Annotated in this window: 48 protein-coding genes, 1 tRNA gene and 1 pseudogene; 33 read left to right on the plus strand and 17 right to left on the minus strand. The window is 66.9% G+C overall.

The genetic code is table 11. From position 1 onward, the window contains the following. Positions 1 to 203: 203 nt before the first annotated feature. From dnaN to gyrB, 3 genes are all read left to right on the plus strand, one after another. Entirely contained in the window at positions 204 to 1,328 is a 1,125-nt protein-coding gene (dnaN, locus tag I55_RS21130; protein WP_044562569.1) for a DNA polymerase III subunit beta, read from the plus strand. Between the two features lie 53 nt (positions 1,329 to 1,381). Continuing rightward, a complete protein-coding gene (gene recF, locus I55_RS21135) occupies positions 1,382 to 2,509 on the plus strand; it encodes a DNA replication/repair protein RecF (RefSeq protein WP_307718723.1) in 1,128 nt (375 codons plus the stop codon). 206 nt (positions 2,510 to 2,715) lie between these two features. Continuing rightward, complete coding sequence (gene gyrB, locus I55_RS21140) at positions 2,716 to 5,235, plus strand: DNA topoisomerase (ATP-hydrolyzing) subunit B (protein WP_044562570.1); 2,520 nt, start codon at positions 2,716 to 2,718, stop codon at positions 5,233 to 5,235. Between the two features lie 121 nt (positions 5,236 to 5,356). On the opposite strand, the gene I55_RS33355 is transcribed toward gyrB, so the two are convergent. Then, positions 5,357 to 8,017, minus strand: coding sequence for a PAS domain-containing hybrid sensor histidine kinase/response regulator (locus I55_RS33355; protein ID WP_049974361.1), 2,661 nt, complete (start codon positions 8,015 to 8,017; stop codon positions 5,357 to 5,359). A gap of 127 nt (positions 8,018 to 8,144) precedes the next feature. On the opposite strand from I55_RS33355, the gene I55_RS21150 reads away from it, so the two are divergent. Beyond that, complete coding sequence (locus tag I55_RS21150; RefSeq protein WP_159107248.1) at positions 8,145 to 8,798, plus strand: response regulator transcription factor; 654 nt, start codon at positions 8,145 to 8,147, stop codon at positions 8,796 to 8,798. 44 nt (positions 8,799 to 8,842) lie between these two features. On the opposite strand, the gene I55_RS21155 is transcribed toward I55_RS21150, so the two are convergent. The 3 genes from I55_RS21155 to I55_RS21165 all read right to left on the minus strand — a co-directional run bounded on the left by I55_RS21155 (position 8,843) and on the right by I55_RS21165 (position 10,871). Further along, positions 8,843 to 9,076: a 4-oxalocrotonate tautomerase family protein gene (locus I55_RS21155; protein ID WP_044562572.1), complete on the minus strand. Its 234-nt coding sequence runs from the start codon at positions 9,074 to 9,076 to the stop codon at positions 8,843 to 8,845. 21 nt (positions 9,077 to 9,097) lie between these two features. After that, complete coding sequence (locus tag I55_RS21160) at positions 9,098 to 9,808, minus strand: SDR family NAD(P)-dependent oxidoreductase (RefSeq protein ID WP_044562573.1); 711 nt, start codon at positions 9,806 to 9,808, stop codon at positions 9,098 to 9,100. A gap of 142 nt (positions 9,809 to 9,950) precedes the next feature. Then, positions 9,951 to 10,871 carry a LysR family transcriptional regulator gene (locus tag I55_RS21165; RefSeq protein WP_044562574.1) on the minus strand — a complete coding sequence of 307 codons (921 nt, stop codon included), beginning with the start codon at positions 10,869 to 10,871 and terminating at the stop codon, positions 9,951 to 9,953. 143 nt (positions 10,872 to 11,014) lie between these two features. Here I55_RS21165 and I55_RS21170 point away from each other — a divergent pair, with 143 nt between their 5' ends. Together I55_RS21170 and I55_RS21175 are read left to right on the plus strand one after the other, a co-directional pair. Further along, complete coding sequence (locus tag I55_RS21170; protein ID WP_044562575.1) at positions 11,015 to 11,527, plus strand: isoprenylcysteine carboxylmethyltransferase family protein; 513 nt, start codon at positions 11,015 to 11,017, stop codon at positions 11,525 to 11,527. Positions 11,528 to 11,656: 129 nt separating this feature from the next. Then, positions 11,657 to 12,322, plus strand: coding sequence for an exopolysaccharide biosynthesis protein (locus I55_RS21175; protein WP_044562576.1), 666 nt, complete (start codon positions 11,657 to 11,659; stop codon positions 12,320 to 12,322). A gap of 5 nt (positions 12,323 to 12,327) precedes the next feature. Here the strand turns inward: I55_RS21175 and I55_RS21180 are convergent, their stop codons facing one another. Next, the gene (locus I55_RS21180; RefSeq protein WP_252181247.1) at positions 12,328 to 13,413 is read right to left on the minus strand and encodes a hypothetical protein; all 1,086 of its coding nucleotides are present in this window, start codon (positions 13,411 to 13,413) and stop codon (positions 12,328 to 12,330) included. A gap of 308 nt (positions 13,414 to 13,721) precedes the next feature. Between I55_RS21180 and I55_RS33360 the strand changes: the two genes are divergently transcribed. Continuing rightward, positions 13,722 to 16,166, plus strand: coding sequence for an ATP-binding protein (locus I55_RS33360; protein ID WP_049974362.1), 2,445 nt, complete (start codon positions 13,722 to 13,724; stop codon positions 16,164 to 16,166). 261 nt (positions 16,167 to 16,427) lie between these two features. On the opposite strand, the gene I55_RS21190 is transcribed toward I55_RS33360, so the two are convergent. Continuing rightward, positions 16,428 to 17,558, minus strand: a complete 1,131-nt coding sequence (locus I55_RS21190) for a type III PLP-dependent enzyme (protein WP_044562577.1) — start codon at positions 17,556 to 17,558, stop codon at positions 16,428 to 16,430. Between the two features lie 974 nt (positions 17,559 to 18,532). Between I55_RS21190 and ccmA the strand changes: the two genes are divergently transcribed. The 11 genes and pseudogenes from ccmA to upp all read left to right on the plus strand — a co-directional run bounded on the left by ccmA (position 18,533) and on the right by upp (position 28,129). Further along, positions 18,533 to 19,201, plus strand: coding sequence for a heme ABC exporter ATP-binding protein CcmA (ccmA, locus tag I55_RS21195; protein ID WP_044562578.1), 669 nt, complete (start codon positions 18,533 to 18,535; stop codon positions 19,199 to 19,201). Beyond that, the gene (gene ccmB / locus I55_RS21200; RefSeq protein WP_044562579.1) at positions 19,201 to 19,857 is read left to right on the plus strand and encodes a heme exporter protein CcmB; all 657 of its coding nucleotides are present in this window, start codon (positions 19,201 to 19,203) and stop codon (positions 19,855 to 19,857) included. Before ccmA ends, ccmB begins: the two co-directional genes overlap by 1 nt. Before the next feature lie 117 nt (positions 19,858 to 19,974). Further along, positions 19,975 to 20,691 carry a heme ABC transporter permease gene (locus tag I55_RS21205; protein WP_044562580.1) on the plus strand — a complete coding sequence of 239 codons (717 nt, stop codon included), beginning with the start codon at positions 19,975 to 19,977 and terminating at the stop codon, positions 20,689 to 20,691. Between the two features lie 113 nt (positions 20,692 to 20,804). Further along, complete coding sequence (ccmD, locus tag I55_RS21210) at positions 20,805 to 21,029, plus strand: heme exporter protein CcmD (protein ID WP_252181244.1); 225 nt, start codon at positions 20,805 to 20,807, stop codon at positions 21,027 to 21,029. After that, complete coding sequence (gene ccmE, locus I55_RS21215) at positions 21,026 to 21,535, plus strand: cytochrome c maturation protein CcmE (protein ID WP_044560361.1); 510 nt, start codon at positions 21,026 to 21,028, stop codon at positions 21,533 to 21,535. Before ccmD ends, ccmE begins: the two co-directional genes overlap by 4 nt. Before the next feature lie 22 nt (positions 21,536 to 21,557). Continuing rightward, positions 21,558 to 23,555 carry a heme lyase CcmF/NrfE family subunit gene (locus tag I55_RS21220; protein ID WP_044562581.1) on the plus strand — a complete coding sequence of 666 codons (1,998 nt, stop codon included), beginning with the start codon at positions 21,558 to 21,560 and terminating at the stop codon, positions 23,553 to 23,555. Positions 23,556 to 23,565: 10 nt separating this feature from the next. Then, positions 23,566 to 24,111, plus strand: a complete 546-nt coding sequence (locus I55_RS21225; RefSeq protein WP_044562582.1) for a DsbE family thiol:disulfide interchange protein — start codon at positions 23,566 to 23,568, stop codon at positions 24,109 to 24,111. 5 nt (positions 24,112 to 24,116) lie between these two features. Next, a complete protein-coding gene (locus I55_RS21230) occupies positions 24,117 to 24,602 on the plus strand; it encodes a cytochrome c-type biogenesis protein (RefSeq protein ID WP_307718724.1) in 486 nt (161 codons plus the stop codon). Further along, a complete protein-coding gene (gene ccmI / locus I55_RS21235; RefSeq protein ID WP_049974363.1) occupies positions 24,599 to 26,260 on the plus strand; it encodes a c-type cytochrome biogenesis protein CcmI in 1,662 nt (553 codons plus the stop codon). Before I55_RS21230 ends, ccmI begins: the two co-directional genes overlap by 4 nt. Before the next feature lie 196 nt (positions 26,261 to 26,456). Continuing rightward, entirely contained in the window at positions 26,457 to 27,320 is an 864-nt protein-coding gene (locus I55_RS21240; RefSeq protein ID WP_044562584.1) for a diguanylate cyclase, read from the plus strand. Positions 27,321 to 27,478: 158 nt separating this feature from the next. Continuing rightward, positions 27,479 to 28,129 (plus strand): annotated as a pseudogene (upp, locus tag I55_RS21245) (uracil phosphoribosyltransferase). 33 nt (positions 28,130 to 28,162) lie between these two features. Here the strand turns inward: upp and I55_RS21250 are convergent. Then, positions 28,163 to 29,554, minus strand: a complete 1,392-nt coding sequence (locus tag I55_RS21250) for a hypothetical protein (RefSeq protein ID WP_049974364.1) — start codon at positions 29,552 to 29,554, stop codon at positions 28,163 to 28,165. Positions 29,555 to 29,784: 230 nt separating this feature from the next. Between I55_RS21250 and I55_RS21255 the strand changes: the two genes are divergently transcribed. Next, complete coding sequence (locus I55_RS21255; RefSeq protein WP_148293883.1) at positions 29,785 to 31,146, plus strand: hypothetical protein; 1,362 nt, start codon at positions 29,785 to 29,787, stop codon at positions 31,144 to 31,146. 81 nt (positions 31,147 to 31,227) lie between these two features. Here I55_RS21255 and I55_RS38585 read toward each other — a convergent pair whose 3' ends face one another. Together I55_RS38585 and I55_RS21260 are read right to left on the minus strand one after the other, a co-directional pair. Then, on the minus strand, positions 31,228 to 31,494 hold the full coding sequence (locus tag I55_RS38585; protein WP_252181245.1) for a transporter associated domain-containing protein: 267 nt from the start codon (positions 31,492 to 31,494) through the stop codon (positions 31,228 to 31,230). A 47-nt stretch (positions 31,495 to 31,541) separates the two neighbouring features. Then, entirely contained in the window at positions 31,542 to 32,516 is a 975-nt protein-coding gene (locus I55_RS21260) for a hemolysin family protein (protein WP_252181246.1), read from the minus strand. Between the two features lie 304 nt (positions 32,517 to 32,820). On the opposite strand from I55_RS21260, the gene groES reads away from it, so the two are divergent. Then, entirely contained in the window at positions 32,821 to 33,108 is a 288-nt protein-coding gene (groES, locus tag I55_RS21265; RefSeq protein WP_044562586.1) for a co-chaperone GroES, read from the plus strand. A gap of 101 nt (positions 33,109 to 33,209) precedes the next feature. Then, positions 33,210 to 34,841, plus strand: a complete 1,632-nt coding sequence (groL, locus tag I55_RS21270) for a chaperonin GroEL (RefSeq protein ID WP_044562587.1) — start codon at positions 33,210 to 33,212, stop codon at positions 34,839 to 34,841. A 76-nt stretch (positions 34,842 to 34,917) separates the two neighbouring features. Here groL and I55_RS21275 read toward each other — a convergent pair whose 3' ends face one another. From I55_RS21275 to I55_RS21285, 3 genes are all read right to left on the minus strand, one after another. Further along, positions 34,918 to 35,370 (minus strand): hypothetical protein, encoded by a 453-nt coding sequence (locus I55_RS21275; RefSeq protein WP_044562588.1) that lies wholly within the window; start codon positions 35,368 to 35,370, stop codon positions 34,918 to 34,920. A 205-nt stretch (positions 35,371 to 35,575) separates the two neighbouring features. Beyond that, entirely contained in the window at positions 35,576 to 35,821 is a 246-nt protein-coding gene (locus I55_RS21280) for a DUF1150 family protein (RefSeq protein ID WP_044562608.1), read from the minus strand. Positions 35,822 to 35,920: 99 nt separating this feature from the next. Continuing rightward, complete coding sequence (locus tag I55_RS21285) at positions 35,921 to 36,394, minus strand: Hsp20 family protein (protein WP_044562609.1); 474 nt, start codon at positions 36,392 to 36,394, stop codon at positions 35,921 to 35,923. Positions 36,395 to 37,098: 704 nt separating this feature from the next. On the opposite strand from I55_RS21285, the gene I55_RS21290 reads away from it, so the two are divergent. Continuing rightward, a complete protein-coding gene (locus I55_RS21290; protein WP_049974365.1) occupies positions 37,099 to 37,689 on the plus strand; it encodes a hypothetical protein in 591 nt (196 codons plus the stop codon). Between the two features lie 194 nt (positions 37,690 to 37,883). Here the strand turns inward: I55_RS21290 and folE are convergent, their stop codons facing one another. Together folE and apaG are read right to left on the minus strand one after the other, a co-directional pair. Next, complete coding sequence (folE, locus tag I55_RS21295) at positions 37,884 to 38,522, minus strand: GTP cyclohydrolase I FolE (RefSeq protein ID WP_199902668.1); 639 nt, start codon at positions 38,520 to 38,522, stop codon at positions 37,884 to 37,886. A 160-nt stretch (positions 38,523 to 38,682) separates the two neighbouring features. Beyond that, positions 38,683 to 39,075: a Co2+/Mg2+ efflux protein ApaG gene (gene apaG / locus I55_RS21300; RefSeq protein WP_044562589.1), complete on the minus strand. Its 393-nt coding sequence runs from the start codon at positions 39,073 to 39,075 to the stop codon at positions 38,683 to 38,685. A gap of 514 nt (positions 39,076 to 39,589) precedes the next feature. Here apaG and I55_RS21305 point away from each other — a divergent pair. The 4 genes from I55_RS21305 to I55_RS21320 all read left to right on the plus strand — a co-directional run bounded on the left by I55_RS21305 (position 39,590) and on the right by I55_RS21320 (position 42,407). Continuing rightward, on the plus strand, positions 39,590 to 40,201 hold the full coding sequence (locus I55_RS21305; RefSeq protein WP_049974366.1) for a GNAT family N-acetyltransferase: 612 nt from the start codon (positions 39,590 to 39,592) through the stop codon (positions 40,199 to 40,201). A gap of 141 nt (positions 40,202 to 40,342) precedes the next feature. Next, positions 40,343 to 40,416: transfer RNA gene (locus tag I55_RS21310), tRNA-Gly, on the plus strand. 438 nt (positions 40,417 to 40,854) lie between these two features. Next, positions 40,855 to 41,091 carry a helix-turn-helix transcriptional regulator gene (locus tag I55_RS21315; protein ID WP_044562590.1) on the plus strand — a complete coding sequence of 79 codons (237 nt, stop codon included), beginning with the start codon at positions 40,855 to 40,857 and terminating at the stop codon, positions 41,089 to 41,091. Beyond that, on the plus strand, positions 41,091 to 42,407 hold the full coding sequence (locus I55_RS21320) for a type II toxin-antitoxin system HipA family toxin (RefSeq protein WP_044562591.1): 1,317 nt from the start codon (positions 41,091 to 41,093) through the stop codon (positions 42,405 to 42,407). Before I55_RS21315 ends, I55_RS21320 begins: the two co-directional genes overlap by 1 nt. Positions 42,408 to 42,619: 212 nt before the next feature. Here the strand turns inward: I55_RS21320 and I55_RS34965 are convergent, their stop codons facing one another. After that, positions 42,620 to 45,973, minus strand: coding sequence for a type ISP restriction/modification enzyme (locus tag I55_RS34965; protein WP_083901311.1), 3,354 nt, complete (start codon positions 45,971 to 45,973; stop codon positions 42,620 to 42,622). 223 nt (positions 45,974 to 46,196) lie between these two features. On the opposite strand from I55_RS34965, the gene I55_RS21325 reads away from it, so the two are divergent. From I55_RS21325 to I55_RS21345, 5 genes are all read left to right on the plus strand, one after another. Next, a complete protein-coding gene (locus tag I55_RS21325; RefSeq protein ID WP_044562592.1) occupies positions 46,197 to 47,135 on the plus strand; it encodes a restriction endonuclease in 939 nt (312 codons plus the stop codon). 78 nt (positions 47,136 to 47,213) lie between these two features. Beyond that, the gene (locus tag I55_RS21330) at positions 47,214 to 47,957 is read left to right on the plus strand and encodes a hypothetical protein (RefSeq protein ID WP_044562593.1); all 744 of its coding nucleotides are present in this window, start codon (positions 47,214 to 47,216) and stop codon (positions 47,955 to 47,957) included. Further along, the gene (locus tag I55_RS21335) at positions 47,957 to 48,478 is read left to right on the plus strand and encodes a hypothetical protein (RefSeq protein ID WP_044562594.1); all 522 of its coding nucleotides are present in this window, start codon (positions 47,957 to 47,959) and stop codon (positions 48,476 to 48,478) included. The genes I55_RS21330 and I55_RS21335 overlap by 1 nt, the downstream gene beginning before the upstream one ends. 393 nt (positions 48,479 to 48,871) lie before the next feature. Next, complete coding sequence (locus I55_RS21340; protein WP_085940074.1) at positions 48,872 to 49,594, plus strand: Bax inhibitor-1/YccA family protein; 723 nt, start codon at positions 48,872 to 48,874, stop codon at positions 49,592 to 49,594. Positions 49,595 to 49,745: 151 nt separating this feature from the next. Further along, positions 49,746 to 50,642 (plus strand): S-adenosyl-l-methionine hydroxide adenosyltransferase family protein, encoded by an 897-nt coding sequence (locus tag I55_RS21345; protein ID WP_044562595.1) that lies wholly within the window; start codon positions 49,746 to 49,748, stop codon positions 50,640 to 50,642. 6 nt (positions 50,643 to 50,648) lie between these two features. Here I55_RS21345 and I55_RS21350 read toward each other — a convergent pair whose 3' ends face one another. Continuing rightward, positions 50,649 to 51,371, minus strand: coding sequence for an HAD-IB family phosphatase (locus tag I55_RS21350; protein WP_083901308.1), 723 nt, complete (start codon positions 51,369 to 51,371; stop codon positions 50,649 to 50,651). 140 nt (positions 51,372 to 51,511) lie between these two features. Between I55_RS21350 and I55_RS21355 the strand changes: the two genes are divergently transcribed. After that, positions 51,512 to 52,501, plus strand: a complete 990-nt coding sequence (locus I55_RS21355; RefSeq protein WP_044562597.1) for a nucleoside hydrolase — start codon at positions 51,512 to 51,514, stop codon at positions 52,499 to 52,501. A gap of 242 nt (positions 52,502 to 52,743) precedes the next feature. After that, positions 52,744 to 53,331: a hypothetical protein gene (locus I55_RS21360; protein WP_148293884.1), complete on the plus strand. Its 588-nt coding sequence runs from the start codon at positions 52,744 to 52,746 to the stop codon at positions 53,329 to 53,331. 4 nt (positions 53,332 to 53,335) lie between these two features. Here the strand turns inward: I55_RS21360 and I55_RS37280 are convergent. Further along, positions 53,336 to 53,577 (minus strand): hypothetical protein (locus I55_RS37280; protein WP_044562600.1); only part of this gene is annotated, 242 nt, incomplete at its 5' end.

The following is a 53,577-nucleotide window of genomic DNA, read 5'->3' on the forward strand; positions in this document are numbered from 1 at the left end:
TGTCCCCCGGCCCCCCCCTTTCGGACAGGGGGCGACTCGGCCATCCGACAGCTCCTGGAATCGGTCGAAAACGCTGTCGCGGTGCCGGGCTTGTGCTATGGTGACCACCCCTTTTTCCAGGCCCTGTGGGGGGGCTTCGGGGGAATTAAGGCAAACAATCAGCCGCGCCCCAGGGGGCTGCGGGTCAGCACAAGCGGAACGGCATGAAGATCACCATCGAACGCGCGGCTTTGCTCCGGTCTCTCGGTCATGTTCAGAGCGTGGTGGAACGTCGGAACACCATTCCGATCCTGTCCAATGTCCTGCTGAAGGCCGAAAATGGTGAGCTGGCGCTGACCGCCACCGACATGGACCTGGAGATTGTGGAATCCGTGCCGGCCGATATCGCGCGCCCCGGTTCCGCCACGGCCCCCGCCCATACCCTGTACGACATCGCCCGCAAGCTGCCCGATGGCAGCCAGGTGGAACTGGACTTCACCGCCGACACGCTGACCCTGCGCTCCGGCCGGTCGCAGTTCCGCCTGGGCGCCCTGCCGGTGGAGGATTTCCCCGTCATGGCCGGCGGCGACACGGGCCACCGTTTCAGCCTGTCGGCCGCCGACCTGAAGATGCTGGTGGACCGCACCAAGTTCGCCATCTCCACCGAGGAGACGCGCTACTACCTGAACGGCATCTACCTGCACGCCTCCAAGGCCAAGACCGGCGCCGCCGAAATCCCGGTGCTGCGCGCCGTGGCCACCGACGGCCACCGCCTGGCCCGGGTGGAGATGGCCCTGCCGGACGGCGCCAGCGGCATCCCCGGCGTCATCATCCCCCGCAAGACGGTGATCGAGGTGCGCAAGCTGCTGGACGAGGCGGCGGACCGCATCGAGGTGCAGCTGTCCGACACCAAGGTGCGCTTCGCCTTCGACAGCATCGTGCTGACCAGCAAGCTGATCGACGGCACCTTCCCGGATTATGAGCGCGTCATCCCCACGGGCAACGACAAGGTGATGGAGGTCAACGCCGGCCAGTTCGCCGCCGCCGTCGACCGCGTCGCCACCATCTCCACGGAGAAGAGCCGGGCGGTGAAACTCAGCCTGGACCGCGGCATCCTGACCCTGTCAGCCTCCAGCCCGGAGGCGGGATCCGCCACGGAGGAGATTGAGGTCAGCTACGACAACACCGCGCTGGAGATCGGCTTCAACAGCCGCTACCTGCTGGACATCACCCAGCAGATCGAGGGGGACGGCGTGCGCTTCACCCTGGCCGATGCCGGTTCGCCCACCGTGGTGCGCGACGTGGCCGACGGCTCGGCCCTTTACGTCCTGATGCCGATGCGCGTCTGAGGCTGGGGTGATCCCGGGACGGCGGAAGCGCTTGGCTGGACCAGATGGGCGCCATGTCCACAGATGAGCCGTCCCTGACGGGGGAGCCGGAGGCCGTGGACGTTGCCCGGCCGGTGGCAACCCCGGCGGCGACGCTCGCCGTCACCCGGTTGACGGTCACCCGCTTCCGCTCCTACGCCCAGGCGCGCCTGGTGCTGGACCGGCGGCCGGTGGCCCTGACCGGCCCCAATGGTGCCGGCAAGACCAACCTGCTGGAGGCTGTCAGCTTCCTCGCCCCCGGCCGCGGCCTGCGCCGCGCCAAACTGTCGGAGGTGGAGCGGCTGCAGGCCCCGGGCGAGGTGTGGGAGACGCCGGGCTGGGCCGTGGCCGCCGATGTGCAGACGCCCATGGGCGCGGTGGAGATCGGCACCGGCCGCGACCCCGCCGGCGTGCCCGGCAGCGACCGCCGCGTGGTGCATATCGACGGCCGCCCGGCCAAGAGCCAGATGGCCTTGGCGCAATACGTCTCCTGCGTCTGGCTGACCCCGCAGATGGACCGGCTGTTCGTGGAAGGGGCGGCGGGCCGCCGCCGCTTCCTGGACCGCCTGGTGTTCGGCTTCGATCCGGAGCACGCGGGCCGGCTCAGCCGCTTCGAACAGGCCATGCGCGAACGGATCCGGCTGTTGCGCGAGGGGGGCGATCCCTCCTGGCTGACGGTACTGGAGGACCAGATGGCCACCAGCGGCGTCGCCGTGGCCGCCGCCCGGCGCGAGGTGACGGCCCGCCTGGCCGCCGCCTGCCGGCGGGGCGTGGGTCCCTTCCCGGCCCCGGGCCTGGCGCTGTCGGGCACGGTGGACGCCTGGCTGGCCGACCGGCCGGCCGTGGAGGCGGAGGACACCCTGCGCCGCACCTTGCTGGAGGCGCGGCGGATCGACGCGCACGCCGGCACCACCACGGTGGGCCCGCACCGCAGCGACCTGGCCGTGACCTATCTGGCCAAGGACATGCCGGCGGAGCTGGGCTCGACGGGCGAGCAGAAGGCACTGCTCATCGCCATCGTGCTGGCCAACGCCCGGCTGATGGCGGCGGACGGCGGCGCGCCGCCCCTGCTGCTGCTGGACGAGGTGCCGGCCCACCTGGACGCGGAGCGGCGAACGGCCCTGTTCAGGAGGTGCTGGCCACCGGGTCTCAGGCGTGGATGACCGGCACCGACGCCGCCATTTTCGCCGAGCTGGGCGGGGCCGCCAACCATGTGCGGGTGGCCCCGAACGAGACGGGAGGCGCCCTGGTGACCGGGGCCGATTAGCCCCACCTGCGCCTGACGGTTTCAGTGGAGCGGGGGGCTGTGATCCCCCTTGGTAATGACGGTTTTGCCCCTGGGCGACGCGATATCTGGTAGAGTGTATCCATGGCACAAGAAGCTCTGACGACCCCCGACTCCGCCGCCGAGGATTACGGCGCCAGCTCCATCAAAGTGCTGAAGGGCCTTGATGCGGTGCGTAAGCGTCCCGGCATGTACATCGGCGATACCGACGATGGTTCCGGCCTGCACCACATGGTGTACGAGGTCGTGGACAATGCCATCGACGAGGCGCTGGCCGGCTATTGCACGCGCGTGGACGTGATCCTGAATCCGGACGGCTCGTGCACCGTGCGCGACGATGGTCGCGGCATCCCCGTGGACCTCCATAAGGAGGAGGGGGTGTCGGCGGCGGAGGTCATCATGACCCAGCTGCACGCCGGCGGTAAGTTCGATCAGAACAGCTACAAGGTGTCGGGCGGCCTGCACGGCGTGGGCGTGTCGGTCGTGAACGCCCTGTCGGAAATCCTGGACCTGCGCATCTGGCGGCAGGGCCGGGTGTGGGAGATGCGCTTCGCCCATGGCGAGGCCCAGGCGCCGCTGGCCAACACCGGCGCCGCGCCGCTGAAGGCCGATGGCCGCCCCCTGTCGGGGACGGAGGTCACCTTCCTGCCCTCCAAGGCCACCTTCACCAAGACCGAATTCGACTATCAGACGCTGGAACACCGCCTGCGGGAACTGGCCTTTCTGAACTCCGGCGTCACCCTGTTCCTGACCGACGCCCGGGGTGTGGAGCCCAAGTCCTGCGAGCTGCATTACGAGGGCGGGCTGGAGGCCTTCGTGCAGTGGCTGGACCGATCCAAGACGCCGCTGCACAAGCCCACCATCGCGCTGAAGGCGGAACGCCCCAGCGACCTGGGCGGCACCATCGGCGTGGAAGTGGCGCTGCAGTGGAACGACAGCTATCACGAGAGCACGCTGTGCTTCACCAACAACATCCCGCAGCGTGACGGCGGCACCCATCTGGCCGGCTTCCGCGCCGCGCTGACCCGCACGCTGAACAACTATGCCAACGAGTCCGGCATCGCGAAGAAGGAGAAGGTGAACCTCTCCGGCGACGACATGCGCGAGGGGCTTACCTGCGTGCTGTCGGTGAAGGTTCCGGATCCGAAATTCTCCAGCCAGACCAAGGATAAGCTGGTCTCGTCCGAGGTTCGCCCGGTGGTGGAGGCGGTGGTGGCCGAGGCGCTGGCGACGTGGCTGGAGGAGCATCCGGGCGATGCCAAGCGCATCATCGGCAAGGTGGTGGAAGCCGCCGCGGCGCGTGAGGCCGCGCGCAAGGCGCGTGAACTGACGCGGCGCAAGGGCGCCTTGGACATGGCCTCGCTGCCTGGGAAGCTGGCGGATTGCCAGGAACGGGACCCGGCCTTGAGCGAACTGTTCCTGGTGGAGGGTGACTCGGCCGGCGGCTCCGCCAAGCAGGGCCGCTCGCGCCAGTTCCAGGCCATCCTGCCCCTGCGTGGCAAGATCCTGAACGTGGAGCGCGCGCGCTTCGACAAGATGCTGTCCTCGGCCGAGATCGGCACGCTGATCGCGGCGTTGGGCACCGGCATCGGGCGGGAGGAGTTCAACGCGGAGAAGGCGCGCTATCACAAGGTCATCATCATGACCGACGCCGACGTGGACGGCGCCCACATCCGCACCCTGCTGCTGACCTTCTTCTACCGCCAGATGCCCGAACTGATCGAGCGCGGCTACCTCTACATCGCCCAGCCGCCGCTCTACCGCGTGAAGCGCGGCACGGCCAAGGAACGGTACCTGAAGGACGACCGGGCGATGGACGATTACCTGATCGGCCAGGGCCTGGAGGACGTGGCGCTGGTGGCCCTGGATGGAACCCAGCGCACCGGGGAGGAGCTGCGCGGCGTGGTGGAGCAGGCGCGCGCCGCGCGCCACCAGCTGCAGGCCCTGACCCGCAAGGTGGGCAACGCCGCCGTGGTGGAACAGGCGGCCGTGGCCGGCGGCCTGTCCATGGGTCTGCTGACCGACGACGCCCGCGCCGATGAGGTGGCCCGCGCCGTGGCCGCGCGCCTGAACCGCATCGAGACCGAGGCGGCCCAGGCCGGTGGCGTTGGCGAAGGCGCCGCCGTGGGCGTGGGCGCCTGGCAGGGTGAACGGGCACGCGAAGGCGGCCTGATGCTGTTCCGCACCAGCCGGGGCGTCACCCACCGCCACATCCTGGACGCCGACGTGCTGAAAAGTGTGGAGGCGCGGCGCCTGGACGCGCAGGCCGACTTCCTGAAGACGGTGTTCAGCGACACGGCCACCCTGACCTATCGCGGCCGCGTCACCCGCACCATCGTCGGTCCCGTGGGCCTGATGGAGGCGGTGCTGGAGCAGGGCCGCCAGGGCCTGTCCATCCAGCGCTACAAGGGCCTGGGCGAGATGAACCCGGACCAGCTGTGGGAAACCACGCTGGACCCCAAGATCCGCTCGCTGCTGCAGGTCAAGGTCAACCACGTGGACGAGGCGGAGGAGGTGTTCTCCACCCTCATGGGCGACATCGTCGAACCCCGCCGCGACTTCATCCAGGAAAACGCCCTGAAGGTGGCCAACCTGGACGTGTGATTGGGAATGGTTGTGGTGTTTTCTACCACTGCCGCATGAGATGGGAAGGACTGCCGCATACGTGAGTGTCGGCAGCCCTGTTCATGTCATGGGGGCTTATAAACGCGCCGGATGGCATCGATCAGGCGAACAGTTTGTCGATGTCGTCCTGCGCCGTTTCCGGCTCCTCCTCGTCCGACATCGCCGCGATCCCGGCATCGCCACGGACGACGGCGTCCAGCTTTTCCTCGATTTCCGCCAGGCGGGCCACGGCCTTGCGCACCCGCTGGGATGTCAGGTCCTGGAAGCTGCACGCTTCGAAGATGGCCATCACCGCCCCTTGCACCGCTTCCGCGTCGCTGGGGCTGGCGATGCGATCGACCTGCTGCAGGATGGTTTCGGCCGCCGCCAGGATGCGGTCCGCCGCCACCTCGGTGATGTCCACCACCGCCTCCAGTTCCAGTCCGGCGCCGACACCGCGCCGGGAGGTGGCCAGTTCGCCGATCTCCTGGCGGATGCGGCGCAATTGTTCCTCCACCCGGATCTTCTCGATGGCGCGCGACAGCTCATCCATGATCGGGCGGAAGGCCGGCGCCCAGCGGCGGGCCTCGCCCAGGCGTTCCTGCTGTCCCGCCTCCTCCACCGCCGCCGCCGCGTCGGCCAGCTTGCGGGCGCCGACATAGCGGGCGGCCCCCTTCAGCGCATGCCCGCCCTGGCGGATGGCCTTGGTGTCGCCCAGGTCGACGGCGGCCACCAGGTCGGCGATCAGGTTGTCGGCGCTGGACATGAACGAATCCAGCATGCCGTCGATGATCTCGAACTCCGACCCCACCATGTCGATGAGGCCGGACAGGTCCAGCACGTGCGCCTCCACATCGAAGACGGTGCCGGGGCCGAGGTCGCCCGTCCGCGCCTCGGTCGGGCTGCGCAGGTCGGCCAGGGCCGGCAGCAGCCGCAGCAGCGTCGTCTCCAGCGCCTCCACCGATAGGGGTTTGGTCAGGTGGCCATCCATGCCGGCGGCCTGGCAACGCTCTTCCACCCCCCGTACGGCGTCGGCGGTGAGCGCGATGATGGGCAGGCGCGGCAATCCCCCATCCTTTTCCCGGTCCCGGATGGCTGTGGACAATTCCCACCCGTCCAGGCCGGGCATGTGGCCATCCGTCAGCAGCAGCCCATGGCGGTTGCGGTCCAGCAGGCGCAGGGCGGCCAGGCCATCCTCCGCGAACTGGTGCGCGACCCCCAGCCGGTCCAGCACATGCGCCAGCACATCGCGGTTGGTGGCGTTGTCCTCCGCGCAGAGGACCACCGCCCGCCGCTCCGCCGCCTGGTCCAGGGTGGGAGCGGACCAGCGGCCGGCGCGGGTGGTTTGGGTCCGCGCCTGCGCATCCGCCGGCGCGCCCCGCTCGGGCAGCGGCAGGGCCATGGAGAATTGGGAGCCGCGCCCCACGACGCTCTGCACCTGGATGTCGCCGCCCATCAGATCGACCAGCCCCTTGCAGATCGACAGGCCCAGCCCGGTGCCGCCGAACCGACGGGCGGTGGACGACTCCGCCTGGCGGAAAGGCTGGAACAGGAGGGGCAGGGTTTCAGGCGGAATGCCGATGCCGGTATCCGCGATCTCGAACAGCAGGGCGCCGGCCGTCTCACCCTGGCGGACCTGGAACCGCACCGTGCCCTGCTCGGTGAATTTGATGGCGTTGCCCAGCAGATTGACCAGGATCTGGCGGATACGCATGTCGTCGCCGAAACGCCAGGGCGCCAGTTCCGCCTGCACGGTGACGCGAAACTTGATCCCCTTCTCCTCCGCCTTGGGACGCAGCAGGGAGACGACACCATCGATCAGCCGGTCGAGATTGAACAGGCGGGGGTCCACCTCCAGGCGCCCGGCCTCGATCTTGGAAACGTCCAGGATGTCGTTGATGACGGCGACCAGCCCATCCGCGCTGTCGCGGATGGTGGCCGCCATCTTGGCCTGCTCCGCCGACAGGCTGGTGTCGGAGAGCAATTCGGCCAGCGTGCGCACGGCGTTCATCGGCGTGCGGATTTCATGGCTGACCGTGGCGAGGAAGGAGGATTTCATGCGGGTGGCGCGTTCCGCCTCCTCCTGCGCCGCGCGCAACTCGGTCACGTCCTGCAGCCAGATGATGGTGCTGGGCCGGCCTTCGAACTTGACGGCCCCCCGCCAGGCGGCCAGCCAGCGGTTGGCCGCCCCCACCGGCACCTGAAAAGTGTGGCCGGGGCCGTAATGGTCGAGCACCGCCTCCGCCTTGTCGATCAGGGTGATCATGGTGCGTTGGTCGACGTCATCCTCGTCGGAGCCCAGCAGGTCGAGCAGGGCGTTGTTCCAATAGCTGACCCGGCCGGGACCATCGCATAGGGCGGCACCCACGGGCGCGTTGTCCAGCACCTCCAGCAAGGCCTGCTGCGAGGCTTCCAGGGCCCGTTTGCGCTGATGGGTCCGGGTGATGTCGTAGTACCAGACCAGGGTCGCCGGGCGGTTCTCGAACCGGATGGCCCGGACGGTGACGGAGGCCCAGGCCTCCCGCCCGTCGGCGCGCAGGACGCGGACCTCGTACCCCGTGACCTGGCCTCGCTCCGCCAGCAGGCGGCGGGCTTGGCGATAGTCGCTTTCGTGGGCGAAGAAGGCGCGTGCCGCGGCGTGGGCGAACGCCTCTTCCTGCAGCCCGCCCAGGATGTCCAGCAGGGGACTGTTCCAGAACAGGATCTGATCCTGGTCATCCAGGATGGCGGCACCGATGGGGGAGGCTTCCAGCACCTCGATCAGGTCACTCTCGTAGGCCACTCTTGCCCCCCCATGCTGGAAATCCGTCCCGCGTGCTGGTTATTGTCACTGATTCATAACCGGGATCGGTTACGAATTTGAGGGACAATCACAAACCGGCGGCGGCAGCGCTATGATATTGAGCGGCGTGCGAATTTTGGTTGCGGACGATGAACCGTTCACACGCTCGGTCGTCGAGACGACGCTCCGCAAGATGGGGGCCGCGGTGACCGCGTGCGGCGACGGCCGCCAGGCGCTGGACATCATCGCCACCACGCCGCATTTCGACATCGTGCTCCTGGATTTCATGATGCCGTGGGCGCACGGGCTCTATGTGCTGAAGCAGATCCGCATGGGCGCCACGCAATTGCCCGCCGGCGTTCCCGTCGGCATCTTCACCAGCAGCAGTGAGGAGACCACGGTGTCGCTCAGCATCGCGCTGGACTGCGACGCGTTCCTGGTCAAACCCGTCGATCGCGTCTCCCTGATGGAACGGCTGAAGCGGCTGTTGTCCCGGCGCGGCCGCACGCCCCAGCCCGCCGACCGCTATGAGAGGGTGGATGTCGGCCCGCCGAACGAGATCACGGTCCCCAACCCCAGCGCCCTGGATGTCATTCCCCGGCTGGTGGAAAGCGGCTACCAGCTGGCCGAACTGCGGCCGGGCATGGTCCTGCGGGAGGCCCTGACCACCGTTCAGGGGCAGGAGGTTGTTCCGTCCGGTGTCACCTTGACGGAAGACCTGCTGACCCTGCTCGGTGACCTGGGCCGGGTCGTGCACCTGCATCCAGCCCAGATTGTCTGACCAGGTGGTCTGAAACACCAACGACGGACGTGAGCCGGCGAGGTCTATCGCCCTGCCGCCTTGGCGACCCGGTACTCCGGCACCGGCAGGCCGCCCCAGCCCCAGTTTTCCAGCGCCACCTCCTCGATGACGACGAAGGTGCTGTCCAGCGGCTTGCCCAGGACGGTCAGCATAAGCTCGCTGGCGCCCTTGATCAGGGCGGCCTTTTCCGCCGCGGTGATGGCGTCGGCGCCGGGCCGCGTGCCTTCCCGGGTTACCTGGATGGTGACGATGGGCATGATGGCTCTCCCGCTCCAGGGTCAGTGGCCGGCGCTTTGGCCGCCGTCGACGTGCAGGATCTCGCCCGTCACGAAGGGGGCGCTATCCAGGTAGAGGATGGCGTTCACGATATCGGCGGCCTCGCCCATATGGCCCACGGGGTGCTGCTTGCCCAGCCACTCGTGGGTGGACGGGTCATGCATCGGCGTCTTGATGATGCCCGGGGAAACGGCGTTCACCCGGACGCCCCGGCTGGCGTATTCGATGGCCAGCGACCGGGTGGCGGCGTTCAGCCCGCCCTTGGTCAACGAGGCCAGCACCGAGGGCACGTTGGAATTGGCATGCTCGACCAGGCTGGTGGTGATCTGCACCACGTGGCCGCCGCCCTGCGCCACCATCCTGGCGATGGCCAGCTGGGTGATGTGGTAGAAGCCCGCCAGGTTGGTGGCCAGCACGCGGGCGTAATCCTCCTCCGTGTAGTCGGTGAAGGGCTTGGCGATGAAGATGCCGGCGTTGTTCACCAGGGTGTCAACGCGGCCGAAGCGCGCCAGCGCCGTGGCCATCACCCGCTCCGCCGTTTCCCGGTCGCCGATATCACCGGCGACGGTGGCGATGTTCGGATCGTCCGACACCGGGATGGTGCGGGAGGTGGCGACGACGCGATAACCCTGGGTGAGCAAGCCGGCGACGGTGGCCGCCCCCAGGCCCTGCGAGGCGCCGGTGACGATGGCGACTTTCTGATGCGCGCTCATGATGGGATGTCCTCTTTCGGTCGGTTCGGGGCGCGCCGTCGCGCCCGGTGGATGACCGGAAAGATGATCCCCGGCGGGGAGAGCGTGAATTCCTGGGGTACGGCAGACATTCTTTCGCCGCGCGCAAGAGTGGCCGCCAGTATCAGCAGGCGGCCGGGCACAGCTGCGCGAAATGGGCGCGCAGCCGGGGTACGGCATAGTCGACGAAGGCCCGCACCTTGGGCACAGCCAGGCGCCCCGGCGGGGCGATCAGGTGCACCGGCACCGGTTCATGCTCATCCCGCTCCAGGATCACCGCCAGGCTGCCGGCCGCCAGCTCCGCCGCGATATGGTAGGAGAACAGGCGGGTGACGCCGCGCTCCGCCACCGCCGCCGTGGCCGCCGCGCGGATGGTGTTGACCACCAGCCGGGGCGTGAAGCTGACCGTGCGCGGCACGGCCGAGCCTGGGGCTGGCGGGAAGCTCCACGTTTCCAGCCCGAAATGGGTCATGGCCACGATGGCGTGCCGGGCCAGGTCCGATGGTTGTTCAATCGCGGGGTGGGTTTCCAGGTAGCGCGGCGCGGCCACCACCACCCGCCGCACCTCCCCCACCCGGGTGGCGACCAGCGCCGAGTCCGCCAGGTGGGAGATGCGCAGCGCCAGATCCATGCCCTCGTCGATCAGGCTGACGGGATGGTCGATCATGGACAGGCGCACGGAAACCTCCGGATAGGCGTCCATGAAGCCGGCGATGATGGGGCCCAGCACGGTCTCCCCCGCCGCCACCGGCGCCGTCAGGGTCAGCAGGCCACGCGGCGCCGACTGTTCGCCGGCGGCCAGCAGGTCGGCCTCGTCCAGTTCCGCCAGCACGCGTCGGCAGGCGTTGGCGTAACGCTGCCCCGCCTCGCTCAGGTGCAGGGAGCGGGTGGTCCGGTGCAGCAGCGGCACGCCCACGTGATCCTCCAGGAAGGCCACGGCCCGGCTGACCGCCGCCGGCGACCGGCGCATCCTGCGGGCGGCCCCCGCCAGGCTGCCTTCGTCCAGGGCGGCGACGAACACCCTCATCGCGTCGATACGGTCCATGGGAAGGGGGCCTGGGGCTGGGGATGGTTCGCGATGACGATAGGGGGTTGGCGCGTGCCTTGGAATGGGGAACGCGCGCGCCGGGCGCTTATGCTATTGGTGCGCCCGCCGCTTTTCCCGCCGGCCTGTCGGAGCCTTCCCCCATGGTCTATCTGTTCATCCTATTCGCTGTGGCCTACCGCTTCGCCATGCTGGCGGTGTCCGTGCGTCATGAGAAGGCGCTGCGCACCGCCGGCGCCACGGAGGTCGGGGCCCGCAACACGCTGGCGCTGACCGTCGCCCACATCGCCTTCTACCTCTCGGCGGTGGTGGAGGGGCTGGTGCGCGCGGCGCCGGTGGACGCGATCAGCGGTTTCGGCTTCGCCATCTACCTGTTCGGCGCCGTCATGCTGCTGGTGGTGGTGCGGCTGCTGGGGCGGCTGTGGACGGTGAAGCTGCTGATCGCCCGCGACCACCAACTGGTGACCCACCCGCTGTTCCGCCTGGTGCGGCACCCCAATTACTTCCTGAACATCCTGCCGGAACTGGTCGGTTTCGCCCTGACGCTGCACGCCTATTGCACCTTGGTCGCCGGCCTGGCGATCTATCTGGTGCCGCTGACCATCCGCATCCGGCAGGAGGAACGGGCGATGCGCGAGGCCGTCGCGGGTTATTGAGGTTTGGCGGCCGTCCCCGCGTCCCGGAAAAAACGCCGACGGGAGAAATCGCTGGACCGCAGCCCTCGGCGACCCCACCTCATGGGCATGGATCAAGGGACGGGGCCTGAGGCAAGGATGAGGAACAGCATGACAGCGGGCGCCGACGCCAAGGCCGACACCCAGGCTGCCGCCGCTTCCGCCGCCGACAGGCCCCACAAGGTCTCCGACATCCTGCAGGCGCTGGCGGCGGACCAGTCTCGCGACCGCATCGCCATCGCCGACCTGCTGGCGGCGTTGCGCGACCGGGCGGTGGGGGCGCTGATCTTTGTCTTCGCCGTGCCCAACGTCCTGCCCACGCCACCCGGCACCTCCGCCGTCCTGGGATTGCCGCTGGTGTTCCTGACGGCGCAGCTGATGCTGGGCCGCCCGCCCTGGCTGCCCCGCTTCATTGCCGGCCGGTCGCTGGCGCGCAAGGACTTCGCCGCCCTGATGACCAAGGTGGCGCCCTGGCTGGCCAAGGCGGAACGCATGCTGAAGCCCCGCGTGGGTGTGCTGACCCGTCCGCCGGTGGAATACGCGGTGGGGGCGGTCTGCTTCCTGCTGGCGCTGATCCTGTTCCTGCCCATACCGCTGGGCAACATGCTGCCCGCCCTGGCCATCTGCCTGGTGGCCCTGGGCGTGCTGGAACGGGATGGCGTGTGGGTGCTGCTGGGCCTGGGCACGGCGGTCGCGGCCGTGACCATCGTCTGGGGCGTGCTGCTGGCCTTGCTGAAAAGCGGCCTGTTCCTGCTGGAACACGCGTTGGGCATCTGACGCCGTCAATGAGTGCCGGCTGCCGACTTCTCGATGCGGTTGATGTGGTCCAGGCCGGGCAGGATTTCGGAACGCACGAATTCCACCCGCTTCATGGGCCCGCCGCCGCCGTGGGGGAAGCGGGCCTTCCATAGGGCCATCTTCACCGCCAGGCCGCACAGCACGCCGCCGATGGTGACATGGTGGGCGGAAATCTGGGCGCGGACGGAGCGGAAGCTGTCGGCGTTGATGTCGTGCCAGAAATCCTTGCTGCGGCGATCGAAAGCCTCGAACCGCCCGGTGATGGAGGTGGTGATGCCCGTCAGCATGCGCATGACCTCGCCGATCATCTTCATCAGCAGGCGGTCGCGGGTGACCATCTCGCTCTTAGTCGCCTCACTCACCCAGGCCATGAAGCGCTGCACCTCCGGCACCAGGCCATCCAGGCAGCTGCGGAAATAGGCCAGCGACAGGAAGACGTCGCCATACTCCTCCAGGAAGTTGGGGATGTCCTGAAGCTGCACGTTCAGCTTCTGCGACAGCAGCGTCAGGTTGCGCAGCGCCTCTTCCCGGTCGGGGTTGGCCAGCAGGGCGAACAGGTCGGCGATGTCGTTGATGGGCCGCTGCTCCGATCCGTAGACCTGCTGGATCAGGGGCAGGGTGAAATCCCGCATATAGGTCGTCAGCTCCAGCCGCTTGCCGGCTGACAGGCGCAGGTAGTTCACGTCCTCGACCGGAATGCCCAGGCGGCGCAGCTCGATGCGCAGACTGTAGACGTCGTAGCTGTTCAGCTGCGTCAGGCGGTGGATCTGCGCCATGTCGCTGCGCATCTCCTTGCCGTGTGACGGGTACAGGGTGGCCAGGTGTTCCGGGTTGACCTGGCCGCTGCCGGCCGCGCGGTCCTGGAACACCTCCACCACCGTTTCCAGCCGGGCGTTCTTGATCAGGCGGGCCCGTTTCAGGCCTGGCGTCTGGACGGGGATCATGCCCAGCGGCAGGATATGCAGCGCGTCGCGGTCGGCGTCGTCGAACAGTACTTCATCGGCCAGCGCCGCGGCGACCCCGGACGGGACGTCGTCGGTGGCGATCTCACTGTCGGCAGGGGCGGGCATGGACGTCAAGGGGCGATCCAGACGGCAAAAGAACTTCGGTGGCGGCGCTTCCCGGCGGCCGCCCCAGCCCTGCGTCAGGTATAGACGATGGAGAGCATGGTCAAGGGCGCCCTCTTGAGGATTTAACTATTACGCGGGCATGGCGGATTTCCCGGGCGTTCTGCCGCCTGAAGGGCGATACCCCACCCCCCAGGATATTTGCGCCGCCCCCTCGGGGTCGCATAAAGTGTCATACAGGCACAAGATGTGCGCCTAGGGGTCATTTCGCCAATGAGCTGCTCGCGGCACAGACGGGTCGGGTGGGGACCATGCGCCAGTCGGTGATCGGCGCCCTTTTCTTCCTGGCTGTTCTGCAGCTGGGCATGGCCGCCCTGGACATGCGGGTGGCCTGGACCCGCGCTCATGACGCGCAGGCGGGGCGCGCCCTGCTGGGCGCCGCCCGGGGACTGGTGACGGCCCTGGACGCCCAATCGGCGCAATGGACGGCATCGGTTCTGGCGCTGGAGGCGCCGGGCGTGCCGGACGCGGCGACGGCGGAGGCGCTGGCGCACCAGCGGCGGCAGGCGGATTTGTCGCTGGATGCCGCGTTGGAAGGCTTGTCCGGCATGCCGGGTGCCGTGGCTTCCGGCTTGGCTGGCGACGCGCAGCGACTGGCTGGGGTGCGGCAGGAGTTGGCGGGTTTGCGCCGGGCCGTGGACCAGGCCCTGCACCAGGCCCAGGATGGGCGCGACCCCATCCTGCTGGCCAATTGGCTGGCGGGGGAACGGGCGCTGGCCACGGCGGAAGGCCGCCTGGCGCGCACCATCACGGCTGTTGCTGCTGCGGCCCTGCCCCATGAGGACGCCACCCTGGCGGCGGACGCGCTGGCCGTGCGCCGCGATGCCGACATCGCCTGGGCCGATCTCGCCCGGCGGGATGCGGCGCCCGGCCGTGCGCCCGGCGGCATGGCGCCGTTCCTGGCGGACTGGCCCACCGGCGCGCCCCGGCAGGATGACGGTCTGGCGGGGGCGGCGGCCGACTTCGGTGCCGTCCTGTCATCCCCGGATGCCTTGTCCGCACCCGGGCGGGCGGCCCAGGGCTTGGCCGCGCTGGCCGCCATCGGCGGCGTGGCTGACCGGGCGCTGGCCCGCTGGGCGCAGACGCCGGTTCCTTCCCCGGGATGGGCGGCGCTGCGGGCCGGTGCGCCGTTGGGGATGGCGGCCCTCGTCACCCTGGCCATCCTGTTCAGCCTGCGCCAAGGGGTGTTTCGCGCGGTATCGCGCACCGCCCGGATGATGCGCGACTTGGCGGAGGGGCAGGTGACCCAGGCGCCGACCCTGACGCCCAGCCTGGGGGGCGACCGGGTGGTGGCGGAGCTCCATGCGGCCCTTGCGCTCTACTGGTCTCATGCCCGGCGGATCGAGCGGGAGACGCAACGGCGGGAACGGGCGGAACGCCTGCTGACGGTCGAGCGCAAGGTGCTGGGCATGACCGCCGGCCGCGCGCCCTTGTCGGCCGTGCTGTCGGCCCTCTGCTCCGGCATGGAGGCGGAGCTGGAGGGCGGCCTTTGCTCCATCGTGCTGTTGGGTGCGGAGGGCGGTCACATCCGCGCCGGTGCCGCCCCCAGCCTGCCCATGGCATACGTCCGGGCCATCGACGGGGTGCCCGTGGGGCCGGCCTCCGGATCCTGCGGCACGGCCATCCTGCGGCGCGAGCCGGTGATCGTGACCGACATCGCCAAGGATCCGCTGTGGCACGACTATCGTGAGGTCGCGGCGGCGGCGGGGCTGGCGGCTTGCTGGTCCCTGCCCATCATGGCCGGCGACGGCAACCCGCTGGGTGCCTTCGCCGTCTATTTCCGCACCCCCCGCTCGCCGGAAGGCTGGATGCTGGATCTGGCGCGCCGCGCCAGCCGTCTCGCCACGGTCGCCATCTCCGCCGAACGCGCGGCGGAGGAGGTGGAACGGGCGAAGGCCGCGGCCGAGCTGGGCAACCGCACCAAGACCGAGTTCCTGGCCAATATGAGCCATGAGCTGCGCACGCCCTTGAACGCCATCATCGGCTTCGCCGAGGTGCTGGAGAATGACCTGCGGCGCGTGCCGGAGCAGGCGACCAATACCGGCTACGCCGCCGACATCGTGGCCAGCGGTCGCCACCTGTTGGCCATCATCAACGACATCCTGGATGTCTCGAAGATGGAGGCGGGCAAGGTTGAGTTGCGTGAACGGGTGTGTGACGTGGCGGCGCTGGTGGCGGGGTGCGAGCGTATCGCCCGGGCGCGCGCCATGGAAAAGCGCATCGACCTGGTCATCGCCATGGCGCCCGGCCTGCCGCCCCTGCTGGCCGACGATGTGAAGATCAAGCAGATCCTGCTGAACCTGCTGTCCAACGCCGTGAAGTTCACCGACAGCGGTGGCACCGTCTCGCTGACCGCCACCATCAACCCCGAGGCGCAGCTGGTCATCGCCGTCACCGACACCGGCATTGGCATCGCGGCGGAGGATCTGCCCAAGGTCTTCGTGCCGTTCCAGCAGATCGACAATGTCTACGCCCGCACCACGCAGGGCACCGGCCTGGGGCTGTCGCTGTCCAAGGGCTTGGCCGAACTGCACGGCGGCCGGTTGGACATCGTCTCGCAACTGGGCCAGGGAACCACCGTTTCCCTGGTCCTGCCCAGCCAGCGCCTGCTGACTGGCGGCTTGAGTGACGACGCCCGCCCAGGCCTGCCCCCTGGCGCCCTGGCCGCGGCGCTGGGCGATCAGGCCGGGGCCTGAGGGAAGACGACAATAAAAAGGCCCGGAAGCGTGGGGCTTCCGGGCCTTTTCCCCGTCGCTTCAAGCGACGGACCAGGTCTCGTGAACCTCATACTAGCGGCACGAGATTTTGCCTCGTGCCGCTGTAGGACGCGACTGCGTCCGCCGGAGCGAGCACCGCAGGGCGCAGCGAGGAAGCCCCAAGACACGCATAGGGGCCACGGATGTGGCCGCCCGGCGATTGAGGGGCATTTGAGCGGTCACGATCAAATGCCGTTGGTATCAGATGTAGTAGGACGCCAGCGGCGAGAAGCCGTTGAAGTTCACCGCTGAGTAGGTGGTGGTGTAGGCGCCGGTGGCCAGGATGTCGATCTTGTCACCGATGCGCAGGTCCACCGGCAGGCGGTACTCCGTCTTCTCGTACAGCACATCGGCGCTGTCGCAGGTGGGGCCGGCCAGGATGACCGGCTCGGCGTCACCACCGTCGTGGGGCGTCTGGATCTTGTACTTGATGGCCTCGTCCATGGTTTCGGCCAGGCCGCCGAATTTGCCGATGTCCAGGTAGACCCAGCGGCGGTCGTCGCGGTGCGACTTGCGCGAGATCAGCACCACTTCCGAGCGGATGACGCCGGCGTTGCCCACCATGCTGCGGCCGGGCTCGATGATGGTTTCGGGCAGGCGGTTGCCGAAGTGCTTGCGCAGTGACGCCTCGATGGCGTTGCCGTATTCGCCTTCGCTGGGGATGTCCTTCAGGTAGCGGGTGGCGAAGCCGCCGCCCAGGTTCACCATGCGCAGCATCACGCCCTTTTCTTCCAGCGCGCGGAAGATCTCGGCGGTCTGGGCCAGGGCCTTGTCCCACTGGGTCAGGTCGCGCTGCTGCGAACCGACATGGAAGGAAACGCCATAGGGCACGACGTTCATGGTGGAGGCGGCCAGCAGCAGCTCCGTCGCCATCTCCGGCTCACAGCCGAACTTGCGCGACAGCGGCCAGTCGGCCCCCTCGCCGGAGGTCAGGATGCGGCAGAAGACGCGGGCGCCGGGGGCATGCTCCGCGATCTTCTCCAGCTCTTCCAGGCTGTCGAAGGCGAACAGGCTGATGCCCAGGGCATAGGCGCGGGCGATGTCCGACGCCTTCTTGATGGTGTTGCCGAAGCTGATGCGGTCGGCGGTGGCGCCGGCGTCCAGGCAGTACTGGATTTCCGGCACGCTGGCGGTGTCGAAGCAGGAGCCGCGCTGGGCCAGCAGCTTCAGGATCTCGGCGGCGGGGTTGGCCTTCACGGCGTAGAAGATGCGGGCCTCGGGCAGGGCGTCGTGCAGGTTGGCGTAATTGTTCGCCACGACGTCCAGGTCGACCACCAGGCAGGGGGTGGCAGGCGTGTTTTCAGCGAAAAAACGAGCGATCTTCTCGGTCATCGACGACTCCGAGGCCAAAAGGCATATCAGGGGATGGATCGGGAATGGGGGCTTAACCGGGCAATGGCCCGGGTCCGTTCAGGCGTGCCAATAAAGCGGCCGGCCCAAACGGGTCAGATACTGGAGATATGCCCAGGCGGCGCCAGCTGCGCGCAAACCACCGGCCCGGTCTGACTTGAGACCGCCTGATCATGGCCCATCCAACTCTGCGTCAGAGCGGGGGCGGGGGATCGGGGAAAGGCGGGCGCGTGCCCACCGACAACAACATCAACCATCGTAGCCTCCAATTCGCCGCCTTGCTTAAGGGACGGACGAGGATACGCGTTACGTCGTTGCATAACCCTCAGGTGGAACCATTCCGCCCGGGGCCATAGGCACGTGCGCTGCGACTGAGCGCTATATAAGATGGAAAGCGGGGGTTGCCCAGCGTTTTTTTCAGGGGGAAAACGCCCCTGCGGCGCCATGGCGCAAACACCCCGCCGCGGGCTCGGCCGTCCCGTTTTTCGCGCGGCGCCCCGCGGTTTCCACCGGGTGCGGGGGGTACAGGCACAAATCTCAATTTCGCCATTTTTGCGGCCCAAATTGGCCATGTCGCGGTGGCCTTATGCGCATAGAGGACGACGCGACGTGACCCCCTGCCGGGGTCGGAAGCCCCTCCCGCCCGGTCTCCCCCGACCGGCCTACCGGAGGTGTCCTCTCCAGCCTGCCCCGGCTGGTCTACCAAACGGCCACCGCACCTGCCCCCCGCGGTGGCCGTTTTCTTTTCAAGGTGCCTCAGGCGCCGGCGGGGCATCCGCCCCTTGGCTGTCCTCGATTTTCAGTCCGCTACGCTCCCCAAAAATCTCCGGCGGCCGCAGTCGCGGCCTAGTCGCTTCGCGTTTCAGCTGGCGGTCGAGCGATTGATCCAGCGCTTTGTGGTGCTGGGGGCGGCGGCCTATAGTCGGGCTCCCTTGCCGACTCCGAATCCCGGGCCCATGACGTCTTCCTCTCCCTTCACCGGCCGCGACCTGCTGTGCCTGCGCGGTGGGCGCCTGGTGTTCCAGGACCTGGACTTCACCCTCGCTGCCGGCGGCTGCCTCACTCTGGTGGGCCCCAACGGCAGTGGCAAGTCCACCTTGCTGCGCCTGATGGCCGGATTGCTGAAGCCGTTGCGCGGCACCATCGCCTGGGACGGTGTCGCCCTGGCCCAGGACCCGGAGGCGCACCGTGCCCGCCTGCACTATGTCGGCCATCTGGATGCGGTGAAGGCCAGCTTCACCTGCCGGGAGATTCTGTCCTTCTGGGCGGGGGTGCGCGGAGTCGCCGACCGGGCGGCGGTCGACCGGGCGCTGGCCGCATTCGCCATTGATACCATCGCCGACGTGCCCGGCCGCTTCCTGTCGGCCGGCCAGCGCCGGCGCCTGTCGCTCGCCCGCCTGGTGGCCGCACCGGCGCCGCTGTGGCTGCTGGATGAACCCACCGTGGGCCTGGACCGCGCCTCGGTCGCCCTGCTGGAAGGCGCCATCGCCCGCCACCGCGCCGATGGTGGGCGGGTGGTGCTGTCCACCCACATCGACCTCGCCACCCCCGGCGGCGCCGTCCTGGACCTGGCGGCGTTCGCGCCGGCCGAGGATGACGAAGACGGGGCGGAGGACGCCGCCTGATGCTGCGCCTTATCCTGCGTGACCTGCGCCTGGTGCTGCGCCAGGGCAGCGACGCCACCGCCGCCCTGATGTTCTTCGTGCTGTGCGTGGTGCTGTTCCCCTTCGGTGTCGGGCCGGAGCCCAACGTCCTGATGCGCATCGCCCCTGGCGTGTTGCTGATCGCCGCGCTGCTCGCGGCGCTGTTGTCCATGGAGCGCCTGTTCCAGGGGGATTTCGAGGATGGCAGCCTGGAACTGCTGCTGCTGTCGCCCTTGCCGGCGGAAGGGGTGGCGGTGGCCAAGGTCGCGGCCCACTGGCTGGTGACGGGCGTGCCGCTGATGATCGTGGCGCCACTGCTGGCCTTGTTGCTGCGCATGCCCGTGGACCAGTTGGGCCTGCTGGTGGGCACGCTGGCGCTGGCCACGCCGCTGCTCAGCCTCATCGGGGCCGTGGGGGCGGCGCTGACCCTGGGGGCCCGGCGCAGCGGCGTGCTGCTGCCCCTGCTGGTGCTGCCCCTCTACATCCCCGTGTTGATCTTCGCCGCCGCCGGGCTGGACGCCGGCCTGTCCGGCCTGTCGCCCCGGCCCCACCTGCTGCTGCTGGGCGGCATGCTGTGCGGAGCGTTGGTTCTGGCCCCGCTGGCCATCGCCGCGGCACTCCGGGCGGCCCATGAGTGACGGGCGGCGGGTGGGCCAATCCATCGATTCGCCCCCTAAACCATTAGGCCTGATCCATATCAATTTACCGTGTATCCCGGTGGCAAAGGCCGGTCGGCGTGATACATAACGGGGGCCATGCATCGCTTCGCCAATCCCGCCCGTTTCCTGAAGATCGCCAACGCCGTGCTGCCGTGGGCGGCCGGCCTGTCGGCGGTCTGTTTCGTGGCCGGGCTGTACCTGGGCCTGGTCGCCTCGCCGCCGGACTACCAGCAGGGCGACACCGTGCGGATCATGTACATCCACGTGCCCGCCGCGTGGATGAGCATGTTCACCTACAGCACCATGGCGGTGGCCGCCGCCGCCGCGTTGGTGTGGAAGCATCCGCTGGCCGAGGTCTACGCCAAGGCGGCCGCCCCCCTGGGTGCCGGTTTCACCGCCCTGTGCCTGCTGACCGGATCGCTGTGGGGCGCGCCGATGTGGGGCACCTGGTGGGTGTGGGACGCCCGGCTGACCAGCGTGCTGGTGCTGTTCTTCCTGTACCTGGGCTACATGGCCCTGGTGGACGCCTTCGACGACCCGGCGCGGGGGAACAAGGCCGGCAACATCCTGTTGCTGGTGGGGGCGGTGAACGTGCCCATCATCAAGTTCTCGGTGGAATGGTGGAACACCCTGCACCAGCCGGCCAGCGTCTTCCGCCTGGGCGGGCCCACCATCGCCGCCAGCATGCTGTGGCCGCTGCTGCTGATGGCCGTGGCGTTCCAGAGCTATTTCTTCGCCGTGGTCATCCTGCGCATCCGCGCCGGCCTGGCCGCCCGCCGGGTGCAGACCCTGCGCCTGGGCCAGGCGGGATGATCCGGCCGGCCGATGGGACAAGAAGACCAACGGCGGTCGTTTCGGCGACGTGATAAGCTAATGGTTGCGCCAACTTCGCGGCCCTTCCGGGTTGCCAGGCTGTGGTTGAGAGTATGATGGACGGGTTCCTGTCGATGGGCGGATATGCCGCCTATGTCTGGTCATCCTACGGGGCGGCGGCGCTGGTGCTGGTCGGCCTGCTGGTGCTGAGCCTGACCGGCCTGCGCCGGGTGGAACGCACCCTGGCGACGCTGGAAGCGGCCAAGCCCCGCCGCAAGCGGGAGCCGAAGGTCGGTCCCGTCCCCACGGCGTCCCCGGCGACGGAGACCGCGCCATGACCCGCAAACGCCGCCGCATGATGATCCTGGCGCTGGCCCTGCTGGGCCTGGGCACCGCCACCGCGCTGACCCTGTCGGCCTTCCGCGACAACATCGTCTTCTTCTACAGCCCGTCCGACCTGGCGGCCAAGCCGCCGGGCGGGCGCACCGTGCGCATCGGCGGCCTGGTGGAAACCGGCAGCCTGAAGCGCGATGCCGGCGGACTGACCGTCACCTTCCAGGTGACCGACACCGCCAAGTCGCTGCCCGTCACCTACACCGGCATCCTGCCCGACCTGTTCCGCGAGGGGCAGGGCGTGGTGGCGGAGGGCAAGCTGGGCCCCGACGGCGTGTTCGCGGCCACGGAACTGCTGGCCAAGCATGATGAGAAGTACATGCCGCCGGACGTGGCCGACGCCCTGAAGCGCGCCGGCCACCCCGGCAAGCCGGGTGACGTGCCCGCCAGCGGCGCACCGGTGGCTGCGGGGGAGGAACACCAGACATCCACCCTGCGCACGAATCCCTGACGCCCTTCGGACTGGAACGCCCATGATCCCCGAGCTTGGACACTACGCGTTGGTGCTGGCGCTGGTCGTGGCCCTGGTGCAGTCGGTGGTGCCGCTGTGGGGGGCGTGGCGCCGTGACGGCGCGATGATGGAGGTGGGGCGCACCGCCGCATACTGCCAGTTCGCCGCCCTGGCGCTGGCCTTCGGCGCCCTGACCTATGCCCATGTCGTGTCGGACTTCAGCGTCCTGAACGTGGTGGAGAACAGCCACACCGACAAGCCCATGCTCTACAAGGTGGCCGGCGTCTGGGGCAACCATGAGGGCTCCCTGGTCCTGTGGGTGTTCATCCTGGCGCTGTTCGGCGCCCTGGTCGCCGGCTTCGGCCGCAACCTGCCGGCCACCCTGCGGGCGCGGGTGCTGGCGGTGCAGGGCATGATCGGCGTGGGCTTCCTGTGGTTCATGGTCGCCACCAGCAACCCCTTCACCCGGGTGGATCCGGCGCCGCTGAACGGCCATGACCTGAACCCCCTGTTGCAGGACCCGGGCCTGGCCTTCCATCCGCCCTTCCTCTACCTGGGCTATGTCGGTTTCTCCCTCTGCTTCTCCTTCGCGGCCGGCGCGCTGATCGAGGGGCGGGTGGATGCCGCCTGGGCCCGCTGGGTCCGGCCCTGGACCCTGATCGCCTGGTCGTCGCTGACCCTGGGCATCGCCATGGGCTCGTGGTGGTCCTACTACACCCTGGGCTGGGGCGGCTGGTGGTTCTGGGATCCGGTGGAAAACGCCAGCCTGATGCCCTGGCTGGCGGGCACGGCGCTGCTGCATTCCGCCATCGTGGTGGAAAAGCGCGACACGCTGAAAAGCTGGACCATCCTGCTGGCCATCGTCACCTTCACCCTGTCGCTGATGGGCACCTTCCTGGTGCGCTCCGGCGTGCTGACCTCCGTCCATGCCTTCGCGTCGGACCCGGCGCGCGGCGTCTTCATCCTGGCACTGCTGGTGGTGGCCACCGGCGGCGGCCTGCTGCTTTACGCCCTGCGCGCGCCCATCCTGAAGGCCGGCGGCCTGTTCGCCCCCATCAGCCGCGAGGGCGGGCTGGTGCTGAACAACCTGCTGCTGTCCACCGCCTGCGCCACCGTCTTCCTGGGTACCCTCTATCCCCTGTTCCTCGACGCCATCGGCGGCGGCAAGATCTCCATCGGTCCACCCTTCTTCAACGCCACCTTCGTGCCCCTGATGGTGCCGGTGGTGGCGGTCATGGCCATGGGGCCCCTGCTGTCGTGGAAACGGGCGGACCTGGCCGGGGTGCTGGGCCGGCTGAAGATCGCGGCCCTGGTGGGTGTCGCCGCCGCGCTGGCTGGGGTCTGGCTGGCGGGCACCAAGCCCGTGCTGGCGCTGCTGGCCCTGGGCTTGGCCGGCTGGGCGGTCATGGGTGCCATCGTGGACGTGGCCGAGCGTGTCCGCCTGTTCCGCATCCCCCTGGGCGACAGCCTGGCCCGCGCCCGCCATCTGCCGCGCGGCGCCTGGGGCACGGCCCTGGCCCATGCCGGGCTGGGCGTGGCCGTGGCCGGCATGGTCGGCACCTCCGCCTGGACGACCGAGGCCATCCAGGTGCTGCACATCGGCCAGTCGGTGGATGTGGCGGGCTACAGCTTCCGCCTGGACAGCGTGGGCGAGGCGCCCGGCCCCAACTACACCGCGCGCCGCGCCGTGTTGACCGTCACCCGCCATGGCGACTTCGTGGCCACCCTGGCGCCGGAGCAGCGCTTCTACCCGGTCACCCGCATGACCACGACGGGCGCCGCCATCCACACCAATTTCTTTAGCGACCTTTACGCCGTGGTGGGGGAGCCGGCGCCGGATGGCACCGGCTACAATACCCGTTTCTATCGCCACCCGCTGGTGCCGTGGATCTGGGTGGGCTCCATCCTGATGATGGCCGGCGGGCTGGTCAGCCTGTCCGACCGCCGCCTGCGCGTGGGCGTGCCGCTGAAGCGCGCCGTGCCCCGCGCGGCCGCCCTGCCGCCGGCCCCCGCCGAATAAGGTTCCCCGCATGCGCCGCCTGATGTTCCTGATCCCCCTGGTGCTGTTCCTGGGCCTGGCCGGCTGGTTCGGCGTGCGCCTGAAGCAGATCGACCGGGGTGACACGCCCGACCGCCTGCCCTCCGTCATGATCGACAAGCCGGTGCCGGCCTTCGACCTGCCGCCCCTGGTGGACGGGCAGCCGGGCGTGGCGTCCACCGGGTTGGCCGACGGAAAAGTCCGTCTGGTGAACTTCTGGGCCAGCTGGTGCGCGCCCTGCCGCTCGGAACACCCCATCCTCATGCGCCTGGCGGGGCAGGGCGTGGACATCCGGGGCATCGACTACAAGGACAAGGCGGCGGACGGCCAGGCCATCCTGGCCCGCGACGGCAACCCCTACGCCGCCGTCGCGCGGGATGAGAGCGGCCGCACCGCCATCGACTTCGGCGTCTACGGCGTGCCGGAAACTTATGTCATCGACCGCCAGGGCCGCATCCGCTACCGCCAGGTGGGGCCCATCACCCCGCAGGATTTGCAGAACCGCATCCTGCCGCTGATCAATGAGCTGTCGAAGTGAGGCGGGTGCTTTTCACTCTAGTCCTGGCGGCCACGCTGCTGTCCGGCCCCTTGGCGCGCGCCGTGCAGCCGGACGAGATGCTGCCCGACCCGGCCATGGAAGCGCGGGCGCGCGCCATCTCCAAGGATCTGCGTTGCCTGGTCTGCCAGAACCAGTCCATCGACGACAGCGACGCGCCGCTGGCCCGCGACCTGCGCCTGCTGCTGCGCGAGCGGCTGGTCAAGGGGGACACGGACGCCCAGGCCGTGGCCTTCCTGACCGACCGCTATGGTGACTATGTCCTGCTGCGCCCGCCGGTGAAGCCGGCGACGTACCTGCTGTGGTTCGGCCCCTTCGCCCTGCTGCTGGCGGGCGGCGGCCTGCTGCTGTGGCGGGGCCGCCAGGGGGGCAAGGGGCGGGCGGAGGCCGTGGCCCCGCCCTTGACGGCGGAGGAGAAGGCGCAGGTGGCCCTGCTGCTGCGTGATGAGGATGAGGGGAAGGGGCGGCCATGATGGCGTTCTGGATCGCCGCCGCCCTGCTGACGGCCGGCGTGCTGCTGCTGTTGCTGCGCCCGTTGATGGTGTCGCGTCCGGCGGAGGCCGAGGGCACGCCCGAGGTCGACATCTACAAGGACCAGTTGGCGGAGATCGACCGCGACGTGGCGCGCGGCCTGCTCAACGACGACCAGGCCGCCGCCGCCCGCACGGAGGTCAGCCGGCGGTTGCTGGCGGCCCATGGGCGTGTCGAGGCCGCCCGCTCCAAGACCGCGGCGCTGGTGCCGGCCAGGCCGTCGCGCAAGCTCGCCACCGCCCTGATGGCCGTGGTGCCGCTGCTGGCCATGGCGATATACCTGCGCCTGGGCAATCCCGACCTGCCCGGCCAACCGGCGGGCGGACGTACGGACCAGGGCACTTCGGCCAAGGCCCAGGCGGTGCTGAAGGTGCTGCAGGGCCGCGTGGCGGCTGATCCGAAAGACCTGGAGGCGTGGAAGGCCCTGGCCACCGCCCAGGGCATGATGGGCCAGAACGACAAGGCCGCCGCCGCCTGGGCCAAGGCCGTGGCGCTGGCGCCGGATGACGGCGTGATCCAGGCTTCCCGCGCCGAGGCCCTGGTGCTGGCGGCTGATGGCGTGGTGGGGCCGGAGGCGAAGGAGGCCCTGGCCAAGGCCCTGGCCCTGAACCCCAAGGAGCCGCGCGCCCGCTATTACGACGGCTTGGCCGTGCGTCAGGCGGGCGACCTGAAGGGCGCCGTCAGCCGCTGGTCCGCCCTGCTGGCCGAAAGCCCGGCCGACGCCTCCTGGGTGCCCTTCCTGCGTGGCCAGCTGGGTGAGGCGGCGACGGAGGCCGGGATGGACCCGGCGGCCGTGACGCCGCAGCCGCTACCTCCCACCGGCCCCCCCGCCGGGCCGCCGACACCGGCGCCCGGCGCCGCGCCGGGGCCGACGGCCGCCGACATGGCCGCCGCCGCCGGCATGTCCGGCGGTGACCGCGCCGCCATGATCCGGGGCATGGTCGACCGCCTGGCCAACCGCCTGAAGGACCAGCCCAACGACGCCGAGGGCTGGAGCCGTCTGGCGCGGGCCTACCGTGTGCTGGGAGAGAACGACAAGGCGGCGGAGGCGGAGGCCAATGCCAAGCGGTATGGCGGCGCCGCGACCAGTGCCGCGGCCAGCCCTGGGGCCAGCGCCGTGCCGGGCGTGCCACCGGGCCTGCCCGACCCCGCCACGATGACGCCGGAACAGAAGTCGGCCACGGTGAAGTCGTTGCTGGCCCAACTGCAGGCGGCGGCGGAGAAGGAGCCGGCGAACCCCGAGGGCTGGCGCCGCCTGGCCGGCGCCTATGAGGTGACGGGTGACGTGACCAAGGCGCGCGACGCCTGGGCCCGTGCCGTCGCGGCAGCGCCTGACGATGCCGATACCAACCTGGGGTATGCCCGGGTGCTGCTGCCGGCCGATGGCGGGCATCCGCCGCCGGCCTTTTTCACCGCCCTGCGCGTGGTGCTGAAGGCCAACCCCGGCAACCCGCAGGCCCTCTGGTACCTGGGCCTGGACGCCGCCGAGGCCGGCCGCAAGGCGGAAGCGCGCGAGCTGTGGGGGCGGCTATTACCGCTGCTGCCGGAAGGCGATGACCGCAAGGAGTTGGAGGATAGGCTGAAGGCGCTGGGGCGGTGATCGCCGCATCCCGCTGATTCCACGGGACTAACCGGGAAGGGCGGCGCCATGCCGCACCCTATCCCTTGGGTGGTGCCGAGAGCGGATGCAAACGATAGGTGAATGACCTAAAGTACGGGGACTGCCTTGCCCGACCGGGCGGCGCCCCGTTCGGGGCGCGCCACCCCGGTCTTGTCATCAGGATCGTTTTCCCGCGATGAATGAGTCCCCTTTGCCCTCCGCCGCCGGTCTGGCCGGCGTGGTGGACGAGCATATCCGGTGGATCGGCCAGTGGCACCGCGTGGCGTTCTTCAGCCAGGGTGACGCCGCCGCCCTTCCGGTGCCGATGGCTTTCCCTGCCTGGGTGCGCGGGGCGTCTGGCAGCGAGCTGGCGGACCAGCCGGCCATCGATCGCCTGATCTCCCTGCATGACCAGATGCACCGCATGGCCCGCCTGGTGCACATGCGCGCGGTGGAGGGCCAGCCGCCGTCCCTGGCCGCCTATGAGGCGGTGATCGAGAAGTTCGACGAGTTCATGCTGCTGCTGCGCCGTATCGAGCGGGCGTTCAGCGTGGCTGGCAGCGGCATCGACCCGCTGACGGGCCTGCGCAACCGCACCGGCCTGCGCGAGGAGATGGAGCGCGAGGTCAACCGCTACCGCCGCACCGGCCGGCCCTTCTGCGTCGCCCTGTGCGACCTGGACAAGTTCAAGGCGGTCAACGACACCTATGGGCATGAGGCTGGTGACCGGGTGCTGATGGCGGCATCCGGCGCCGTCAACCAGGGCATTCGCAGCTTTGACGAGGCCTTCCGCCTGGGGGGCGAGGAAATCCTGATCCTGCTGAAGGACGCCACCATCCTGGACGGCTACGCCGTGGTGGAACGCCTGCGCCAGGATATGGAGGCGATGTCCGTCGCCATTGGCGGCGGGCGCAGCATCCGCTTCACCGCCAGCTTCGGCTTGGCGGAGGCGCGACTGGGCTGCGATCCGGAGGATTTGGTGGCAGAGGCCGACGCCGCGCTTTATACGGCCAAGCGCCAGGGGCGCAACCAGGTGGTGCGGGCGACTCCGCCGGCGTGAGGGACGGGCTGACCGGGTGGTCAGGATCGGCCAGCGCGGACATACCGGGGTAACCGGTTTCACATTCACGGGCGCCCGCCGCCTATCACGGTGGCGCTGGGACGCCGCGTCCGCTAGCTTGGATGGAATTCCACCTTTTCAATCCTGGTCTTGGCCCCATGCGCACCGTCTCCGAGTTTCCCAACCTGTTCGTCGCCGACCATCCGCTGATCCAGCACAAGCTGTCGCACATGCGGGACAAGCGGCGGTCCACCATGGGATTTCGCCAACTGTTGCGCGAGATCGCGCTGCTGATGGGATATGAGCTGACGCGCGACCTGCCGTTGACCACGGAACGGATCGAGACGCCGCTGGTGGCGATGGACGCACCCGTCATCGAGGGCAAAGAAGGTCGCCGTCGTGCCCATCCTGCGGGCGGGCCTGGTGATGGCCGAGGGGCTGCTGGAGCTGATGCCCGGCGCGCGTGAGGCCACATCGGCCTCTATCGCGACCATGAGACCAGCAGCCGGTGGAAATATCTGGTGAAGCTGCCGGCCGCGGCCGGCCGCACCTTCATCTTGGTCGATCCCATGCTGGCCACCGGCAACTCCGCCGTCCACGCCGTGGACGTGCTGAACCGCCACGGCGTGGCCGACGATCAGATCCGCTTCATGGCCCTGGTGTCGGCGCCGGAAGGGGTGCGCGTCTTCCACGCCGCCCACCCCGGCGTGGCCGTCTACACGGCGGCGCTGGACAGCCACCTGACCGACGACGCCTACATCGTCCCCGGCCTGGGCGACGCCGGCGACCGCCTGTTTGGCACGAAGTAAGGGGACGGTTCCGGGTATCGGCCGCCCAACCTCTTACGCCGGCCGCACCATGACCATGCCCAGGGCGGTGGGGACGTAGACCACGCCCGCCGGGCTGATGGACAGGGCGGAGTAATGGTTGTCGAACAGGGGGCCGCTACCGACCTTGGCGCTCCACGCCACCGAACCGGTCGCGGCATCCACCGCCGTCAGGAACCAGTCGTGACGGCCATCCTCGATCTTCAGGCTGTAGGTGTAGACCAGACCTGTCGCCAGGGACAACTTGGACACGACCGATGGAACGGTCACGTGCGGGTTCTCCCACGCCACCGTGCCCGGACACGGCAGGTTGTCATAGCGCACGCGCGCCATGCCGGGGACCACGGGCCGGGTGGATAGGCCGTTGCTGTAGCCGTAGTTGTTCTCGACGAAGAAGCTGCCATCGCAGCCGATCAGGGAGTTTTCCGTGTCGCTGTGGCCTTTGGGGAAAACGGGCACTTGTGCCACCACGCGGTTGCCCGGCACCTCCTTCTCCCGTCGATAGACGACGACGTGCATCTGGGGATAGGCGTTGTCGGTGATGCCGCAGAAGCTCTGCCCCGTGCCGGTGCCGACCAGGGTGGGGGTGGTCCCCGTCCCGCCGCTCTGCTGCCCGGGCTTCTGGCCCAGGCCCCGGTCATAACTGTAGCACCAGCTCACCTGCGGGTTGATGCCGGTGGTCGGCACGTCGAAACGGTAGAGGGCATAGTCGCTGGCGATGAACACACCGCCCGTCTGATCCACGGCGAAGGAGTTGCCGATGCGTTGCGGGGCGTCCAGCACGGTGGTCCAGCAGGCGCCCGACGACCGGTCGACATAGCCCACGGTGCCGGTGTCGGTGACCCACCACAACCGGCCGCTCCAGTCCGGCAAGGTGGAGAGGATGCTGGCGTCGGCGTCGCCGATGCTGCCGGCCAGGTCGTAGATGCGGGCGACGCGGAAGCTGCTGTCGTCGCCACTGGCTTTCGTGGGAACGTCCACCACCCAGATTTGCTGGTTTGCCGTCGGCAGGACAGCCTGGTTGGCATCGCTCAAATAAATGTAGCCGCCCGCGCCGAAACCGGTGCTGCCCCCCGCGCCCGCCGGCAGATCCATTTCCGCCAAAATATCCAGGGTCCGCGGTTCCAGAAGCAGCAGGCGCCGGCCTTTCGGGCCTATGGCGACGGTGACCAGACGCCCTTCCGGGTCATAGGTGATCGACGCCCCTTCGCCGCCCAATTCCTTGTAGGAAACCTCCAGCGTCCCGCCCAGCGGTCCGGCCCAGCCGTAGGTGTCGGTCATGAAGGCGTCGCAATGCATGTTGCTGCGGCCGTTGGGTGCCATATGGGGGTTCTGGGGAACAGGTTCCGTGGCGATGGGCTTGGGCTCGACACGCGGGACGACGACCGTGGCGATTTCAACGGACATGGGTTGGCCCTCCATATGGCGGATCGGCGGGCCCTCTATCGCGGCCCGTGGGAAATCTGCAATCATAACGCGCCTGGCGTATGATTTATGTATACGAACGCGATAGTAATATTTGATATAAAATCTCTAGTCCATTATAAAGATGCTTATGCAATCCATAAGGGTATCCGGTCGCCACCGTGGCCCCGTTTGCCATAAGGCAGTCCCCGCCCGCGCAGGAAGGTGTTCCCATGCCATCGCAGCCCGATCCTTGCCTTGCGTCCGGCACGTTCGTGCCGGGGCCGGATGACGGCCCCTGGTACCGGACCATGATGCCCTTCGAACATTTCGATTCGGTGCGGAGCCAGCAATTCCCCCACAGCTGCAACGTGGCCCAATTGGCCGGGACGCCGCGTGCCCGGGTGGCCCTGCGGCGCGCGCCCGGGCACTATCCCAATCCCTACAACATCGTCACGCGGGAACGGGATGAGCTGTTCATCTACGGGGGCTATGTCGGGAACGCCCCAGGCTCGTACGTCGCCCGTCTCGACGCGCTCACCCTGGAGGAGCGGTGGCGCGTCCACTTCGACGTGCCGTTCGATCACTATTTCGATTGGCCCGGCGTGCTGGGCGTCCACGGCAACGGTTTCCTCTATGTCGTGACGGGGGCCAAACTGGCGAAGATCGATCCGCGCACGGGCGCGCATCGCACCATCGAACTGCCCCGGCATCCTGGCGGTTTCGGGGCCGCCTACAACGGTTTCGTCATCTCCCGCAGCGGCGCCATCATCGCCAAGTCGTTGGAGAGGGGGCGGCCCTTGGTGAATTCCCTGCCGGGGCTGTACGCGGTGAAGGAAAGCGACATCCCGGCCTTCCTGGTCGCGGTCGATGCCGAGACGCTGGAGGTCAGGGCCGTGACCCAGACACCCGATCCCATCCTGGGCCGGGTCATGGTCGACAAGCAGGGGGACGCGGAATTCATCTATCTGCCCGGGCTGACGCATCTGTGGCGCTATCGCCTGGGCCCGGACAGCCTGACGCTCGATCCCGACTGGAATCCGCAATATGTCTTTCCGGGCGAGCAGCCGGGAACGGCCTGCGGCATGCTGAATGGCTGGGTGGTGGTCCAGAACAATTTCCTGAAGGCGGAAAAGCCCTTGCGCATCTCCGCCTTCCATCGGGAGGATGCGGCCAGGCAGCACAGTGTCGTGCCCTTTCCCGATGGCGTTCCCAGCGAGGAATTTTCAAAGCCCGCCCTGGATCCGGTCCATAGCCGGGTCTACACCAACGACCAGCAGGCCGCGCGGGTGGCCGCGCTGACCTTCACGCCGGACAAGGGCTTCTCGACCGTCTGGCAACGGTCGCAGACCATGGCGTCCTTCTGGGCGGTGGTGGGACCGGCACAGGGGCGCAACATCATCGGCACCGATTTCGTGGACGGGCAGGACGCGGTTTTGTGGCGCGACGCCGACACGGGTGAGGAACTGGCCCGAATCGCCGGCCTGGATGCCCGGCCCAACGGCAACATCGTGGCCACCGGCTTCGATGGCCGCTTCTACTACCTGGGGGTCGACGAGGGTACGGTGAACGAACTGACGCTCCATCCCGACTAAGGGCCCCGACTAAGGGCCCCGACTAAGGGCCCCGACTAAGGGCCCCAAATAAGGGCGCCCCGGTGCCGGTACGGCGGCCGCTCACTCCGCTGGCGGAATCACCAGGATCTTGTCGATTCGGCGGCCGTCCATGTCCACCACCTCGAACCGGTATCCGGCGTGGCTGATGCCTTCGCCCACGCGGGGCAGGTGGCCCAGCTTGAACAGCAGGAATCCGGCCAGGGTCAGGTAGTCGCCGCCGTCGCGCAGGCCCGGCAGGTCCAGGACGTTGGACGCCTCGTCGATGGCCATGCGGCCGTCGATCAGCATGGACCCGTCCTCGCGGCGCACGAACTCATCCTCATCCACGTCGTGGGCCTCGGGCAGGTCGCCGGCGATGGATTCCAGGATGTCGGTCAGGGTGACGATGCCCTCGGCGCTGCCGTATCATCCACCACCAGGGCCATCTGCTGCCCGGAAGAGCGGAACAGCTCCAGCAGGCGCATCACCTGGGTGCCGTCGTGCACGATCAGGGCGGGGTTGGCCAGCTTGGCCAGGTCCGGCGTCTCGCCCGCCAGCACGGCGTCCAGCACGGCCTTGGCGTGCAGCACGCCCACCACCTCGTCCAGGCTGCCGCGGCAGATGGGGAAGCGGCTGTGGTGGCTTTCCTGGATTTCCTTGGTCAGCTGGGCGACGTCGTCGTTGAGGTCCAGCCACATGACGTCCAGGCGCGGGGTCATGATGGCGCGCGCCGGCCGGTCGGACAGGCCCAGCACGCTTTCGATCATGCGCTTCTCTTCCGGCTCGAACACGCCGGCGGCCGTGCCCTCGGCGATCAGGCTCTTCACCTCCTCCTCGGTGACGGCGTTCTCCGGCTTGCCGGCGGCGCCCAGCAGCTTCAGCACCAGTTCGGTGGTGGCGCCCAGGAACCAGGCCACGGGCGTGGCGACGCGTGACAGACCCTGCAGGAAGGGGGCTGTCAGCACGGCGATGCGCTCGGTCGCGAACAGGGCCAGGCGCTTGGGCACCAGCTCGCCAACGATCAGCGACACCAGCGTGATGCACACCACCACCAGGGTGACGGCGATGCTTTCGGCGTGGGGCGCCAGGGACGGGACGGCCGCCAGGCTTTCCGCCAGGGGGCCGGACAGCGTGGCGCTGCCGAAGGCGCCCTCCACGATGGCGATCATGGTGATGCCGATCTGCACCGTGGACAGGAAGTGCGAGGGGCTGTCCTGCAGGGCCAACGCCGTCTTCGCGCCGCGCTGCCCCTTCTCCGCCAGGGAGACCAGCCGGCTGCGCCGCGCGGACAGCACGGCCAGTTCGGACATGGCGAAAAAGCCGTTCAACAGGATCAGCAGGACGAGGATGGCGACTTGCAGGTAGAGCATCAGGGCGGCGGCGTCGGAGCCTGTCGGGAAAGGGATTACGCGGCACGATAGCATGGACGGACACTCTGTCGCGTCCTTGCCGTCATCATGGGAGGAAGTTTTACGGCTTATGCCATCGTTCCAGGCGGGTCTGCCACCTGGGCCGCCACCCGAGCGACGTGACGTTTTCGCGACCGGCCGCCCGGTTGCCGCTTGCGCTCTTGATTCCCGTTTTGACTCGTATTATCTCCGCTAGCACTCACCGGGTCTGAGTGCTAACAGCAGGCTCAGGCCCACACCTTTTGCCTTTTCAGGGAGAGACCCTATGAAGTTCCGTCCGCTGCACGACCGCGTGGTGGTGCGTCGCGTCGAAAGCGAGCAGAAGACCGCCGGCGGCATCATCATCCCCGACACCGTCAAGGAAAAGCCCCAGGAGGGCGAAGTCGTGGCCGTCGGCCCCGGCGCCCGTGACGAGCAGGGCAAGCTGATCGCCCTGGACGTGAAGGCTGGTGATCGCGTGCTGTTCGGCAAGTGGTCCGGCACCGAGGTCAAGATCGATGGGGCCGATTACCTCATCATGAAGGAATCCGACATCCTGGGCGTCGTCGCCTGATTGGATGATCGGGCTGGCTGACCAGACGGTCGCCGCCCCGGATTTCCCCTCATCGCCATCAGGGCCTTACATCAGGCCCCGGAATTCAAGGAAGAGAGATTATGGCTGCCAAGGAAGTGAAGTTTGGCGTCGATGCCCGTAACCGCATGCTGCGCGGCGTGGACATCCTGGCCGACGCCGTGAAGGTGACCCTGGGCCCGAAGGGCCGCAACGTCGTCATCGAGAAGAGCTTCGGCGCTCCCCGCATCACCAAGGACGGCGTCAGCGTCGCCAAGGAGATCGAGCTGTCGGACAAGTTCGAGAACATGGGCGCCCAGATGGTGCGCGAAGTGGCCTCGAAGACCAACGACATCGCCGGTGACGGCACCACCACCGCCACCGTGCTGGCCCAGGCCATCGTGCGCGAGGGCGCCAAGGCCGTGGCCGCCGGCCTGAACCCGATGGACGTGAAGCGCGGCATCGACCTGGCCGTCACCACCGTCATCAACGACATCAAGAGCCGTTCCAAGAAGATCTCGACCAACGCCGAGATCGCCCAGGTCGGCACCATCTCCGCCAACGGCGAGGCCGAGATCGGCGAGATGATCGCCCGCGCCATGGAAAAGGTGGGCAACGAGGGCGTCATCACGGTGGAGGAGGCCAAGAGCTTCGACACCGAGCTGGAAGTCGTCGAGGGCATGCAGTTCGACCGCGGCTACCTGTCGCCCTACTTCGTGACCAACGCCGACAAGATGACGGCTGAGCTGGAAAGCCCGTACATCCTGCTGCACGAGAAGAAGCTGGGCAGCCTGCAGCCCCTGCTGCCGGTGCTGGAAGCCGTCGTGCAGTCCGGCCGTCCGCTGCTGATCGTGTCGGAAGACGTGGAAGGTGAGGCGCTGGCCACGCTGGTGGTGAACAAGCTGCGCGGCGGCCTGAAGATCGCCGCGGTGAAGGCCCCGGGCTTCGGCGACCGCCGCAAGGCGATGCTGGAGGACATGGCCATCCTGACCGGCGGCCAGGTCATCTCCGAAGACCTGGGCATCAAGCTTGAGAACGTGTCGCTGGACATGCTGGGCACCGCCAAGAAGGTGGTGATCACGAAGGACGCGACCACGATCGTCGACGGCGTGGGCGCCAAGGCAGACATCGAGGCCCGCATCGGCCAGATCAAGGCGCAGATCGAGGAGACCACCTCGGACTACGACCGTGAGAAGCTGCAGGAGCGTCTGGCGAAGCTGGCGGGCGGCGTTGCCGTCATCCGCGTCGGTGGCGCCACCGAGGTCGAGGTGAAGGAGCGCAAGGACCGCGTTGACGACGCCATGCACGCCACCCGCGCCGCGGTGGAAGAGGGCGTGGTGGCCGGCGGCGGCACCGCCCTGCTGTACGCCACCAAGGCCCTGGACGGCCTGAAGCCGGCCAACGACGACCAGCGCGTGGGTGTGGACATCATCCGCAAGGCCCTGCAGGCCCCCGTGCGCCAGATCGCCTTCAACGCCGGCACCGACGGCTCCATCGTCGTGGGCAAGCTGCTGGACCAGGCTAGCGCCGACTTCGGCTACAACGCCCAGACCGGTGAGTTCGGTGACATGTTCGCCTTCGGCGTCATCGACCCGACCAAGGTGGTGCGCACCGCCCTGCAGGACGCGGCCTCCGTGTCCGGCCTGCTGATCACCACCGAGGCGATGGTCGCCGAGAAGCCCGAGAAGAAGGCCGCTCCGGCCGGCGCCCCGGGCATGGGTGACATGGACTTCTAAGTCGTTCCCAGAACGAATTGGAAATGGAGAGGGCCGGCGCCTGAAAGGGTGCCGGCCCTTTTTCATTGGCGGTGGATCAGCGGGCGGCGTCGCGCGTCATCCGGGCCTGAATCGGGCTCTGGCCGCGCACATCCTTGAACGTCGCGTTCAACTGCGTGTCGTCAGCAAGGGTCACTTCCAGGGTGCCCCGTCCCAGACGGTCGCAGAACCCGCCGTCGGTCTGCACGATCTCGAAAACCATGATGGGCTTCCCGTCGACTTTCCTGTTCCCGGCATAGTCCTGCGTCATGCGGCAGTTCATCGGTGCCGCCAAGCGTGCCACGCCTGTCAGCCGGCCCTGGGTGGTTTGGAAGACGATGGTGAGGCCGACGGGGCGATTGGCGATCTGGACCTCGCCCGACCAGGCGCCGGCCACAGGGGAGCCGGCGGCGGGGGATCCAGTTTGAGCGTGGGGCAGGCCTGGTGCCAGGAGGGTGCCGCCCGCCACCATAAGGGGCAGGGCCGTGACGGCGCGTTTCAGGAAGCGCATGGGGATGTCTCTCTTGCGTTGGAAGGGCCGGGCCACAGCCCGCCGGGGCTGCCACCCCGCCACCATATACAATCAAGAGGAAGCGGGCCGCCAACCCCCGGGCCGCCCAACAAAGAAACAAAAGCGCCCGCAGGGCAAATGCCGCGGGCGCTCCTGGACGTCAGGGGGAAAAGGGAGGGAAGCCGCTTCGGCCGCGCCAAAGGGCTCAATGCACCCGCTGCGGCTCCATGTCGTGCTGGCGGACGGAGGCCAGCGCCACCTCGGGGGAGGCGGCCACGGCCAGCGGCGTGCCGTCGGCGGCGTGGATGGCGTAGCCCAGGATGCCCTGGGTCACCACCGGCTTGACATAGGCCAGCACGTTGACGCCGAAGGCGGCGAAGTCCTGGCTGGACAGGTGGCGCAGGGCGTCGTCGCTCAGCGTCTGGAATTCGGTGTCGAAGCTGTCGGTCATGATGGTCACTCGCTTTTCGCAACGTGAGGAAAGACAGGCTCTTGGAGCCCTGTCAGGGTGAAGGCGGAAAATGGCCCGATCATGGGCCAGACCGGGTTTTTATGGGGCTGGATTCTTGTCCGGCGAAACGTCGATCGTCTGGGGCTCGGCGGTGCCCTCGCCGGCGCCGCTGATCTTGATGGTGCGCACCTTGGGTTCCGGGATGGGCCGGCGCAGGTCGATGTGCAGCAGGCCGTTGTCCAGGCTGGCGCCCAGAACCTCGATGCCGTCGGCCAGGACGAAGCTGCGCTGGAACTGCCGGGCGGCGATGCCGCGGTGCAGATAGATGCGCGACTTGTCGTCGTGCTGGCGGCCGCGGATGATCAGCTGGTTGTCTTCGGTCTGCACCTGCAGGTCATCGAAGGTGAAGCCGGCCACGGCCAGGGAGATGCGCAGCCCATCTTCGCCGATCTGCTCGATATTGTAGGGCGGATAGCCCTCGGCGGCTGACTTGGAGATCCGGTCCAGGGTGCGTTCGAACTGGTCGAATCCCAGCAGGAAAGGGCTGTTCAGAAACGAGACACGGGTGTTCATGATGTCGGCAACCTCCTCCAACGAGCGAGTGTGCGGGGGCGGCCTTCGGTTCCATCCAGCCAGGGACGGCAGCCTAGGCCCGCTGCTCGGCGGCCCGGAACGGCACCGCCTGTGAGATACATGGGTACCCCCTCCCAGGGTTCAAGACAAGCGTCGGCGCGTCGGCGCGGACCAATCTCCCGGGGCGCCGCCGGGCCGGCATGCCGGGGGCTCCGCCTCGCTTGTGATAGCCATCATGGCGGGGGCTCCATGCCTTTCGGCCAGGGAAGACGCGACGGGCCAGCTGTCCCCAGAAATTGTGGATAAGTCTGTGTACGGGCGGTATCCGGGCCAGGAGTCCTGGGGCTCTGCCCTGTTTGCGCAAAAAACAGGCAATAAAAGCAAGTCATTGAAGTAAAAAGATATTAATGAGGAAGCGTCCGCTCTGGCCCCCATGTTTCCGTACCGCGAAGGGGCGTGCGGAGCCCCTGATTCGGTCTTGACAGGCTTGTGGACCGCCCTTGACCCGAATTCCCCGGCGTCATGCCCTGGAATCCTTGAGGCTAGGTCCTCCGGCGGGGGTTCCGAGTCGCGTCGTCGCCGGTCAACACCGCCGTTTGTAGGGGTTTATCCCGGGCGTCACGCTTGATCAGTCGCCGGGGTCATGACACAAGCATTGCCATCTACCAATCCGGCTTACCGCCCCAGTGTCCTCGAGGTGATCCATGCGCCGTCTCTTCCTGGCCCTTGTTCTCGGTCTCCTGGTCGTGGCGCCGGCGGGCGTGGGCGTACGGGCCGCCTGGGCTCAGTCGGGCGGCTTCGGTTTCGCGGATGAGACGCCCATCACCCTGAACGTGGCCGAGATCGAGGTGGTGAACGACTACGTCTCGCCCATGAAGCCGCCCAACATCGAATACCAGCTGCAGCTGACCCCGGCCGAGGTGGTGCGACTGTGGGTGCAGGACCGGCTTAAGGCCGCTGGTTCCAGCGGCAAGGCCCGGGTCGTGATCAAGAACGCCAGCATCGTGGAAGTGAACCTGCCCCGCACCACCGGTGTGAAGGGCTGGTTCACCACCGACCAGTCGCAGCGCTATGACGGTCGGGTCGATGTGGAGATCCAGGTGGACATGCCGGCCAAGGGTTATGCCGGCAGCACCTCGGTGGTTGTCACCTCCAGCCAGTCGGTGTCCGAGGACGTGACCCTGAACCAGCGGGAAAAGACATGGTCGCAGCTGGTGCGCGACATGGCCCGCGACATGGACGCCCAGCTGGCCAAGGGCATCCGCGACAACCTGTTCGCGGCGATGATTCTGTAAGACGCCCTCAAACGCCGGGCGGGCGCATCCGCGCCTTGGCTATCCTCGCGTTTCAGTCCGCTTCGCTTCCCGAAACGCTCCGGCGGACGCGGTCGCGTCCTAGGGAAAATAAGGCGGTGCGGTGTGCTTGAGTAAAGGAAAAGGCCGGTGGCGCTGTTGCCACCGGCCTTTTCGTTGATGCGGGGCCTCAAGCCTCAGAACATGCTGCCGGCCGGGCTGGGATTGCCGATCATGGCCAGGAACTCGCGGCGGGTGCTGGGGTCGTTGCGGAAGGCGCCCAACATGCGGCTGGTGACCATGGAGACGCCGGGCTTGTGCACGCCACGGGTGGTCATGCACTGGTGCGCCGCCTCTATCACCACGGCCACGCCCAGGGGCTGCAGCACCTCGTCGATGGTGTTGGCGATCTGCGAGGTCATCTTCTCCTGGATCTGCAGACGCTTGGCGTACACTTCCACCACGCGCGCCAGCTTGGAGATGCCGACCACGCGTGAGCGCGGCAGGTAGGCCACGTGGGCCACGCCGATGATGGGCACCATATGGTGCTCGCAGTAGCTCTCGAACCGGATGTCGCGCAGCACGACCATCTCGTCGTAGCCATCGGTTTCCTCGAAGGTGCGGGCCAGCATCTCCATGGGATCCAAGGCATAGCCGGCGAAGAACTCCTCATAGCTGCGCACAACGCGGTCGGGGGTGCCCAGCAGGCCCTCGCGGGTGGGGTCGTCCCCGGCCCAGCGCAGCAGGGTGCGCACCGCCTCCTCCGCCTCCTCGCGGCTGGGACGGCCTTGGGCGGTTGGCACGTCGCGGCGCCCGTGAACCGGCCCGGCCACGATGGTGTCGGCGGGGGTTTTCTTGGCTTGGGTCACGGTCTGTCTTCCTTGGGGGCTGGAGTGATTGGCGCGGTCGGCCGGGAAGCCTAGCGCCGGGGGAGGCGGCCGGCTGTGACGGCGACATCACGCGCCGTCTCATGCCATCTACGGCTGAAACGCGGTATCAGTTCAGTGAACCCCGCTCATGCGGGCTGTCCAGGGAGAAGGCGGGGATGCGCACGTCGAAGCGGCTGCCGTCCGTGCGCTCCATCTGATAGCTGCCGACCATGATGCCGGACGGCGTGCTCAATGGCGTGCCGCTGGTGTATTCGAAGGACTGGCCGGGGCTCAAGACCGGCTGCTCGCCCACCACGCCGGCGCCGCGCACCTCCTGCACCCGGCCGCGGGCGTCGGTGATGTGCCAGTGGCGGCTGCGCAGTTGGACCGTCTCGGCGCCGGTGTTTTCGATCCGCACCGTGTAGGCCCAGACGTAATGGCTTTCCCGCGGGGAGGATTGATCCTCCAGGAACTGCGGGCGCACGCTGACCCGGATGGCGTGGGTGGTTTCGCTGTACATCGACTGTCTTTCCCGGGCCGTTCCAACCTCCCGACCGGATCGCGCCGGCACGCGGAGGGCGGCGGCCCCGATTCCCGTTCGCCGTCTTTCTTAGGCCCGTTCGCGGCCAATCTCCAGGTCCTTGCGGCCGGATGGGATCGCGAAGCGCCTCGGAAAGCGCCCAGGCGGCGGAGTCACCAAAGGTTCACCCAGCATATCATGGGCCGATGTCCGCCCAGCGTTGCTGGGGATGGGATGCCGATCCCCCCTGGACGATGGGCGGACGCCAAAAAACACGCTTGCGCCTGGGGGGGCTTGGCCTCATATAGGCCCTCAGGTTCAACTACCGACGGCGCGTTGCATGTACGCCAGCCTCCTCCTTCGACGACGATCCTCCGGTCGCCTGCCTTGCGGGCGACAGGGTCGTATCACGGCCGGATGCTGAAGCCTCGCCCCTTAACGGCGACGCCCCTCGGTTCCGGTCTCTAGGCGCCCACGGCGCCATCGATTTAGAGAACCGGGACACCCCAATCGTATGATCCTGACGACTGAGCTGCCGGCGCACGCCGGCGCCATCGAACGCCTGCTCGACACCGCCTTCGGACCGAAGCGCAAAGCCAAGACCGTTTACCGCCTGCGCCGGGGCATCGCCCCCGTGGCCGACCTGTGCATGGTGGCCTTGGATGACGAGGCGCCCGGCTATTCCGCCGCCCAGCCCCGGTTGGTGGCCTCCATCCGCTACTGGCCGGTGATGGCCGCCGACGGCACCATGACCCTGATGCTGGGCCCTATCGCCGTGGCCGAGGACTACCGGTCTGCCGGCCTGGGTGGCCAGCTGATCCGCGCCAGCCTGGCCCGGGCCGAGGCCCTGGGATATGAGAGCGTGCTGCTGGTCGGCGACGCCCCCTACTACAACCGCTTCGGCTTCACCCGCGGGCCGGTGCTGGGTCTGAAGCTGCCGGGCCCGGTGGAACTGGACCGGTTCCTGGGCCTGGAATTCGTTCCCGGGTCGCTGTCCAAGGCCCAGGGCATGCTGGGCCGGGCCGCCAGCCGGACCGTCACTCCCGCCACTGCGACGGCCGCCCCGGCCACCGGGGACGCGGGCGTCGCCAAGCTGGCCCGCCCACGCCGGAGGGCGGTTCGCTGAACCGTCCGGCCCCACGGCCAACCGCAACGGCCAGGACCCCTGACCGCCATCCGGTCGGGCCCCTTCCTTCCGCGTTTTCAGGCGGCGGTCGCACTGCCGCTTGAACGCCGCCCCGGAAAGCCCTATAAGCTCCTTCCCGGCGCGGGTGTAGCTCAATGGTAGAGCAGAAGCTTCCCAAGCTTACGACGAGGGTTCGATTCCCTTCACCCGCTCCAACAACTTCCCTAGAAAATCAGTCCCTTAGCGCCCCGGCGATGTGCGGGGTGGGGCCGCGTTGAGCCTGATTCTGCCCCATGCTAGCTTACACCAGTGCTTACACGGCGGCGGTGTAAGCAGGTCGGAAGCCAGTTCCGCGAATCGCCCTGGTGGCCGATCGACCCCTTGGACCGCCCATGTAAGCGCCTTTGTGTAAGCCTGCCTTTGTGTAAGCAGGAGTGCCCCGCCATGGCCCGTGCCCGTCTCACTGTGGATGAAGTGCATTCGGGTGGGTGCTGGCCGCTGCGTTCAGCAGTCATGGGGTCGGGTTGATCCGGGCATGAGCGTTGAAGGCGGCACCGCCGCCAAAACCCATAGGCGTTTATCCGCCTAATTTGACTTTAGGCGCTTTTTCGCCTACCGTTTCCTCAGGCGCAATTCCGCCTTGAGGGTAGGCTATGGGCATCCGCAGCAACACTGATCTTGGCCACACCCTGCGCCAGATGCGCCAGGCCGCCGGCCTGACCCAGGCGCAGTTGGGCGACAAGGCCAGCTTGCGTCAGCGGACCATCTCGGATGTGGAGCAAGGGCGGGGCTGCACCACGGAAACGCTGTTCGCCCTGCTGACGGCCCTGGGCGCCGAAATCACGGTGGACGCCCGCCGCGTCACCGACTTTATACCGGGCAACTACTGATGCCCCGCACTTCTCGCAGCCTTAAGGACAGGCTGGACGTCTATCTGGGGCGCAGTCTGGTGGGCGTCCTGGTGCGGGGCGGTGGCGGTGATGTCTCCTTCACCTATGACCGCGACTGGCAAGCCCGTGCCGATGCCCTGCCGGTATCGCTCAGCCTGCCCCTACAGGCCAAGGCCCATACCGGCCTGGCTGTGGCCGCCTATTTCGACAACCTCTTGCCCGACAGCGACGCCATCCGTGCCCGCATCGCCCTGCGCGAGGGGGCGGCATCCGACCGGCCGTTCGACCTGCTGGCCGCCATCGGCCGGGACTGCATCGGCGCCCTGCGCTTCCTGCCGCCTGGCGCCGACCCCGGGGACCCGACCCGCATGGAGGCTGACGAGGTGCCGGTGGCGGATATCGCCCGCCGCCTGCGCCACCTGAAATCCGCCCCCCTTGGGCGCGAGCGGGGGGACGAGGGTTTCCGCATCTCCATCGCCGGCGCCCAGGACAAGACGGCCTTCCTGCGCCTGCCCTCGGGGGCCTGGGCCATTCCCCGGGGCGCCACGCCCACCTCGCACATCTTCAAGCCCCCCATCGGCCTGACGGAGGGGCGGGTGGACCTGTCGGACAGCGTGGAAAACGAATGGCTGTGCCTGGCCCTGTGCCGCGCCTTGGGCCTGCCTGTCGCCAACGCCACCATCGAGCGGTTTGAGGATATCACGGTACTGGTGGTGGAACGGTCCGACCGCCGGCCGGTGGATGGCGTCCTCTATCGTCTGCCGCAGGAAGACCTCTGCCAGGCATTGGGCGTGCCCAGCAGCCAGAAGTATGAGGATCGGGGCGGCCCCGGCATCGCCCAAATCCTGAAGTTGCTGGCCCGCAGCGACACCCCCGACCAGGACCGGCGGAATTTCCTCAAGGCCCAAATGGTGTTCTGGCTGCTGTCCGCCCCCGACGGCCACGCCAAGAACTTTTCCATCTTCCTGACCCCCGGCGGCTTCCGCCTGACGCCGCTCTACGATGTGATGTCGGCCATCCCTTACGGCGCCACCTCCCGCGCGTTCGACCCCGCCCGGGTCAAGCTGGCCATGGCGGTGGGGCGCAACCGCCATTACCGGGTGCGGGACATCGCCTTGCGGCACTGGCGCCAGACGGCCGAGGCGGCCGGGCTGGCGGAGGGTGTCGTTGAGGAGATCATCGCCGAGTTGCGTGCCGACTTGGGCGCCACGCTCCAGAGCCTTCGGCCTAGCCTGGGCCATCATGTGCAGGCGGACCGGGTGGATCGGCTTTTCGATCACCTTGCCCACAACGTTAAGAGCCTGGCGTTTGCCTAATTGTCCAGTTGGTCGGAGGGCCGCAGATCCGCGTTGGCAAAGCCGATCCAGGTTACCCGGTGGCCGGGGACGCCCGTGATCAGGGCCTCAGGCTGGTGGGGGCCGCTGCACGAGCGCCGTATGATCGTGCAGGTTCAGGCCGCCGCTTTTCATCAAAACCAGTTTTCCGTCACGGTGCCCTGCCGGACTCGGGAGAAATATGTTAAAAAATTCTATGAAATTTCCCCGAAGCTCCTATTCAAATCATCTGATAGCAAAAGTATTGCAGTAATCCTGCGTGTGATCTTGGTTACATCGTGCAGTTCATCTGCATGCAAATTTCGTCCAATTACACTGTGCTCCCGATAACTCAGCCATTTCTTAATGACTTGATAGCCTCCCAGGTTATATTTCCACGCCTCGCTGGGGATGTTGGCCCAATAGACATTTTTGTTCAGATAGATATCGGTAGTAGTTCGGCCTATTAATTTGAAAATATGCTCAACGTCCAAATTCAACCCTTCTGCCCCGGCTTCAATAGCTTGAATCTCATCCTTCGTATAAGGGCGCTCAACGACTAAACCTTGGCCAGGCATGACAATTTCGCCACGTTGCAGGTGCCCCCAACCCGCAGTCAGGCTCATATCTGTCTCGGAGAGATGCCCCCCTCCGACCCGATTAACCACAGCCAGCCCTCGCATTTCGGGTCTGGGAGTTCCTGCCGTAACCCCCGGCACGGGTTTTTCAGGGTCAAGCAAGTCAGCCAGTTGCCGCCCTAATTTCGCTGAACCACGTAATATACTCTCCGCTTCGGGCAGTGGAATGCGTGGCCAATCCATTCGGAGTGCGCCAGCGTTCTCTGTGCGGTAGGTTGGCGTATGGAGAACTGCGACGACATGGTAAAAGAGATCTTCAACGCCGACACCGAGCGCCTCAAGTTTCTCTCCCACAGACCGGTTGACATTCGGGCGCCTGTTGACTACGTCCCCAGTCCCATGATCGTGATCATCGCGGAGATACATCGGGAAGAAGTTTGATAAGCCATTTCCCATGTTATCTGCGATGTGTTTTGTTACATCACCTCTATTAAATTCTTCCTTGGTTTGTTTTTCTCTCGCCTCTAACCATAAATTATCACGAAATATGTGTGGCCTATACTTCTCTCTTTTTTCGTCGAGTAATTTTGTATCTGGCTCCCAATAAATCCAGCGCACATCGAAGGGTCGGTAGTGATATCGAATTATATTTTCTGATAGCATGCCTCTGTTAAGTAGAATGCTGCGAACGTCTTCAGACTTGAATCTTCCAGAGTTAGTCATAATAGCGGGGTATGATCTGCGAATTTCGTCATGAGAAATGGATTTATCGAAATACATTGCAATTCTTTTCCGGAGACTTCCTTGGTCAATGTCCACAAGGAAGTTATCTCTGCTAGTTTTTACACCTGGAAAAGATACTGGAAATAATTCCGTCAATCTTGGATAAAGAAAGTAATTTTTGCTGGCTACGGCTGGAAGAAATGGCAAACCCAACTGCCGTTGCGGGACATGGGGGAGATAAATAGACTTCGGTTCGGCTGTGGCGCTTTCCATAAGCTGCTGTGTCTTGTTGCGTCCCCAAAGATGGCGAGACTGTACCTCAGAGGCAGGTACGTGCTCAACTTTTCGGACCAGAGTGGCAATTGCGGTACCTACCTGAATGCCTTCTTTGTTATGATCTGTCGAGAATATGCTGGGATCAGGACTTCCATCAGGTGCCACCTTTCCCGTTTTGTATTTATCTCCGTTGAGACAATCGATGCGAATTGCATCAAATTGCTTAAGGTAACGCTCTCTCATACCTGTAAACGACAGGCCATCCAGCCACGAGTAGTTAGTGATTAAGCATACTATACCTTGACCCGTCTTTTCAGTGATGCGGCGTTCGGCCATACGGAAAAATCTCACATAGAGATCGTTGAGCCCTTGCCCTTCGGGTTGGCGCACTGACGTAGCGGTGCGATACGCCTCGGTTAGGGTGCGTTCCTCCTCAATGGCCATACCCGCGAAGCCGTTGTAAGGCGGGTTACCAAGGATGACGAGGATAGGCTTCTCCTGCTTCACCTCGGCCGCTTTATCGCGTTCCTCCTGCAATTCGGCAAAGGGGAGTTTCGGTTTGTCCCGCTCTGGCTCCCACCCGGTTAAAGCATTGGTCAAATAGACACCCGCTCGTTCCGTACCATCTTCGCTCAGCGGGGCGTCAAGGGACTGGAGCAAGACACTCACTTGCAGATGAGCGACAACAAAGGGGGCTGGCATAATCTCAAAGCCGAAAACCCGCTCACGTGCAGCTTTTTTGACTGCGTGGCCCTTCAGGGCTCCTAACCCCCGATCATCTAGCGACCTTGAGATGTGTCGCAATACCTCGACTATAAATGAGCCCGTGCCTGTGCAAGGATCTAGAACGTAGACGTTCTCACCGGCGAGCCCCTCGGAAACGCCCAGGTCATCCCTCAGTGTCTGATCTACCCTCTCGACCATATAAGACACGACTTCAGGCGGTGTGTACCAGACGCCCAATTCCTTTTTCAGGGCCGGGTCGAATGCTTCTAGGAAGGGTTCATAGAAATATTGGACTGCATGGGAATCCCGGAAGCGGGCAAAGAAGTCCGTCCGGTCTACGCGCGATAAAGCAGCCGCCGCCCAGTCCAAGACCTCGACTAAACCTAATGGTTGAAGTTTATCCGGCATCGCCAATTGGCCAAACAAACTGCGGATCATCGGCACTCTTAGGTGCCAGACAGCGGTGCGCCAATCGAAGAGACCTGAAGGTGCCTGAGTTTGCCTGGACCACAGCACCCAGGCTGAAAAGATGCCATAGAACAGTGTTTGGACCAGAGTTGAACGGAAGAAGGCATCTCCTCTTTCCCCCTGGAACTTGACGCCCAGCGCTTGTTCCAACGCTGTCCGCACCAATGCTAGAGCGGGCAAATTTCCTTGGGCTTTGACCCTTCCCAGGGCATCCCGCGCGTAGGAGGCCAGAAAGAAAGCTACATCTTTGGGATCACGGAGAGTAGCGGCGTGGCTAAGGACCCGGCGCAGATATTCGCCAAAGACGTTACCCACCTCTTCAGATGTCTCTTTCGCCCTGGCGCAACGCTCCCAGAAATTTACGGCATCTTTTGCTAAGCTAAAGGATTCTAATTTTGCTGCTTTACCTGCACTGTCTTCCCCAATCAGCAAGAAGTCTCGGTAATTAGTAACTAGTACCAACCGATAATATTTCCAATATTTAGAAATCTGCTGAGTATCTGCTGTAAGCCAGGTGTCATCAGTAACCTTCTTGACCTCGACAACCCCCCGTTCTGGTAGAATCCCCGGCTTTGGCTCACCTTTCTGGCATTGATTGGCCGTAAATAGGCCAAAGTCAGGGTGCCCGGCACCTTGGTTTGCAATCTGGCTAACGCAAAATACCTTCGGTTTTAGGTCGTGACCGACTGCATTTATGAGTTCTTCCAAAGCTGCGTAATGTGTTAATTCGCCTGTAGCTGTCCCGGTTTCGCGATTTCTGGCTATTCTACGAAGATAGTTTTCAACAATACGTTCCATGTGCTGCATAATTTCCATTTCGATTTGGGTTTAAAAGATAGATATTTTCTATCTATTTGATGGAGTGCTTGGCATGCGAGTTCAGTGAAATTCGCTCGCTCTTTCTTTTCTGGAAAAGTTGAGGTCGTGCTACAGGTTTCGATTTCTACGGCGTCACGGGTTTGCCAGATTGGCAAGTGCCCATTATGGTAACAGAACTAAACGGCTCTAGGGGCCTGGGTAAATGCCTATTCCCGACTACCAAGCCTTCATGCTTCCCCTGTTGCAGCTCGCCGCCAAGGGGGAGCAACGCGTGGCTGACACCGCCTCGTTCTTGGCCGATATGTTCGGCGTGACCTTGGAGGAACGGACGCAGGTGCCCGCCAACGGTGGTCAGCCTGTCCTGAACAACCGCATGCACTGGGCCAAGACCTACCTGACCAAGGCGGGGCTGCTGGACAACCCCCGGCGGGGTTGGTTCGTCGCTACCGATGCGGGCCGCCAGCTCTTGGCGACGGCGCCGGAACGGCTGTCGGTTCGGGACCTGCTTCAGTATCCCTCATTCCGGGCCTTCTATCGCGGCACTACCCAGGCCGGTGATGACGCCGCCAACGGTGAGAGCAAGGCACCCCTGGCGGTCGCCGACAGCGTGTCGACACCGGAGGAGCAGGTCGAGGCCGCGCATTTGGCGATCCAGACGGCGCTGAAGGCCGACCTGCTGGCCCGTATCCTTCAGAACTCCCCCACCTTCTTTGAACGCATCATTGTCGATCTACTGGTGTCCATGGGCTACGGCGGATCGCAGCAGGACGCCGCCGCCCGGCTGACGCCCCGCACTGGTGACGGCGGCATTGATGGGGTGATTAACGAGGACCCTTTGGGCCTGGACCGTGTGTACGTACAGGCCAAGCGCTACCAGCCCGGCAACGCCGTCCATCGGCCGGAGGTTCAAGCCTTCGTTGGCAGCCTGGTTGGGGAAGGGGCGAGCAAGGGCGTGTTCGTGACCACCTCCACCTTTTCCACTGGTGCGGCTGATTTCGCCCGCCATCTGCCGCAGCGGATCATCCTGATCGATGGCCAGCGGCTGACGGACCTGATGGTCGCGCACAATGTTGGGGTGAAGGTGGCCCGCAGCGTGGAATTCAAGCGCATTGATGAGGACTTCTTTGCCGATGAGGCGTAAACGCCATCCGCGCCGGCGATAGTTCCCAATGGACGCCACCACCGTCCCCATATAATCCTCAGACCCGAGAGGCATCTGATGGACGAGCTACGGTTCAAGATTGACGCCTTCCAGCCGGACACCATCCCCATGGCGCGTCTGGCGGAGTATATGGCGGAACTGGCAGCGCTCCTTGGCAACAAGGATAGCGTCCATTTCGTGCGCCTGGACGCCGGCAGTGTGGAGATGGTCCATCGGGTTGATCCGGTCGACCGTCCCAAGGTGGAGGCTCGCTTGGTGGCGCTCCGCGCGGGGGATGGGGCGGCGGATGCGGTTCGGGCCTTTCGCTGCCTGGATGATATGTTGGCCAACGATAATGCGGTGGGAACGCTAACGGACGCCGGTGCCGTTCTCATCGACTTCCCTGGCCGCACTCGTCCCAAGCCGGTGGACTATGGCGCCTTCAATGAGCAAGGCAGCCTTGACGGCGTGTTGGTCAAGATCGGTGGCCTGGCCGATGTCGTGCCGGTTCACCTTCAGGAGGTTGGGGAGGCTGGGCAGGTTCATATCTGCCAGGCCCGCCGGGATCTCGTTCGTGAAATGGCGCCCCATATCTTCGGCCTGCCGCTTCGGGTGCAAGGGATCGGGCGCTGGCGCCGGGAACCCAGCGGCGCTTGGAGGATGGTAAACTTCACCATCGCCGCGTTTGAGGTGCTGGACGATGCCCCCTTGGCCGACGTGGTCAAGCGTCTCCGCAATGTTCCAGGCAGTGGCTGGCGGGCAGTTGAGCATCCGCTGGCCACCCTGGCCGACCTGCGCGGCAAGGGCGAGGGGCTGCACTGATGGTGGTCTTCGACGCCAACTTCCTGTTGCTGTTGCTTGACCCGGATGTTGACGTTCCCACCGATCCCGCGACCCAGAAGCCCTTGGTCCGGGCCAAGGATCGCGTGGAATACCTCATTGCCACCTTGTCCCAGCAGCAGGAGATCATCGGCATCCCGACGCCGGTGATTGCTGAGGTGCTGGTTCATGCCGGCACGGCCGGCGGCGGCTACCTTTCCATCCTGACCGACAGCAGCCGGTTTCGCATCCTGCCCTTTGATCTGCGGGCGGCGGTGGAGACGGCCGCTATGACCGCAACGGCCCTCGGGGCCGGGAACAAGAAGGGCGGCAGTACCGCCCCTTGGCAGAAGGTCAAGATCGACCGGCAGATTGCGGCCGTGGGCATCGTGGGCCGCGCCAAGACCCTCTATGCGGATGATCAGGATTTGGTCCGCCTGGCCAAGACGGCGGGCCTGCGGACGGTGAGCAGTTGGGAGTTACCCCTGCCGCCGGAGGAGCCGCAGGGGGAGTTGTCCGTTTGAGTCGTGAGCAGCGTCAGCTTACAGATGCGCTTACACGGAATAGATGACGCGGTTTTAATGAAGTAAAATCAATTAGATGTCATCATAAATCGCAAGCTTCCCAAGCTTACGACGAGGGTTCGATTCCCTTCACCCGCACCAGTCCGCTCCTCCCCTTTTGGAGGGCCGGCCTTTGCCGCTGCCCCTTGCGCGGCCTTCCATCCTTGAGGGACCGCTGTCCGCTTTTTCCGCAGCCGAACCATTGCCGTTGCCGATACCGCCCTACATTACAAGTGTGTAACCCGTTCGGGCCGTGGTCGCTTTCCCGTTGAATCGCCGGGCCAGTGGGACAATATGGAAGTCGCGGCCCATGGGGGTCGCCTGGGTTTAACCTGGGACCATTCGAGGAACGTCATGGCTATCGGACCCTACAATCGTTATGCGTCGAGCACCGGCGCTTACGACCGGGCCCTATTTGATGAGGGCCTGCGCCAGCACATGCTGCGCGTCTTCAACTATATGACTGTCGGCCTGATCGTCACCGGCCTTGTGGCCTTCTTCGGGGCCCAGTCCCCGGCCCTGGTGGCGGCCATCTTCGGCACGCCCCTGAAGTGGGTGGTGATGCTGGCCCCGCTGGCCTTCGTCTTCGCCCTGTCGGCGGGCGTCAACCGCATGACCTCGGGCACGCTGCGCACCGTCTTCTTCGCCTACTGCGCCGTCATGGGCCTGTCGCTCATGAGCATCTTCCTGGTGTTCACCGGCGCCAGCATCGCCCGCGTGTTCTTCATCTCGGCCGCCACCTTCGCCGGCGCCTCGCTGTACGGCTACACCGCCAAGCGCGACCTGACGCAGTTCGGCTCCTTCCTGATCATGGGCCTGATCGGCATCATCATCGCCAGCCTGGTCAACATCTTCCTCGCCTCCAGCGCGCTGCAGTTCGCGGTGTCGGTGCTGGGCGTGCTGATCTTCACGGGCCTGACCGCCTATGACAGCCAGCGCATCAAGGAGATGTACGCCGAGTCCTGGGGCACCGAGGCCAACACCAAGCTGGCCGTCATGGGCGCGCTGAGCCTCTACCTCGACTTCATCAACATCTTCATGTCCCTGCTGCAGCTGATGGGCGACCGCCGCAACTAAGCGGAACCCGCCAGCATCACCAAGGTTGAGGGGCCGTCCGGGAAACCGGGCGGCCCTTTCCTTTAGGCGCCGTCGACTGCCATGATGACGCCCGAACCCGGTTTGGTCCCCATCGCCGGCCCCCCATTGCCGGCCCCCGTGGGAGGCGCCCATGATCTTCCTCTACACCGATTTCACCTGGTCCGGTCCCTATGTCGGCCAGATGCGGGCGGTGCTGGCGGCCCGCGCCCCGGCGGGCACCGCCGTCATCGACCTGATGCACGACGCCCCCGCCTTCGATGCCCTGGCCGCCGGCCGCCTGCTGGCGGCGGTGTTGCCGTCCACCCTGGCGTCCCTGCTGGCGACCACTGGGCCGGCCAACACCATGCCGGCCACCACTGGGCCGGCCGTCTTCCTGGCGGTGGTCGACCCCGGCGTGGGCACGGACCGGCGGCCCCTGGCCCTGCGGCTCAGCGGCGGGCGGGGGAGGCCGCAGGGGCGCCCCGTCTGGCTGGTGGGACCGGACAATGGCCTGTTCCAGCCGCTAATCGCCGACACCGCCGCCGCCGGCGGCCTGGTCGAGGCGTGGGAGATCACCTGGCGGCCCGACGCCCTGTCCGCCTCCTTCCACGGTCGTGACCTGTTCGCGCCGGTGGCAGCCCTGGTGGCCGGGGGCGGGGAGCCCGGGGATTGGGGCCGGCCGCTGGCCCCCTCCGATTTGGTGGGCGCCGCCCTGGACGGCGGTGCCGCCGACAACGGGCGCATTCTCTACATCGACGGCTATGGCAACGGCTGGACCGGCCTGCGGCCCATCACCGACGCCCAAGGCGCCGCCACGCTGGACGGCACGGTGGCGCCCGACGCCCGTCTGTGGGTGCGGGGGGCGGGCGGTGGCCAGGCGGTGGAACCCGCCCGCACCTTCGGCGCGGTGCCCCCGGGCACACCCTTCTGGTACGTCAACTCCAGCGGCCTGGTGGAGATCGCGGTGAACCAGGGGCGGGCCGACCAGGCGCTGGGCTTCACCCTGGGCACGCCGGTGGGCGTGCGGGCGCCTTACATAAAGCTTTGAACACCCTCAATGCGCCGTCGGCACCACCGTCGCCTCGTCCATCAGCGCCAGGAAGGGCAGGTCGCTGGGCTGGTTGCCATAGCCCCAGCGGCGGCCATAGGGCCCGGTCGCCTCCATCCACAGCGCCAGGCGCCGGGCCTTTTCCGCGCGCACGCAGTTGCCGGCCACCATCTCGCCGGTCAGCCGGCCCTCCGCATCCACCGCCATCTCCGTTCCCAAGAGGTCGTGCACCGGCAGGTCGGCCAGCAGGGCCGGCATGTACAGGGTCAGGGCACCGGTCGCCACCAGGATGCGGTGCCCGCGGTCGGCATGGCGCAGCAGGGTGTCGCGCAAAGGGGTGTGCCAGCGTACCCAGCCGGCCATTTCCGCCGCCGCTTCCCGCGCCCGCTCCACCGGCACCCCCGCCAGGCAGCGGCGCAGCAGGCGGCGTTTGAACGCCGTCTTGAAATCATCGTCCGCATCCGCCGGGTCGCCGCCCGCGACCAGCGTTTCGGCGCCTGGGAGCCGGCGGCCCGGCAGGCGGCGCGCGGCGGCGCCGGCCACACTGCCGGCCAGGTGGCGGCGCAGCGTGTCCCCCCCCGCCACCCGCGCCAGGAAGGGCAGCAGGCTGTCGCCGCGCACCAGGGTGCCATCGAAATCGAACACGGCCAGGCCCGGTAGATCCCCGGACGGATCCGGGGTACCGCCCGGGAGGTCGGCGGTGGGCGGGGGGACGGCGGTCTGGGGCATGGGGAGGTGGCTCTGGCGGCAGGCGGAGCGGACCGGCGGCCCGCGGGTGGACAGCGCCCATAAAACGGGGTGGGCCGCTTCCTCTCAAGTGCTTTTCGCGCTAAGTGTCGGCCTTTCCGCCCGACTTAGACGGTCCCGCCATGATCACCACCCCCACCGCGCCGACACCCCCCGCCGCCACGGCCGCCAAGCCCTACAAGATCATCATCGACACCGATCCCGGCCAGGACGACGCCGTGGCCATCCTGCTGGCGCTCGCCAGCCCGGAGGATGTGGAGGTGCTGGGCATCACCGCCGTGGCCGGCAACGCGCCGCTGCCCTGGACGGAGAAGAACGCGCGGCGGGTGTGCGAGTTGGCGGGGCGGCCGGACGTGAAGGTCTACGCCGGCTGCGACCGGCCCATGGTGCGCCTGCTGCACACCGCGCCGGAGGTGCACGGCGACACCGGGCTGGACGGCCCGGTGCTGCCCGAGCCGACCATGCCCCTGCAGGAGCGACACGCCGTCGACTTCATCATCGACACGGTGATGCGGGAGGATCCGGGCAGCGTCACCCTGTGCCCCCTGGGGCCGTTGACCAACGTGGCCCGCGCGCTGGTGAAGGAACCGGCCATCGCCCCCCGCCTGCGCCAGATCGTGCTGATGGGCGGCGCGCAGATGGAGGGGGGCAACTCCACCCCCTGCGCCGAGTTCAACATCTACGTTGACCCGCACGCCGCCGACATCGTCTTCAAGTCCGGCGTGCCCATCGTCATGTTCCCCCTGGACGTCACCCACCAGGTGCTGACGGCCCGCCGCCACATGGACCGCATCCAGGCCGTGGGCAACCGCGTGGCCCAGGCGACGCATGAGATGCTGGACTTCTACCAGCGCTATGATGAGCACAAGTACGGCACCGATGGCGGCCCGTTGCACGATCCCTGCGTCATCGCCTGGCTGATCCGGCCGGAGATCTTCCAGGGCAAGACGGTGAATGTGGAGATCGAGACGGGCAGCCCGCTGACCACCGGCCAGACGGTCATCGACCGTTGGAACACCACCGGCCGGCCGCGCAACGCCACCGTCATGCTGCGGGCCGACAGCGACGCCTTCTTCGACCTGCTGGTGGAACGGCTGGCACGCTTCGGCTGAACGGCGGGCGCTGGATAATGACACATCGGCAATTGTTGCCGATGTGTCGGAATCTTCTGCCGGGCAGGGGCAATCCTGTCCCGCAGGCCCGCCGGGCGAAGACGGCGGATGGCCTTGGGTTTCCACCCCTCCGGCCACGGCCCGTCCCTTGCTTGGGAAAGAGACGTTAACCATGGTCCCCGGCCGCCGGGCCGGGGCCTATGTCGCGTCATTCCCATTCATGGGGCAAGGGACCGAAGATCATGTCGTTCCTGAACACCAGCAACCACACCCAGTCCACCGCCAACGCCTATGGCGGCTTCGGTGCCGCGGGCGGCAGCAGCGGCGCCAGCTCGACCAGCGGTGTGGGCGGTGGCAGCGGCAGCCTGTCCAACGCCCAAACCGACAGCGCCTTCGCCGACCTGCTGAAGGGGGACGACGATCCCCAAACCATGCTGAAGGAAATGACCACTGGTGGCTTCCAGGGGTACTGGGCCTATCAGATCAAGCAGATGAAGCAGAAGATCGCCGAAGAGACGATGCAGTCCAAGGGCCTGACCCAGCAGGACCTGGCCGGCATGCCGGCGGACCAGCGGGCTGACCTTGAGCGCGCCATCATGCGCGAGGTGGAACAGAAGGTCCGCCAGATGACCTCCACCGGCAAGAACGGCAAGAGCGGCCTGGAGGATGCCAGCCAGACGGGTGGCCCGGGTGACGATGGCGGCATGAACGGCTTCGGCAGCCAGATGGCCGCCGCCAACGGCAACCAGACTGGTGCCCGCAGCGGCGTGCCCATCGCCGGCGGCGACACGCTGCAGGGCATCCTGTCCGCCCAGGAGATGACCGGTTAGTCGGTTAGAGCGGAACGCGATCACAGGGGATCGAATCCCGCTCCAGGGCGCTTTCCGGCTCGCCCCAGCGCAGGGTGGTGACCAGGCGGCCGACCGTGCCGTCCTCCAGCGTGATGCGTTCCCAGCGCATGCGGCTGCGGCGAATCAGCAGATCGGGGCGGTCGTTCGTCTCCGTTTCCAAATCCAGCATTCCATCCGGCCGGTCATACCAGCCGGCATCCGCCAGCCCCGCTTCCGCCGCCAGGA

It is taken from the genome of Azospirillum sp. B4, from assembly GCF_000333275.1.
Classification (GTDB): domain Bacteria; phylum Pseudomonadota; class Alphaproteobacteria; order Azospirillales; family Azospirillaceae; genus Nitrospirillum.

Coding starts and splice junctions, on each gene's coding strand:
- ccmA (WP_044562578.1), top strand. CDS start 18,533: ATGACGTCTTCCTCTCCCTTCACCGGCCGCGACCTGCTGTGCCTGCGC.
- I55_RS21155 (WP_044562572.1), bottom strand. CDS start 9,076: ATGCCCATCGTCACCATCCAGGTAACCCGGGAAGGCACGCGGCCCGGC.
- I55_RS21280 (WP_044562608.1), bottom strand. CDS start 35,821: ATGACCGACAGCTTCGACACCGAATTCCAGACGCTGAGCGACGACGCC.
- I55_RS21275 (WP_044562588.1), bottom strand. CDS start 35,370: ATGCGCTTCCTGAAACGCGCCGTCACGGCCCTGCCCCTTATGGTGGCG.
- I55_RS21305 (WP_049974366.1), top strand. CDS start 39,590: ATGATCCTGACGACTGAGCTGCCGGCGCACGCCGGCGCCATCGAACGC.
- I55_RS21335 (WP_044562594.1), top strand. CDS start 47,957: ATGGTGGTCTTCGACGCCAACTTCCTGTTGCTGTTGCTTGACCCGGAT.
- I55_RS21160 (WP_044562573.1), bottom strand. CDS start 9,808: ATGAGCGCGCATCAGAAAGTCGCCATCGTCACCGGCGCCTCGCAGGGC.
- groL (WP_044562587.1), top strand. CDS start 33,210: ATGGCTGCCAAGGAAGTGAAGTTTGGCGTCGATGCCCGTAACCGCATG.
- I55_RS21240 (WP_044562584.1), top strand. CDS start 26,457: ATGAATGAGTCCCCTTTGCCCTCCGCCGCCGGTCTGGCCGGCGTGGTG.
- I55_RS21350 (WP_083901308.1), bottom strand. CDS start 51,371: ATGCCCCAGACCGCCGTCCCCCCGCCCACCGCCGACCTCCCGGGCGGT.
- gyrB (WP_044562570.1), top strand. CDS start 2,716: ATGGCACAAGAAGCTCTGACGACCCCCGACTCCGCCGCCGAGGATTAC.
- ccmD (WP_252181244.1), top strand. CDS start 20,805: ATGATGGACGGGTTCCTGTCGATGGGCGGATATGCCGCCTATGTCTGG.
- I55_RS21340 (WP_085940074.1), top strand. CDS start 48,872: ATGGCTATCGGACCCTACAATCGTTATGCGTCGAGCACCGGCGCTTAC.
- I55_RS21165 (WP_044562574.1), bottom strand. CDS start 10,871: ATGGACCGTATCGACGCGATGAGGGTGTTCGTCGCCGCCCTGGACGAA.
- I55_RS21290 (WP_049974365.1), top strand. CDS start 37,099: ATGCGCCGTCTCTTCCTGGCCCTTGTTCTCGGTCTCCTGGTCGTGGCG.
- I55_RS21285 (WP_044562609.1), bottom strand. CDS start 36,394: ATGAACACCCGTGTCTCGTTTCTGAACAGCCCTTTCCTGCTGGGATTC.
- I55_RS21205 (WP_044562580.1), top strand. CDS start 19,975: ATGCATCGCTTCGCCAATCCCGCCCGTTTCCTGAAGATCGCCAACGCC.
- I55_RS21260 (WP_252181246.1), bottom strand. CDS start 32,516: ATGCTCTACCTGCAAGTCGCCATCCTCGTCCTGCTGATCCTGTTGAAC.
- I55_RS21355 (WP_044562597.1), top strand. CDS start 51,512: ATGATCACCACCCCCACCGCGCCGACACCCCCCGCCGCCACGGCCGCC.
- I55_RS34965 (WP_083901311.1), bottom strand. CDS start 45,973: ATGGAACGTATTGTTGAAAACTATCTTCGTAGAATAGCCAGAAATCGC.
- apaG (WP_044562589.1), bottom strand. CDS start 39,075: ATGTACAGCGAAACCACCCACGCCATCCGGGTCAGCGTGCGCCCGCAG.
- ccmE (WP_044560361.1), top strand. CDS start 21,026: ATGACCCGCAAACGCCGCCGCATGATGATCCTGGCGCTGGCCCTGCTG.
- groES (WP_044562586.1), top strand. CDS start 32,821: ATGAAGTTCCGTCCGCTGCACGACCGCGTGGTGGTGCGTCGCGTCGAA.
- recF (WP_307718723.1), top strand. CDS start 1,382: ATGTCCACAGATGAGCCGTCCCTGACGGGGGAGCCGGAGGCCGTGGAC.
- I55_RS21360 (WP_148293884.1), top strand. CDS start 52,744: ATGTCGTTCCTGAACACCAGCAACCACACCCAGTCCACCGCCAACGCC.
- I55_RS21315 (WP_044562590.1), top strand. CDS start 40,855: ATGGGCATCCGCAGCAACACTGATCTTGGCCACACCCTGCGCCAGATG.
- ccmI (WP_049974363.1), top strand. CDS start 24,599: ATGATGGCGTTCTGGATCGCCGCCGCCCTGCTGACGGCCGGCGTGCTG.
- I55_RS21225 (WP_044562582.1), top strand. CDS start 23,566: ATGCGCCGCCTGATGTTCCTGATCCCCCTGGTGCTGTTCCTGGGCCTG.
- I55_RS21190 (WP_044562577.1), bottom strand. CDS start 17,558: ATGACCGAGAAGATCGCTCGTTTTTTCGCTGAAAACACGCCTGCCACC.
- I55_RS21330 (WP_044562593.1), top strand. CDS start 47,214: ATGGACGAGCTACGGTTCAAGATTGACGCCTTCCAGCCGGACACCATC.
- I55_RS21325 (WP_044562592.1), top strand. CDS start 46,197: ATGCCTATTCCCGACTACCAAGCCTTCATGCTTCCCCTGTTGCAGCTC.
- dnaN (WP_044562569.1), top strand. CDS start 204: ATGAAGATCACCATCGAACGCGCGGCTTTGCTCCGGTCTCTCGGTCAT.
- I55_RS21255 (WP_148293883.1), top strand. CDS start 29,785: ATGCCATCGCAGCCCGATCCTTGCCTTGCGTCCGGCACGTTCGTGCCG.
- I55_RS21170 (WP_044562575.1), top strand. CDS start 11,015: ATGGTCTATCTGTTCATCCTATTCGCTGTGGCCTACCGCTTCGCCATG.
- I55_RS21220 (WP_044562581.1), top strand. CDS start 21,558: ATGATCCCCGAGCTTGGACACTACGCGTTGGTGCTGGCGCTGGTCGTG.
- I55_RS21345 (WP_044562595.1), top strand. CDS start 49,746: ATGATCTTCCTCTACACCGATTTCACCTGGTCCGGTCCCTATGTCGGC.
- I55_RS21250 (WP_049974364.1), bottom strand. CDS start 29,554: ATGTCCGTTGAAATCGCCACGGTCGTCGTCCCGCGTGTCGAGCCCAAG.
- I55_RS33360 (WP_049974362.1), top strand. CDS start 13,722: ATGCGCCAGTCGGTGATCGGCGCCCTTTTCTTCCTGGCTGTTCTGCAG.
- I55_RS21320 (WP_044562591.1), top strand. CDS start 41,091: ATGCCCCGCACTTCTCGCAGCCTTAAGGACAGGCTGGACGTCTATCTG.
- I55_RS21180 (WP_252181247.1), bottom strand. CDS start 13,413: ATGCCCGCCCCTGCCGACAGTGAGATCGCCACCGACGACGTCCCGTCC.
- ccmB (WP_044562579.1), top strand. CDS start 19,201: ATGCTGCGCCTTATCCTGCGTGACCTGCGCCTGGTGCTGCGCCAGGGC.
- I55_RS21175 (WP_044562576.1), top strand. CDS start 11,657: ATGACAGCGGGCGCCGACGCCAAGGCCGACACCCAGGCTGCCGCCGCT.